Here is a 43030-nt window from a genome sequence, read left to right on the forward strand (position 1 = left end):
TCCCCGTCGCCCGCGTCAGCGACATGCTGCTGAACCCCGGTGCGCCCTTCGACTACAACGGCCAGCGCCTCGCCTATCCCGGCATCCGGCTGGTCTACTGGGCGGGCGGCAACCCGTTCCACCACCACCAGGACCTCAACCGCCTGCGCCGCGCCTTCGCCGGCATCGACACGCTGGTGGTGCATGAGAGCGCCTGGACCGCCACCGCCAAGCACGCTGACATCGTGCTGCCCGCCACCATGTCGCTGGAGCGGGAGGACATCGCCGGCTCGCCCAACGACCCGCTGCTGGTGGCCATGCACAAGCTGGCCGAACCTGTGGGCGAGGCGCGGGACGACTACGCCATCTTCGCCGGCCTCGCCGCGCGGCTGGGCTGCGAGGCGGCCTTCACCGAGGGGCGGGACGCGCGGGGCTGGCTGCGCCACCTCTACGAGCAGACCCGCGAGGCCATGGCCGCCCGCGGCGAGCCGGCGCCGGATTTCGAGGAATTCTGGCGGGTGGGCGAGCTGGCCCTGCCCCAGGCGCCGGACGATGGCGGCATCCTGCGCGCCTTCCGCGAGGACCCGGCGGCCAACCCGCTGCCGACGCCGAGCGGGCGGATCGAGATCTTCTCCGAGACCATCGCGGGCTTCGGCTATGCCGACTGCCCCGGCCACCCCGCCTGGCTCGCCCCCACCGATGTGCCGGCCGCAGGCAGCCCGCTCTGGCTGGTGGCCAACCAGCCGGCCACGCGCCTGCACAGCCAGCTCGACTTCGGCGGCACCAGCGCCGGCGCCAAGCGGCGCGGGCGGGAGGTGATGCGCATCCACCCCAAGGACGCCGCCGCGCGCGGCATCGCCGAGGGCGACATCGTGCGGCTGCACAACGCGCGCGGTGCCTGCCTCGCCGCCGCCTCGCTGAGCGACGCCGTCATGCCGGGCGTGGTGCAGCTCGCCACCGGCGCCTGGTACGACCCGGCGGACCCGGCGGAGGACAACCCGCTCTGCGTCCACGGCAACCCGAACGTGCTGACGCGCGATGCCGGCACCTCCAGCCTGGCGCAGGGCTGCACGGGGCAGCTCACCACGCTGGAGGTGGAGAGGTTCGCCGGCAACCTGCCGCCGGTGCGGGCCTGGGACCCGCCGGGGGCGGAGGCGCTGGCGGCGGAATAGGAGCAAGGAAGGGGGTAAGGATCCCCGGCCGGCCCCCGCCCCTTTGCCAGCGGTTCGGGGCCGGCGCTCTCAGGGGCGGTGGATGTCGTGCACCTGGATGCCGCTGCCGGGCTCGGGCATGGCCAGCCACTGGCCGTGCTGCAGCGTGGCGCGGGTGTCCTCCAGGCCGCTCTGCCAGTGGGCGTGCATGGTGGCGGTGGAGAACTCGTAGTCCTTGGCCTGCCCCTCATGGGCCTGCTGCTGGTAGATCAGCTGCAGGATCACCACCTCCGGCATCCGCTCCAGCCGCTGCTTCAGGGCGCGCTGGCCGGCATCCAGCCGCTCCGGCGGCACCAGCTCCAGGGCGCGCCTCAGCTCCATCTCCAGGTCGCGGAACTTGCGGTAGGCATCGGTCACCAGCCGGGTGCGGCTGCTGTAGCGGATGTCCTTCTCGCGCGACATCACGGCGGGCATGGACCGCGGCACCATCCCCCGCGCGCTGAACAGGTCCACCTGGAAGGCCAGGGTGTTGCGCCCCTCCAGGTTCTCCAGCAGGTGTTGCAGCGGCGTGTTGGAGACGAGGCCGCCATCCCAGAACCAGTCCGTGCCCACCTGCACCATGGGCAGGGCGGGCGGCAGCGCGCCGGAGGCCATGATGTGCGCCTCGGTGATGCGCATCCGGCCGCTGTCGAAGAAGGCGAAGTTGCCGCTGGCCACGTTCACCGCCCCCACCGAGAAGCGGGTGGCGCCGTCGTTCAGCAGGTCGAAGTCCACCAGCGCGCGCAGCGTCTCGCGCAGGGGCGCGCTGTCGTAGAAGGCGGTGGCGGTGCGCGCGCCCGGCAGGGAGAACCAGGGGTTCGGGTGGTTGGGCGTGAAGAAGCCGGGCTGGCCCTGCAGCATGGTCAGCGCCGCCGAGGCCTCGTGCCGCCACTGGCGGAACAGGTCGCCATCCGGCAGCGCCAGCGGCCAGATGCGGTCGCTCGTCACCCGGTCCCAGAAGGCGCGCAGGGCGGCGACGCGCTTTCCCGGAGGGTTCCCGGCGATCAGCGCGCCGTTGATGGCGCCGATCGAGACGCCGGCGATCCAGTCCAGCGCCACGCCCGCCTCGTCGAGCGCCTCATAGACGCCCGCCTGGTAGGCGCCGAGCGCGCCGCCGCCCTGAAGCACCAGGGCCACCCGCCGGCACCTCTCGGGCCGCCACGGGTCGCCGGGGCGGAAGCCGTGCCGGTCCAGCCCGGAACGGGGCGGCTCTGCTGCATCCATGGGGCTCTCCTCCGTCGCGGTCGCCCCACAGATGAGGGCCACCCGCGCCGCCGCCAAGCCCCAGCCGCGCCGGGCAGGCCGGCCAGGGCGAGGCCCGCGCGCGGGCGGCGCGGCTCAGAGCTTCAGGCCGAGCCGCTCGACCATCGCCTTCTCCTCGGCGTTCGTCTTCTGGGCGAAGGCGGCGTATTCCTCGGGGCCCATGTAGATCACCGGCATGTCGTAGCGGTCGAGGATGGCGACATGCTTGGGGTCGTTCACCGCCACGCGGAAGGCCTCGTCCAGCACCTTCACCACCGCCGGGTCCATGCCCTTCGGCCCCGCGACGCCATAGGGCGAGGTGGAGACGAGGTCGATGCCGCTCTCCTTCAGCGTCGGCGTGTCGGGGAAGCGCTTGGCGCGCGAGGGGCCCCAGGTGACGAGCAGCTTCGCCCGGCCGTCCCTCACCATCTCGGCCCAGCCGGAGCTGTCCACCAGCGCATGGGTCTGGCCGCTGAGCAGCGAGGTCAGGTTCTCGGCGAAGCCGCGGAAGGGCACGTGAATCCACTCCACCCCCTTCTGCCCGGCGATCTGCTCCATGGTGATGTGCAGCGAGGTGCCGACGCCCGGCGTGCCGTAGGTGTACTTGCCCGGATCCTTCTTCGAGGCGGCGATGAACTCGTCGAAGGTGTTCCAGGGCGCGTCGGCCCGGACCACCACGCCGAACAGGTAGCCGGTCAGCTGGCTGACCCAGGTGAAGTCCTTCATCGGGTCGAAGGGCGGGCGCGCCGCCATGTGCGGGTAGCGGAACACGCTGATCGGCATCTGGGACAGGGTGTAGCCGTCCGGCTTCTCGTTCAGCAGCGCCTGCGCGCCGAGGATACCGCCGGCGCCCGAGCGGTTCTCCACCACCACGGGCTGGCCGAGCTTGGCCGACGCGCTCTCGCACAGGGCACGCATCTGGATGTCCGTGGTGCCGCCCGCCCCCCAGGGCACGAGCATGCGGATGGGACGGCTGGGAAAGCCGGACTGCGCCAGGGCTGGGCGGGCGAGTGTGCCGGCGGCGCCGAGGGTGGCGCCAAGGGCGCCCAGGGACAGCGCCGCCCGACGGGTCAGTGTAGCCATTCTTGATGTTCCTCCAGTCTTCTGCGCCATTTGTGGGGCGAGGCTTCGGGTGGTAACTTCCCAAAAATCCCCAGGGCAGGCAACTCCACCCCTCGGCACAGCGCGGAAATTCCTCAACCGTTGCGGCCCATCCCACAGGGTTGATGCCCCGCATGGGCGAAGACAGCCTATAAGCGGGCGCACGGCCGGGGTGAGGCTTGGAGAAGCGACATCATCATGTCCCACACGGACGATGCATCCCGGCGCACCGGCCTGCGCTGGCATCTGCGGCGGGAAACCCACTCCCTGCACGAGGCCGCCGACGCGCTGGGCGGCGCGCACGACCTCGGCACCCTGGCCGGCTATCGCGGCTTCCTCCGCGCCCATGCCCGCGCCCTGCCGGCCCTGGAGGCGGCCTGCGACGCCGCCGGCCTCGCCACCCTGCTGCCGGACTGGCCCCGGCGCCGCCGCGCCGCCGCCCTGGCCGCCGACCTCGCGGCGCTGCGCGTGGCGCCGCCGCCCAGCCCCCCGCTGGCCTTCGCGGGGCTGGAAGAGGCGCTCGGCGCTGCCTATGTGCTGGAAGGCTCGCGCCTGGGCAACGCGCTGCTGCTGCGCGGCGTTGTGACGGAGGCGCGGGGCGCCGTGGCCTACCTGTCCCACGACCCGGGTGCCGGCGGCTGGCCGGCCTTTCTCGGCCTGCTGGAAAAGGCCCTTCCCGGCCCGGAGAACTGGCCCCAGGCGGCGCGTGGCGCGCGCCTGGCCTTCGAACACTTCCTGGCGGCGCTGCGTCGCGAAAGGACCGCCGAGCCGATGCTGCATGCGTGAAGACCTCAGCGACCTTTCCCTGGCGCAGACCGTCGATTTAACCAATTGCGACCGCGAGCCGATCCACATGCTGGGTGGCGTGCAGCCGATCGGCTTCCTGGTCGCGACCGCCTCGGACTGGGTGGTGCGGCGCGCCTCGGCCAATGTGGAGGCGCATCTGGGCCGCCCACCCGAGGCGCTGCTGGGCGAATCCCTGTCCCGCATCCTGACGCGCGAGGCGCTGCACCAGATCGGCGGCCGGCTGCACCTGCTGCGCGGCCCTAACGCGGTGGAGCGTCTGTTCGGCGTGACGCTGCAGGAGGGCGGGCCGCCCTACGACCTCGCCATCCACATGTCGGGGGACAGCATCGTGCTGGAGGGCGAGCCCTCCGACCTCGAGGACGCGCTGGAGGCCGGCACCACGGTGCGCGGCATGATCGCCCGGCTGCACCAGGTGGAAGGCTTCGAGGGGCTGTGCCGCGAGGCGGTGCGGCAGATCCGCGCCCTGACCGGCTTCGGCCGCGTCATGCTCTACCGCTTCGACCATGACGGGGCGGGCGAGGTGATCGCCGAATCCACCGCCAGCTTCATGCCCTCCTTCATGGGCCTGCACTTCCCGGCCTCCGACATCCCGCGCCAGGCCCGGCTGCTCTACGAGCGCAACTGGCTGCGCCTGATCACCGACACCGAGCTGGCGCCGGTGCCCGTGCTGCCGCTGCTCGACCGCCACCAGCAGCCGCTCGACCTCTCGCTCAGCGTGCTGCGCAGCGTCTCGCCCATCCATATCGAGTACCTGCGCAACATGGGGATCAGGGCCTCCATGTCGATCTCGGTGCTGCGCAAGGGGCGGCTGTGGGGGCTGATCGCCTGCCACAACACCGAGCCGCTGCGCGTGCCCTTCGAGCGCCGCACCGCCGCCGAGCTGTTCGGCCAGATCTTCTCGCTGGCGCTGGAGAACCGCGAGCGGGAGGAGGAGGCGGAGCGCGAGGCGCAGGCCAGCCAGGTGCATCACCGGCTGATGGCCGCGCTCGGCGCCATGCGCCCTGGCAACCGCTCGCTCACCGAGTTCCTGGAGATGCTCTCGGAGGTGATCGACTGCGATGGCATCGGCCTCTGGAGCAGCACCGGCACCGCGATGCGCGGCCACACGCCGACGGCGGAGGAATTCTCCGGCATCGTCCGCTTCCTGCACCGCGCCGCCTCCGGCACCATCTACGCCACCCACCGGCTGGGCGAGATGCACCCGCCGGCGGCCGATTTCAGCCAGCGCGCCGCCGGGCTGCTCGCCATTCCGCTCTCCCGCGCCCCGCGCGACTACCTGGTGTTCTTCCGCCGCGCCGTGACCCATTCGGTCACCTGGGCGGGCGACCCGAACAAGCCGGTGACGCTGGGGCCGAACGGGCTGCGCCTGACGCCCCGCAAGAGCTTCGCCGCCTGGCAGGAGACGGTGCAGGGGCAGAGCCGCCCCTGGTCTGAGAGCGACCTGATGATGGCCGAGCGCCTGCGCGTGACGCTGCTCGAGGTGGTGCTCCAGCTCACCGACATGGCCGAGCGCGAGCGCCGCGTGGCGCAGGAGCGGCAGGAGATCCTGATCGCCGAGCTGAACCACCGGGTGCGCAACATCCTCGGCCTGATCCGTGGCCTGGTGAACCAGAGCCGCGGCCATGCCAGCTCGGTGGACGAGTTCGCCGGCATGATCGGCGGCCGCATCCAGGCGCTGGCCCGGGCGCATGACCAGATCACCACCGACCACTGGCGCCCCGCCCCGCTGGAGGAGCTGATCCGCTCCGAGGCCGCCGCCTATGTGGCCGAGGGCCGCGACCGGGTGCGGCTGGAGGGCGTGCCGGTCCTGCTGGAGCACACGGCCTACACCACCATGGCATTGGTCATCCACGAGATGATGACCAACGCGGCCAAGTATGGCGCGCTGTGCGACCGGCACGGCCATGTGACGGTGCGCTGGCACTTCACGCCGGAGGAGGCGCTGGAGATCCACTGGACCGAGGAGGGCGGCCCGCCCGTCCAGCCGCCCCGCCGCCAGGGCTTCGGCACCACCATCGTCGAGCGCGCCCTGCCGCACGACCTGCGGGGCGAGGCCGAGCTGCGCTACCACCTCAGCGGCGTGCGCGCCCGCTTCCTGCTCCCGGCCAACCATGTGCAGCGGGGCACAGAGGAGCCGGGGGAGGCGCAGCCCCCCCTGCCGGCGGCGCCCGCCGCCTTCGCGCTCTCGGGGCGCGTGCTGCTGGTGGAGGACAACCTGCTGATCGCCATGGACGCCGAGGACCAGCTCCGGCGGCTGGGCGCGCCGGTGGTGGATGTCGCCTCCTCCGTGCAGGCGGCGCTGCGGCTGCTGGAGCATGCCGAGCCGCAGGTGGCGCTGCTCGACGTCAATCTGGGCCGCGAGAACAGCTTCCCCGTGGCCGATGCGCTGCTGGCCCGCGGCATCCCCTTCGTCTTCGCCACCGGCTATGGGGAGGGCGACGCCTTCCCGGACCGCTTCAGGGCCAGCGACGTCATCAGCAAGCCCTACACGGCAGCGGAAATGCGCGCCGCCCTGCAGCGCAGCATGGGCTAGAACAGGCCCCGCCACGGCGGCACCGCGCCGCCGGGCGGCGATGCCCGTGACGACGACCTCCTGGGGCACTTCCGCCGGCCGGGCGGCGCTCCAGGCCGTTTCCACCGCTCCGGAGCGAAGGATTCCGCATGACCCGTCCGCTTTCCGTCGTCACGCTGTGCGGCAGCCTGCGCGCCGGCAGCTACAACGCCGCCATCCAGCGCGCCCTGCCGGAGCTCGCGCCGGAGGGGATGAGCTTCTCGGTGCTGGAAGGGCTGGGCGACATCCCGCTCTACGACGCCGATCTCCAGGCGAAAGGCTTCCCCGCCGCCGTCACCGCCATGGGCGAGGCGATCCGCGCGGCGGACGGCATCGTCATCGTCACGCCGGAATACAACTACTCCATCCCCGGCGTGCTCAAGAACGGCATCGACTGGCTGTCCCGCCTGCCCGACACGCCCTTCGCCGGCAAGCCCATGGCCATCCAGAGCGCCTCGATGAGCGTGCTGGGCGGCGTGCGGGCGCAATACCACCTGCGCCAGGTGGCGGTGTTCCTGGACGCGCTGGTGCTGAACAAGCCGGAGGTGATGGTGGCCTCCGCCCAGCAGCGCGTGCAGGACGGGAAGCTGACCGACGAGGGGACGCGCGAGGTGATCCGCAAGCAGTTGGCGGCCTTTGCGGGGTTCATTGAAAAGGTTGCCAGGTAGATGGAAGGCCGGGGGAGAATGAATTCTCCCCCGGAGCCCCCTCTTCTTTTTTCTGTCAGTCCAGGGCGCGCCAGCCGATGTCGCGGCGGCAGAAGCCTTCGGGCCAGCGGATGGCATCGACCGCCGCGTAGGCCGCGTCGCGCGCCTTCCGCAGCGTGGCGCCGCTGGCCGAGACGCCCAGCACCCGGCCGCCCGTGGCCACCAGGTTGCCCTGCGCGTCCCGCGCCGTGCCGGCGTGGAACACCTGCGCGCCCGGCACCTGCGCCGCCTGCTCCAGCCCCTCGATCACGCTGCCCTTGCGATAGGCGCCGGGATAGCCCTGCGCCGCCATCACCACCACCATCGCCGCCTCCTTCGACCAGCGCAGCGCGAAGCGGTCCAGCTCCCCGTCGCAGGCGGCCAGCAGCGCGGCCAGCAGGTCGGATTGCAGGCGCAGCATCAGCACCTGGCATTCCGGGTCGCCGAAGCGGACGTTGAACTCGATCAGGCGGGGGCCGCTCTCCGTCAGCATCAGCCCGGCGAACAGCACGCCGCGGAACGGCGTGCCGCGCCGCGCCATCTCGGCCAGCGTCGGGCGGATGATGCGCTCCATCACCTCCGCCTCGATCGCGGGCGTGAAGGCGGGGGGCGGCGAATAGGCGCCCATGCCACCCGTGTTGGGGCCGGTATCGCCGTCGCCCACGCGCTTGTGGTCCTGCGCCGCGGCCATGGGCAGGGCCGTGGTGCCGTCGCACAGCGCGAAGAAGGAGACCTCCTGCCCCACCAGGCATTCCTCGACCAGGATCTCGGCGCCGGCCGCGCCATGCACCCGGTCCTCCATGATCTCGGCGATGGCCCGCTCGGCCTCCGCCAGCGTCGCCGCCACCACCACGCCCTTGCCGGCGGCCAGGCCATCGGCCTTCACCACGATGGGCGCGCCCTTGCGGCGCACATAGGCGCGCGCCTCGTCGGCGCTGGTGAAGCGCGCCCATTCGGCGCCGGGCACGCCGGCGGCGGTGGTCACCTCGCGGGTGAAGGCCTTGCTGCCCTCCAGCCGCGCGGCGGCGGCGCTGGGGCCGAAGCAGCGCAGCCCGGCCTCCGCGCAGGCATCGGCCAGGCCCAGCGTCAGCGGCGCCTCCGGCCCCACCACCACGAGGTCCACCGCCCGCTCCTTCGCGAAGGCGACCAGCGCCGGCACGTCCTCGGCGCCGATCGCCACGCATTCCGCGATCTCGGCGATGCCGGCATTGCCGGGCGCCACCCACAGCTTGCCCAGCAGGCCGGAGCCCGAGAGCGCCCAGGCCAGGGCGTGTTCGCGGCCGCCGCCGCCCACCAGGAGAACTTGCATCGTGACCCGAGGCCCCCATTCCAGAACGGGGCCGCGCTAGCATGACTGGCGGGGCCCCGTCAGCCCGGGCGCGGCAAGGCGACGGGGGATGGCGGCCCCGCCTCGGCCATGGCACCCCGGTCATGGCGCCGCGAGGAAAGGGGGCCTCAGGCGGAGGCGTTCCAGATGTCGCGGTGCCATTTCCAGGCGCCGTCCTCGCGCTTCCACAGCACCACATACTTGATGGGGATGGTGCCGCTTCCGGCGACGATCTCGCCCTGCGCGACCTCGCAGGCCATCTCGCCCAGCATGGTGGTCTCGAAGGGCCGCAGCCGGCAGGCGGTCACGCCGAGCGCCTGCGCCGCCTGTTGCCAGAATCCCCGGATCGCCTCCAGCCCCCGAACCACCTCGCCACCCGGCGGCAGGATGAGGGCGTCGCGCGTATAGACCTCGGCCAGCGCCTCGAACCGGCCCTGGCCGACGACCTGCTCCTCGAAGACCCTGTTGACCGCGTCCATCGCGCGTCTCGTGGCCTCGTCGCTCATCTGGAAACCTCCCGCCGCCGCTTGTTTCGATAGTGAAACACATTATGCGGCCGGCTGGAAAGGGTGGCCCGCTGGCCGGCGCGCGGCGGCGGCCCTACTATGCCCGGCATGGACACGCCCGACGCGCGCGAAGCCCCGGCCCGCAGCAACACGCCGGAATTCACCGTCTCCGAGATCAGCGGCGCCATCAAGCGCACGCTGGAGGGGGAGTTCGGCCGGGTGCGGGTGCGCGGCGAGATCACCGAGCTGAAGGCCTACCCCTCGGGCCACATCTATCTCGCGCTGAAGGACGAGGGGGCCAAGATCCGCGCCATCATCTGGCGCTTCGCCGTGCCGCGCCTCTCGCTCCGCCCCGAGAACGGCATGGAGGTGATCGCCACCGGCAAGGTCTCGGCCTATGGCGAGCGCTCGGACTACCAGCTCATCATCGACCGCATCGAGTTCGCGGGCGAGGGCGCCCTTCTCGCCCGCATCGAGCAGCTGCGCAAGAAGCTCGGCGCCGAGGGGCTGTTCGACGAGGCCCGCAAGAAGCGCCTGCCGCTGCTGCCGCGCGTGGTGGGCGTCGTCTCCTCCGAGAAGGGCGCGGTAATCCAGGACATCCGCACCACCATCGCCCGGCGCTTCCCGCGCCACCTGCTGCTGTGGCCGGTGCCGGTGCAGGGCCAGGGCGCGGCCGAGCAGATCGCCGCCGCCATCCGCGGCTTCTCGCGCCTGCCGAAGGGCATTCCCCGGCCGGACGTGCTGATCGTCGCGCGCGGCGGCGGCAGCCTCGAGGACCTGATGGCCTTCAACGAGGAGATCGTGGTCCGCGCCGCCGCCGAATGCCCCATCCCGCTGATCTCGGCGGTGGGGCACGAGACGGACACCACCCTGATCGACTTCGCCGCCGACCGCCGCGCCCCCACCCCCACCGCCGCCGCCGAGCTGGCCGTGCCGGCACGGGCCGAGCTGCTGGCGGCGCTCGGCCAGACCGCGACGCGCCTGCTGCAATCCGGCCAGTCCCTGCTGAACCGGGCGCGCCTGCACCTGTCCCGCGTCGAGGCGCGGATGCCGGACCTGCCGGGCCTCGTCGGCGCCGCCCGCCAGCGGCTGGACGACCGTGCCGAGCGGCTCGCCCTGGCGCCGGGCGCGCTGCTGGCCCGCAAGCGCGCGGCGCTCGATGCGGTCGCGCCCCGCCTGCCGCACCCGCGCGAGACTCTGGCCGGCCACCGCAACACCCTGGCGCTGCTGGAGATGCGGGGCGCCACCGCGCTGCGCCGGATGATCGACCGGCGGCAAACCGCCCTGCACCGCCTGCCCGACCCGGCCGGCGCGCTGGCCGCCCGGCTGCGCGAATCGGGGCTGCGGCTGGAAGGGCTGGCCGGCCGGCTGGAGGGCGCCTCCTACCAGGGCGTGCTGGCGCGCGGCTTCGCGCTGCTGCGCCGCCCGGATGGCGCGCCGCTGACCGAGGCCGCCGCCATCGCCCCCGGCGACCGCGTGGTCGCCACCCTGCGCGATGGCACCGTGGCGCTGCTGGCCGAGGGCGGCGAGCCCGGCGCCGCCCCGCCCCCTGGCCCGCCCTCTGGCCCGCTCTCCGGCCCTCCCCCTGCCCCGAGGCCGCGCCGCAAGGCCCCGGGGGAGCCTCAGCCGGACCAGGGCTCGCTGCTGTGAACCGCCCGCCCAAGAATATCCGCATGCCGTCTCGCCGCCTCGCCCTCGCCCTGCCTGGATTGCTGCTCGGCGCCTGCGCCGGGGGTGCCGCGCCGGCCACGGGCCGCGCCGGAGAGGCCGCCGCCGCGCCGCTGCTGGAGCTGCCGCCCGAGATGCCGAGCCAGGGCGGGCTGCTGCTCGGCCGCGCCCGCCCCGGCAGCCGCGTGGCGCTGGATGGCCGCGCCGTCTCGGTGGCGCCCGATGGCCGCTTCGCCCTGGGCTTCGGGCGGGACGCGGCGCCGGAGGCCGAGCTGGCGGTGACGGCGCCCGACGGCCAGGTGGAGCGCCGCCGCCTGAGCGTGGCGAGGCGGGAATGGGACGTGCAGCGCATCAACGGCCTGCCCGGCGCCATGGTCAGCCCCAATCCGCAGCAGCTGGCGCGGATCGGCCGCGAGCGCGAGCGCATCGCCGCCCTCCGCAAGGTGGACAGCCGCCTGCCCCATTTCGCCGAAGGCTTCGCCTGGCCGGCGCGCGGGCGCATCAGCGGCGTGTTCGGCAGCCAGCGCATCCTCAACGGCGAGCCGCGCGCGCCGCATCTGGGGCTGGACATCGCGGCCCCCACCGGCACGCCCTGCGCCGCCATGGGCGCGGGCCGCGTGCTGCTGGCCGACGACCTCTACTTCACCGGCAACACCGTGCTGCTGGACCATGGACATGGCGTGGTCAGCCTCTACGCCCACCTTTCCGCCATGGATGTGCGGGAAGGCGAGATGCTGGCGCGCGGCCAGCGCCTGGGCGCGATCGGCGCCACCGGCCGCGTCACGGGGCCGCACCTGCATCTGGCGCTGCACTGGTTCGCCACGGCACTGGACCCGCGGCCGCTCCTGCCCCCCGCCTGAGGCGGGCGCGCGGGGCCGACGGCGGGGACTTCGCGACAATCCACCGAAATGCCGCGACGCCTTCATCATCCGGTAAGGGTTGGGAAGGCATTGGCAGCCGCATGTCGGTCCTTCTCGAATTCCTGCCTCGCCCCGCTCCCTCGCCGGAAAGCCTGCGCCAGTCCGGGCCGATCGAGGCGCCGCTGGTCGCCCTGTTCGACAGCCCGGCCGCCGCCGGCCAGGCGCTGCGGGCCGCCGGCGCCACGCTCTGGCGCGAGGATTCGCCCGGCGTCGTCATCCTGGCGCCAGGGCCGGGGCTGCGCGAGAAGCTCTATGCCGCCGGCGCCATGCTGGTGGTGGGCTGAGGGAAGCGCTCAGCCGGGCGGCGGGGCCGCGCCCTTGTAGAAGCGCGCGGGAAAGCGGCGGTGCAGCCAGAGCCACTCCTCCGGCCGGGCCCGCACCCAGGCCTCCATGCGCCGGTTCACCGCCAGCATGACGCTGCGCGCATCGGCATGGCGGTCGCCCGTGTCGGGCAGCGCCAGCGGCGGCTCCAGCACGATGCGGAACCGTCCCGGCCCGATCCGCTCGACATGCGCCGGGATCAACGGGCAGCGGAAGCGCAGCGCCAGTTCCGCCGGGGCGGGCGCGGTCATCGCCGGGTGGCCGAGAAAGGGCAGCTCCAGCCCCTCGTTCAGCTTCTGGTCCACCAGCAGGCCCAGCGCATGGCCCGCCGCCAGGTGGCGCAGCGCCAGCCGCGCGCCCCTGGAGCCCTTGGGGAACAGGTCCAGCGCCTGGCCGCCTTCCCGCATCCGCAGCAGCGCGGCATCCACATGCGGGTTGTCCGGCGCGCGGTAGAGGCTGCCCATCCGCAGGCCGAACTGCGCGGCCACCAGCGGCAGCACCTCCCAGTTGGCGAGGTGGGCGGACACGAAGATCATCCGCGTTTCGCCGGGCGGGATGTGCTCGGCGCCCACCAGCTCCCAGCCGGGGCCGCTTTCCGTCCGCTGCAGGGCGGGGATGTGCGGCAGCTCCAGCGCGGTGCGGCCGAGATTCTCCCAAGCCCCGCGCAGCACGCGCTCCCGCCAGGCGGCGTCGCTTGCCGGAAAGGCCAGCTCCAGGTTGCGCCGGCCGATGCGGGACACCGGCAGCCAGGGCCCGAGCGCGCGCGTGACGGCACCGCCCAGCGCCGAGGCACGGCGCGGCCCGAGCCACCGCGCGAGGGCGATCAGCCCCTCGACGATCTTCCCTTCCACCCGCCACCAGAGGCGCCGCACCGCCTGGGCCATTCCGTCCTCGTCCTTCGCCGGCGCGCCTTCTGCGGCATCGCGCGGGGTTTGGCCAGACCGCCGGGCGGGGCACCGATGGCGCGCGGCGCGTCCGCAACATTGCGGCCCGCCGGCGGTTTCTTCCCCACCGGCCCGCCGGCACTGGCGCCGGGGCCGGGCGCCACCATGGATTACGCCGCTTTAATGACTATATGATGGGCTCATGAGAGATTTCCGGAGGAACAACCCGATGCGCGGAAAAGCCAGGCTGCTCGCAGCCTTCGCCGCCTTCGCCCTGGTGCTGGGCCCGGCCCTGGCGGAAGCGCGCCCCGGTGGCCGCTCCAGCATGGGCAGCCGCGGCAGCCGCACCTTTGCGCCGCCGCCCGTCACCCGCACCGCGCCCGACGCGGCGCGGCCGATGGACCGCAGCATGACCCAGCCCGGCCAGGCGGCGCGCCCGAACGCGGCGGCCCCCGGCGCCGCCGCCGGCGCGCGTGGCGGCATGTTCGGCGGCGGCTTCGGCGGCGCGCTGATGGGCGGCCTGATCGGCATGGGCATTGGCGGCCTGCTGTTCGGCCACGGGCTGTTCGGCGGCTTCGGCGGCATCGGCAGCATCCTTGGCCTGCTGCTCCAGATCGGCCTGATCGTGCTGCTGGTGCGCTTCGCCATCCGCTTCTTCCGCAGCCGCAACCAGCCGGCCATGGCCGGCGGCCCACGCCCCTCGCCCCTGAACCGGGAGGCGCACCCCGCGCGGCACCCGATGGGCATGGGCGGCGCCCGCCCCGCGGCGGCTCCGGCCGCGGCTCCCGTGACGCTGGCGCAGTCCGACTTCCAGGCCTTCGAGGGCCTGCTGCGGGACGTGAACGCCGCCTGGTCGCGGCGCGACCCGGCGGCCCTGTCGCGGCTGGCGACGCCCGAGATGATGGGCTTCTTCAGCCAGGACTGGCGCGACCTGGAGGCGCGGGGCTGGCGCAACGAGACGCGCGACCCGCGGCTGGAATCGGGCGACCTGTCCGAGGCGTGGCGCGAGGGGGACACGGAATACGCCACCGTCGCCATGCGCTTCAGCCTGATCGACGTGACCTATGACGCGCAGGGCAAGGTGGTGGAGGGCGACCCGAACCGCCGCGACACCGCCACCGAGCTCTGGACCTTCCAGCGCGGCCCGGCAGGCAGCTGGAAGCTCTCGGCGATCCAGCAGACCGGCTGATCCCACGGCGCCGGAACAGGCACCGGGGACGAGGACGGAAGGGGCGTGGCGCGGGCCGCGCCCCTTTTTCGTGCGCGCCCTCCCCTTTGCCCCGTCATGGGAGGGCACGCCGCCCTTGCCGCGCAGCCGGTTCTTCTCGCGTGCCTGGTTCTTCTTGCGTGCCCGGTTCTTCTCTGGCGCGGCGGTTGCTACATGCGGGCCACCCGCCGGCGCGCCCTTCATGCCCGGCAATGACCGGGAGAACCTCGATGCCCGCCACCCGACGCGGCCTGATGCTTGCCACCGCCGGCACCCTGCTGGCCACACCCCACCTCGCGCGCGGCCAGGCCGCGCTGACGCCGGTGAAGTTCTGCCTCGACTGGGCCTTCCAGGGGCCCCAGGCGCCCTTCCTGCTCGCCGCCGAGAACGGCTATTTCCGCGACGAGGGGCTGGCCGTCACCATCGACCGCGGCTTCGGCTCGGTGGACACGCCGGTGAAGGTGGCCACCGGTGCCTATGATTTCGGCATCGCCGACCTTTCGCCGGTGATCCGCCTCCGCCTGACCACGCCGGGCAGCGACCTGATCGCCCCCGTCATCCTGATGCAGGGCAACCCCAGCGCGGTGATGACGCTGAAGCGCAGCGGCATCGCCGCGCCGAAGGACCTGGAAGGCAGGAAGCTGGCGGCGCCCGAGAGCGACGCGGCGCGCCAGCTCTTCCCCTCCTTCGCCAAGGCCACCGGGCTCGATGCCTCGAAGATCACCTGGATGACGGTGACGCCGCAGCTGCGCGAGCCGATGCTGATCCGCGGCGAGGCGGACGCCATCACCGGCTTCGAGGTGTCGGGCAAGTTCAGCCTGCGCGCGCTGAACGTGGCGGAGAGCGACATCGTCTCGCTGCGCTACATCGATTTCGGCGTGCCGCTGCTCTCCACCGCCCTGCTGGTCCGCCGCCCCTATGCGGAGGCGAACGCCAAGGTGGTGACCGGCATGATCCGCGCCATCAACCGCGGCCACACCGCCGCCTGGAAGGACCCGGACGCCGCCATCGCCGCCCTGGTGAAGCGCGACAGCACCGCGCCGCGCGGCGTGGAGAAGGAGCGGATGATGGCCAATTTCGGCTTCATCCGCACGCCGGAGGCGCTTTCGGGCGGGCTCGGCAACATGCCCGAGGCGCGCGTGCAGGCGGCGATCGAGACCATCCGCGAGGCGATGAACCTGCCCGCCGAGCTGAAGGCGTCCGAGCTCTACACGCCGCAATACCTGCCGCCGGCCGCCGACCTCGCCCTGCCGGCCTGAGCCCGGCCGCGGGGGAGGCTGTGCCCTCCCCCGCCCCCCCTCTGGGCAAGCGGCACCCTCCGGGGCTATCCCTTGGCGCCGCAACCACTGCCCGGAGTTGATGCCCATGCCCCGTCCCAAGCCCGTGATGCTCGTCATTCTGGATGGCTGGGGCTGGCGGGAGGAGGCGGCGGACAACGCCGTGCGGCAGGCGCGCACCCCCTGCTTCGACCGCCTCTGGGCCGAATGCCCGCACAGCTTCCTCCACACCTGCGGCGAGGATGTCGGCCTGCCGCAGGGGCAGATGGGCAATTCCGAGGTGGGCCACCTCAACCTCGGCGCCGGGCGGGTGGTGATGCAGGACCTGCCGCGCATCGACCGGGCGGTGGCCGATGGCTCCCTGGCCACCCTGCCGGCGGTCACCAACCTCATCGATAGGCTGAAGGCGAGCGGCGGCACGCTGCACCTGATGGGCCTTCTTTCGCCGGGCGGCGTGCACAGCCACCAGGAGCACGGCCTGGCCCTGGCGAGGGTGTTCGCCGCCGCCGGCATCCCCGTCGCCATCCATGCCTGGACCGACGGGCGCGACACGCCGCCCCAGGCCAGCCCCGACTACCTCGCCGCCTTCGAGCCGAGGCTGCCGCCGGGCGCGCGCATCGCCACCGTCACCGGCCGCTACTACGCCATGGACCGCGACAACCGCTGGGAGCGGGTGCGGCAGGCCTGGGACGCCATCGTGGAGGCCAGGGGCGCGCATGCCGGGAGCGCCGCCGCCGCCATCGGCGCGGCGCATGCCGAGGGCAAGACGGACGAGTTCATCCCCGCCTGCGTCATCGGCGACTATGCCGGGGTGAGGGATGGCGACGGGCTGCTCTGCTTCAACTTCCGCGCCGACCGCGTGCGGCAGATCCTGGCCGCGCTGCTGGACCCCGGCTTCGCCGGCTTCGCCCCGCCCCGCCGCCCCCGCTTCGCCGGCGCCGCCGGCATGACGGAATACTCCGCCGCGCTGAACCCGCTGCTGGAGACGCTGTTCGGCCCGCAATCCATGCAGGACATCCTGGGCGCCGTGGTGTCCAAGGCCGGGCTGCGCCAGCTCCGCATGGCGGAGACGGAGAAGTACCCGCACGTCACCTACTTCCTGAACGGCGGCGAGGAGACGCCCTATCCTGGCGAGGAGCGCATCATGGTCGCCTCCCCCAAGGTGGCGACCTATGACCTGCAGCCGGAGATGTCCGCCCCCGAGCTGGCCGGGAAGGCGGTGGACGCGATCAACGCGGCGAAATTCGACCTGATCGTGCTGAACTTCGCCAATGCCGACATGGTGGGCCACACCGGCAGCCTGGAAGCCGCCATCCGCGCCTGCGAGGCGGTGGATGCGGGGCTCGCGCGGATCGAGGCGGCCATCGCCGCCCAGGGCGGCGCCCTGCTGGTGACGGCCGACCACGGCAATGCCGAGATGATGAAGGACCCCGAGACGGGCGGCCCCTTCACCGCGCACACCACCAACGTGGTGCCGGTGCTGCTGCGCGGCGGCCCGGCCGGCGCCAGGCTGCGCGAAGGCCGCCTGGCCGATGTGGCGCCCACCCTGCTCGCCCTGCTGGGCCTGGAGCAGCCGGCGGCGATGACGGGGCGGAGCCTGATCGCTGGCTGAGGCGCGGAAAGGGCGGCGCGGCGCGCGGGCGGCGGCATGGCGGCGGTGAGCCCGCCCCTGTCCTCCGCCGCGCGCGGCGGCATGAGCGCGCGGGCCGCCCTGCTGCTGGCCTCGCTGGCCCTGCTGGCGCCGGCCCTGCTGGTGCATGGCGCGGAGAACCCCACTGTCCGCGGCGTGCAGGAGGCGGAGCGCGCGGCGCAGGCCGCCCGGGCCGCCGCCGAGGCCGCCAGCCAGGCCGCGCGCAGCGCCGCCGAGGCGGAGGAGGCGCTGGCCCGCCAGCGCGCCGAGGCCGGCCGGCGCGCCGTCGCCGCCGACGAGGCGGCCGATGCAGCCGAGGCCGCCGCGCGCGAGGCCGCCGCCGTGCGCGACAACGCGCTGGTCGATCTGCGGCGCCGGGCGGAGGCCATGGCGCCGCTGCTGCCGCTGATGCGCCGGCTGGGGCAATGGCCGGCCGAGACGCTGCTGGCCGTGCCGGTGGACCCCGAGACGGCGCTGCGCGGCGCGCTGGTGCTGCGCGGCCTCACCCGGCACCTCTCGGCCGAGGCGGAGGCGCTGCGCGAGGCCCAGGCGGTGGCCGCCGCCGCCACCGAGCGGGCCGAGGCCGAGGCCGCCCGGCTGGCCGTGGCGCGCGCCGAGCGCCACGCCGCCGCCGCCGCGGTGGAGGCGGCGCTGGCCGCCGCCCGCACCCAGCGCAGCGCCGCCCAGGCGGAGGAGGCCGAGGCCGCGCGCGAGGCGGCCAGCGCCGCCGCCCGCGCCAGCGACCTGCGCGGCATGCTGGAGCGGCTGGAACGCGCCCGCGCCCAGGCGGAGGCCGAGGCCCGCGCCCGTGCCGAGCGGGAGCGCGAGGCGGCCGAGCGCGCCGCCCGGCTGCGCGCCGAGCGCGAGGCCGCAGCCCTGGAAGCCCGCCGCCAGGCGGCGCGCGACGCCGAGCAGCGCGAGGCGCTGGCGCGGGAGCGCGCGGCGCTGGAGCGGCGGGAACAGGCCCGGCGGCTGGAAGCCTCGCGCAGCCCGGCCACGCCCGCGCCGCGCGCGCAGGGGGGCCGCGCCCAGCCCGTGGCCGGCACCCTGGCACGCGACTTCGGCGACAGCGGCGCCGGCGGCCCGGCCCGTGGCCTGACCTATGCGGCGCCTCCCGGCGCGCGGGTGGTGAGCCCCTGCGGCGGCAGCGTCGCCTTTGCCGGCCCGTTTCGCTCCTATGGGCAGCTGTTGATTGTCGATTGCGGGGGCGGCTACCATTTCGTGCTGGCGGGGCTGGAGCGGCTGGATGCCGAGGTCGGTGCCCGCGTGCTGGCGGGCGAGCCGGTGGGCCAGCTCGGCGGCGGCGAGGAGAATGGCCGCGCCTCGCTCTATGTGGAGCTGCGGCGCAACAGCCAGCCCGTGGACCCCAAGAGCTGGTTCCGCGGCCGTGGCTGAGCGGCGCCCGGCCGGTGGCGGGGGCCGCATTGTCCAGAAAGGTTACAGTTTGCCCCTTGCGCCGCAATTCGCTCTAGGGTGTCTCGCAAGGCCGTGGAACTCGCCACGGCGAAAGGATCGTTGACCGGCATGAGGGGTCACCGCATGAAGCCTGGGATGCGCATGGTCGGGGTGGTGGCGGCGGCGTTCGCCGCCGGCGCCGTGCTGGGGCCGGTGGTCGCGCCGCCCGTGATGTCCGCCTTCGCCCAGGAGGCCGGCAACCGCGCCGAGACCTACCGCCTGCTGAACCTGTTCGGCGACGTGTTCGAGCGCGTCCGGGCCGAGTATGTCGAGCCGGTCAACGACCGCGAGGTGATCGAGGCCGCGATCAACGGCATGCTGCAGGGGCTCGACCCGCACAGCAGCTATATGAACGCCCGCTCCTTCCGCGACATGCAGGTGCAGACCCGCGGCGAGTTCGGCGGCCTCGGCATCGAGGTCAGCCAGGAAGGCGGCTATGTGAAGGTGATCTCGCCCATCGACGACACGCCGGCCGCGCGCGCGGGCGTCAAGCCGGGCGACCTGATCACCCACCTCAACGGCGAATCCGTGCAGGGCCTTTCCCTGCAGGAGGCGGTGGAGAAGATGCGCGGCGAGCGCGGCAGCGCCATCAAGCTGACCATCCGCCGCCCCGGCGCCGAATCGCCGATCGAGCTTTCCCTGACCCGCGACGTGATCCGCCCGCAGGTGGCCCGCTTCCGGATGGAGGGGAACGACATCGGCTATGTCCGGCTGTCCTCCTTCAACGAGCAGACGGAAACCGCGCTGCGCCGGGCCGTTTCCACGCTGAGGACGCAGGCGGGCGGCAACCTCAAGGGCCTCATCCTCGACCTGCGCAACAATCCGGGCGGGCTGCTGGACCAGGCGGTGCAGGTCTCGGACGACTTCCTGGAGCAGGGCGAGATCGTCTCCACCCGTGCCCGGCGCGCCGACGACGCGCAGCGCTGGAACGCCAAGCCCGGCGACATCACCGAGGGGCTGCGCGTGGTGGTGCTGGTCAATGGCGGCTCCGCCTCGGCCAGCGAGATCGTGGCGGGCGCGCTGCAGGACCACCGCCGCGGCATCGTGCTCGGCACCAAGTCCTTCGGCAAGGGCAGCGTGCAGACCGTCATGCCGATCCCCGGCAACGGCGCCATCCGCCTGACCACGGCGCGCTACTACACCCCCTCCGGCCGCTCCATCCAGGCGCTCGGCATCTCCCCCGACGTCGAGGTGCTGGCGGCGCGGGAGGAAGGCAACGCCCCGCTGCGCGACCGCGAGGCCGATCTGCGGCGTGCCCTGCGCAACGACAATGGCACCCAGGAGGCGGCGCCGCTGCCGCCGCTGAACCTGCCCGCCGGGGTGCTGGACAAGGTCTCGCGGATGCCGCCCGAGGGGGCTGCCTCCTTCGATCCCACCAAGCCGGAAACCGACTTCCAGCTGCAGCAGGCGGCGGCGCTGCTGCGCGCCTGGGCGGCGGCCGAGCCGCAGCGCCGCGCCGCGCGCTGAGCGCGGGGCGCCGCGGAAGGAGCAAGGCGGCATGTCTGGCGTGAGGGCCGCATGGCGGGCGCTGGGCGTGTTCTGGGGGGTGATCCTGGCCGGCGGGCTGGGCGTCGCGGGCGCGCTGCACTGGCTCGGCCCGCCGGATGCCCCCGCCCCGCCCCCTTTAGCCGCCACGCCCTCTTTCGCGGCCCCACCAGCGGCGGAACTGGCCCAGGCCCCGGCCGGAGTGCCGCACGCGCCCGCCACGCCCGCCCCCCCGGACATGCCGGAGCCGCCGGACGGGGGCACCGCGCCATCCGCCGCCCCCTTGCCGGAAGGCGTGCTGGCCGCGCCCCTGCCGCCCCCGGCGGCGGCGCCGGAGCCCGCCCCTCCACCCGAGGCGCCTCTGCCGCCGCCCCTGCCGGAGCCCGGCCTTGCCCCTTCCGGCGGGACCGTCATCGCCGCGCCCCGGCCCGAGCTGCTGGAGCCGGGCCCGCACGGGCCGCTGCCGCGCATCGGCCCGGACGGCACGGAGCCCCGGCTCGCCTATGCGCGGCCCTTTGGCGGGGCGGAGACGCGGCCGCGCATCGCGCTGGTGATCGGCGGCTTCGGCCAGGCGGGCATGCGCGCCGAGGAAGCGCTGCGCCGCCTGCCGCCCGCGACCACCCTCGCCTTCGACCCCCAGGCGCTGCGGCCCGACCTGCTGCTGGAGCAGGCGCGGCGGCGCGGCATGGAGCTGCTGCTGGCCCTGCCGCTGGAATCGCCCGGCGACCTGCCGTCCGGGCACCTGCTGCGCGCCAGCCTGACGCCGGGCGAGAACCTGGACCGGCTGCACCGCGCCATGGGCCGCTTCGCGGGCTATGCGGGCGTCATCGGGGCGAGCGGGACGCAGCGGGGCGAGCGCTTCCTGGCCAGCCCCGACGCCCTGGCGGCGGTGCAGGAGGAGATCCGCGGGCGCGGGCTCTATTACGTGGACCCCCGGCCCGGCGCCACGGCGCTTGCCTGGCACGCGGCGGCGGACCTGGTGCTGGACGAGCTGCCGACACGCGGCGAGGTGGAGCACCGCCTGGCCCAGCTGGAGCGGCTGGCGAGGCTGCGTGGCCACGCAGTCGGGCTGGCCGCCGAGCCGGCGCCGCTGCTGGTGGACCGCATCGCCGCCTGGGCGGCCGGGCTGGAGGCGCGCGGCCTGGTGCTGGCGCCGGCGAGCGCCGTGCTGCACCCGCCCGAGACCACGCCGATCCCCTCCGCTTCCCGCTAGAGACCGCACCCGCCATGCCCGAGCTTCCCTACCGCCGCAATGTCGGCGCCGCCCTGTTCAACCGCGCCGGCCAGGTGCTGATCGCCCGCCGCGCCGATGTGGCGACGGAGGCCTGGCAGCTTCCCCAGGGCGGGTTGGACGAGGGCGAGGAGCCGCGCGCCGCCGTGCTGCGGGAGCTGGCCGAGGAGATCGGCACCGATCGGGCCGAGATCATCGGCGAGGTGCCCGAATGGCTGCGCTACGACCTGCCGCCCGAGCTGGTGGGCAAGGCGCTGGGCGGCCGCTACCGCGGGCAGATGCAGAAATGGTTCGCGCTGCGCTTCCTGGGGCGGGACGAGGACATCCGGCTCGACCTCGACCCGCACCCCGAGTTCGACGCCTGGCGGTGGGAGGCGCTGGCGGCGCTGCCCTCGCTCGTGGTGCCGTTCCGCCGGCCGGTCTATGAGCGGCTTGTGGAGGCCTTCACCGAATTCACGCGTTCGTGAACGCCCCGGCCACTCACCGGTTAGCTCTCCGGTAAGGCGCCCGGCTGCTCACTGCCCGCCTGGAAAGGCAGGGGGCAGCATGGCACATTTCCTCAACCGGCTGAGCATCCGCAGCAAGCTGCTGCTGGCCTTCGGCGTCCTGCTGATGTTCGTGATCGGCAATGGCGTCTATGGCGTGACGCAGCTCCGGCAGATCAATGCCGAAGTGGTGGACATGCGGGACAACTGGCTTCCCGCCATCCGCGCCCTGGGCGAGCTGCAATACAGCGTCTCGCGCGAGAGGACCCGCTTCGCCCGGCTGATCGCGACCTATGACCGCCAGGAGCGGGCGCAGGTGCAGGCCGAGGTGGATGCCATGACGCGGGAGATCCGGCGGCAGGTCGAGGCCTACCTGCCGATGCTCTCCTCGCCGCGCGCGCGCGCGCTGTTCGAGCGGTTCCAGGCGGAATACCGCGCCTATGGCGAGATCAACCGCACCGCGCTGGCCCGGGAGGGCGCGGCGGGGCAGGCGATCTTCAACACCGAGGTGGCGCGGGCCTTCCGCGTCGCTTCCGGCACGCTGGACGAGATGCTGGGGCTGAACCGGGAAGGCTTCATGGCCAGCAGCGCCGAGGCCGAGGAGGCCTATGGCATGGCGCTCACCGGCATCGTCGCCACCGCCGTTCTGGCACTGCTGACAGGCCTCGGCGCGGTACTCTGGATGGACCGCGACCTCGGCCGCGCCGTGGTGCGGCTGTCCGCCGCGCTGCGCCGCCTGGCCCAGCGGGACTACGGCTTCGACCTGCCCGAGCGGAACCGGCAGGACGAGATCGGCAGCATGGCCCAGGCGCTGGAGGATTGCCGCCGTGGCCTGCAGGAGGCCGACGCGCTGGCGTCCGGCCAGGAGGCGGAGCGGCAGGCCAAGGAGCGCCGCGCCGCCCAGCTTTCCGCGCTGATGGCCAGCTTCGAGGGGAAGGTGGGGGAGATGGTGGGCATGCTCGCCGCAGCCTCCACCGAGCTGGAGGCCACCGCCCAGTCCATGGCCGGCACGGCCAGCCAGACCGGCCGGCAGGTGGAGCGCGTGCTCTCCTCCTCGGAGGAGGCGGGCCAGGGCGTGCAGACCGTGGCGTCCGCCGCCGAGGAGCTGACCGCCTCCATCGGCGAGATCAGCCGCCAGGTGGCGCAGGCCACGGCGGTCACGGCCCGCGCCGTGAGCGACGCCCAGCGCACCGACGGCACGGTGCGCGCCCTGGCCGAGAGCGCCGCGCGCATCGGCGAGGTGGTGGGGTTGATCAACACCATCGCGGGCCAGACCAACCTGCTGGCGCTGAACGCCACCATCGAGGCGGCGCGTGCCGGCGAGGCGGGCAAGGGCTTCGCCGTGGTCGCCTCCGAGGTAAAGAACCTGGCGAGCCAGACCGCCAAGGCGACGGACGAGATCCGCAGCCAGATCGCGCAGATCCAGGGCGCCACGCAGCAGGCCGTGGTGGACATCCAGGCCATCACCGGCACGATCGACTCGATCAGCACCATCACCGCCACCATCGCCGCCGCCATCGACGAGCAGGGCACGGCCACGGGCGAGATCGCCAACAGCGTCACCCGCACGGCCCAGGCCACCACCAGCGTCAGCGCCAGCATCGCGGAGGTGAACCAGGGGGCGGAAAGCACGGGCGCCTCGGCCCGGCAGGTGCTGGTGGCCTCGGGCGAGCTGTCCCGCCAGTCGGAGCAGCTCAAGGCGGAGGTCGGCCAGTTCATCGCCCAGGTGCGCGCCGCCTGAGGGCGGGCGGGCCGGCGGCGTCATCCGCCCGGGCGGGCCTGCCCGGGCGGCGGCGCATCAGCTCCCGGCGATGGTCAGGCCCTCGACCCGCAGCGTCGGCGCATCCGTGCCCCGGCGGAAGCGCAGGTCGCCGGCGGCGCGCAGCGTGAGGAACATGTCCTTCAGGTTGCCGGCCACGGTGATGCCGCTCACCGCCTCGGCCAGCTGCCCGTCGCGGATGGCGAAGCCGGCGGCGCCCCGGCTGTAGTCGCCGGTGACGCCGTTGACGCCGGAGCCGATCATCTCCGTGACGTAGAGGCCCTCGCCGATATCGGCCATCAGCGCCTCCGGCGTGCCGCTGCCGCCCTCCAGCCAGAGATTGGTGGTGGCGGGCGATGGCGGGCTGGAGATGCCACGGCTGGCATGGCCGGTGGAGCGCAGGCCGAGCTGCCGCGCGCTGCGCCAGTCCAGCACCCAGGAGCGCAACACGCCATCCTCCACCAGCGCCAGCGGCGCGGTGGGCGTGCCCTCGCCGTCGAAGGGGCGGGAGCGCAGGCCGCGCCGCCGCAGCGGGTCGTCGCGCAGGCTGAGGCCGGGGCTCAGCACGGGCTGGTCCATGCGGTCGCGCAGAAAGGAGGTGCCGCGCGCCACCGCCGCGCCGTTCAGCGCCGCCGCCAGGTGCGCGGCGAGCGAGGCGGCCACGCGGGGGTCATACACCACGGGGCGGCGGCCGGTCCTCATGCGGGCGGGGTTCAGCCGGCGCACGGCGCGCTCGGCGGCCGAGCGGCCGAGCGCGGCCGGGTCCTCCAGGTCGGACAGGTGGACGGCGCTGCTGTAGTCGTAGTCGCGCTCCATGCCCGTGCCCTGCCCGGCCACGGCCGTCACCGAGATGGAGTGGCCGGTGCGCCCGTATTCCCCGGCGAAGCCGGCCGAGCTGAACATCGCCACCTCGGTGCGGGCGAAGCCGGCCTCGGCGCCCTCGCTGTTGCTGACGCCCGCCACCGCCAGCGCCGCTTCCTCCGCGAGCGCGGCGCGAGCGATCAGCGCCTCGGCGTCCGGATCGGTGCCGTCATCCAGCTCCAGGTCGAGGGCGGGCGGGGCGCCGGCCTCGCCCAGCCCCGAGAAGCGGTCCGGCGGCACGGCGCGGGCCATGGCCACGGCCCGCTCGGCGAGCGCCTGGAAACCCCGCGGGTCGGCGTCGGTGGCGGAGACGATGGCCTGCCGCTGGCCGACCAGGACGCGCAGCCCGAGGTCGAGCCCCTCCGAGCGCTCCAGATGCTCCAGCTTGCCCAGGCGGCGGTGCACCGAAAGGGCCGTGCCGACGATCATCAGCGCATCCGCCGCGTCCGCTCCCGCCGCGCGCGCGGCGGCGACGAGGGATTCCAGCCGCTCCAGCCGGTTCATGCGGCGAGCTTCTCCGCGATGGCCGGCAGTCCGGGCACCTTGCCGGCGGGGCCGAGGGCGGCCAGCGTCGGGCGGGAGCGGAAGATCATGGCGGCCGCCTGCTGCACCTGCTCCACCGTCACCGCGGCGATCTTCGCCTTGGTCTCCTCCACCGGGATGAGGCGGCCATGCACCTGGATCTGCCGCGCCAGCTGCTCGCAGCGGCTGCCGGTGGATTCGAGCGACATCAGCACCGAGGCGCGGAGCTGCGCCTTGGCGCGGGCCAGCTCGTCCTCCGTCACGTCCTGCTGCACGCGCCGCAGCTCCTCCAGCGCCACCGGCACCAGCTCGGCCGCCTGCGCCTCCCCCGTGCCGGCGTAGATGGCGAACAGGCCGCCATCCCGGAAGGGCTGGGCGAAGGAGTAGATGGAATAGACCAGCCCGCGCTTCTCGCGGATCTCCTGGAACAGGCGGGAGGACATGCCGCCGCCGAGCAGGGTGGAGAGCAGCATGGTGGGGTAGTGCATCGGCGTCGCCACCGCCGGGCCCTCGAAGCCCAGCACCACATGCACCTGGTCCAGCTCCCGCTCCTCGCGGAACTCGCCGCCGCCGTAGCGCGCCACCTCCGAGGGGGTGGGGCTGACCACCGGCAGGTCGGCGAAGTGGCGCTCCACCAGCCCGACCAGGTGCTCGTGCTCCAGCGCGCCGGCGGCGGCCACCACCATGCGGCTCGGGCCGTAGTGGCGGCGCATGTAGCCGGTCAGCACCTCGCGGCCCATGCCGGCGATGCTCTGCTCGGTGCCCAGCGTCGGGCGCCCCATGGGCTGGTCGGGAAAGGCGGTGGACTGGAAGTGGTCGAAGATGATGTCGTCCGGCGTGTCGTTCGCCTGGCCGATCTCCTGCAGGATCACGCCGCGCTCGCGCTCCAGCTCCTCGGGGATGAAGGTGGAGTGCGTCAGGATGTCGCCGATGATGTCGGCGGCGAGCGGCATGTCCTCCTTCAGCACCTTGGCGTAGTAGGCGGTCTGCTCGCGGGCGGTGTAGGCGTTCAGGTGGCCGCCCACATTCTCGATCTCGCGGGCGATGGAGGCGGCGTCGCGCTTCTCGGTGCCCTTGAAGGCCATGTGCTCCAGGAAGTGGGAGGCGCCGTTCTCCGCCCCAGTCTCGTCCCGGGTGCCGGCATGGACATATGCGCCGATCGAGACCGTCTCCACCCGGGGCATGGCTTCGGAAACCACGGTCAGTCCGTTGGACAGGCGCGTCAGCCGCACCGCTTCAGTCATGAGCAAGCATTCCTGTGATCGGCCCGCGCGGAGGAGGGGATGGCGGGCGGAAACCCATTTGGTCTTGGAATGTAGTGCCGAAGCGCCCGGCATGCGACCCCGGCCGCCGCCATGCCAGGGGCGCATGGCGCTATGGTCTCGCCTCCCGCCCTCAGGGCCGGCCCTTCACGGAGCGGTGTGGCGGCTCAACGCGGCGGGTCCGGCTTCGTTAAAGGGGCTCGTTAAGGATTTGTAAGGCTCGGGACGGCTGCTGAAGGCCACGCCGGGCCCCTGCCCCTGAACCTGCCGAAAGGAGACCGACCATGCGCGGCCCGATCCTGGCCCTGCCCTGCCTGACCGCCCTGCTGGGCGCCGCCCTGCTCGCGGTGCCCGCCGCCGAGGCTCGCCCCGTGGCGCCCATGGCCATGGTGGCCACCGCCTCGCCGGGCGGCACGGCGCTGCCGGTGCGCGACCAGGCGCCGCGCCCGCATCGTGGCGAGGCCTCCTTCTACCATGACCGATTCCATGGGCGGGAAATGGCCAATGGCGAGACCTTCCGGCAGAACTCGGACTCGGCCGCCAGCCGCACCCTGCCGCTCGGCACCCGCGCGCAGGTGCGCAACCTCGAGAATGGCCGCACCGCCGAGGTGACCATCGAGGATCGCGGCCCCTATGCGAAGGGCCGGGTGATCGACCTCAGCAAGAGCACCGCCCGGAAGCTCGACATGATGGAGGACGGCACCGCCCCGGTCGAGGTCCGCCCGCTGCCCGGCAACCGGCAGGACTGACCCCCCCCCCGCCCCATGCCCGTGTTGCCCGGGGCGGCGGGGCACCCCATCTGAATGGACCGGCCTCGGGCGGCGCCCGCCGCCACGCGGCCCATCGCAAGGAAGGAGGGCCACCCGTCATGCGAGGACTGAAACTGGCCGCGATCTGTGTCGCCTTCGGCCTCACGGCCGCTTTCTCGCCCGCCGAGAGCCGCGAGGTGAAGCGCGAGACCACCGCCCGCGCCGCCAGCGCCGGCAAACCGCCCCCGCGCGCGGCGCACCGCCCGCAGCGGGGCCGCGCCTCGTTCTACGCCAACCACTTCCATGGCAAGCGCATGGCTAATGGCCGGCGCTTCAACCGAAACTCCAACGCCGCGGCCAGCCGCACCCTGCCGCTCGGCACCGAGGCGCGGGTGAAGAACCTGGAGAATGGCCGCAGCGCCATCGTCACCATCCAGGACCGCGGCCCGTTCAAGCGCGGGCGGGTGATCGATGTCAGCCCCCGCGTGGCCAGCCAGCTCGGCATGCGGGAGGATGGCGTGGTGATGGTCGAGGTGGTGCCGCTCAGCATCCCGAGCAATCCGGGCTGAGCCGGCCTGTTTTGCCGGAAGGGGGGAAGGCGCCGCCTTCCCCTGGCGTGCCTTTCCTCAGGCGGCGTTGCGCCGCGCATGGCCGCGCACGGCGGCCTCGATGCCTTCCAGCTCGTTGGGCAGCACGGTGAGGCGCTCCTCCCGCTGGTACAGGTCGGCCAGGCGGGGCGGCAGCGGCGGGCGGATGCCGGTCGCCTTTTCCACCGCATCCGGGAACTTGGCCGGGTGCGCCGTGGCGGCGACGATCACGGGGATGCCCCTGTCCTCCGGCCGGTGGGCGCGCGCCGCCGCCATGCCGATGGCGGTGTGCGGATCGGCCAGATAGGCGCTGTCCCGGTGCAGGCGGCGGATCTCCTCCAGCGTCCCCTCATCCGAGAGGGTGTGGCCGTGGAACAGGGCGGTGGCACGGCGCCACGCATCGTCCGGCACCGGCATGCGGCCCTCGGCGCGGAAGCGCCGCATCGTCGCCGCCGTGGCCGCCGCGTCCCGCCCCAGCAGCTCGAACAGCAGCCGCTCGAAGTTCGACGAGACCTGGATGTCCATGCTCGGCGAGAGCGAGGGCGCGACGCCCTGCACGCTCATGTCGTTGGCGGCGAGGAAGCGGGCCAGGATGTCGTTGCGGTTGGCGCCGATGATCAGCCGCTCGATCGGCAGCCCCATGCGGCGCGCCACCCAGGCGGCCAGCACGTTGCCGAAATTGCCGGTGGGGACGGACACCGCCACCGGCCGGTCCGGCGCGCCGAGCGCCAGCGCGGCATAGGCGTAATAGGGCACCTGCGCCGCGATGCGCGCCCAGTTGATCGAGTTCACCGCCGAGAGGCGCATCTCCTGGCGGAAGGGCGCGTCGTTGAACATCGCCTTCACCAGGTCCTGGCAATCGTCGAAGCTGCCCTGGACGGCGATGTTGTGGATGTTGGACGACAGCACCGTGGTCATCTGCCGGCGCTGCACCTCGGAGGTGCGGCCCTCGGGGTGCAGGATCACCACGTCGATCGCGCCACGGTCGCGGCAGGCCTCGATGGCGGCGGAGCCCGTGTCGCCCGAGGTGGCGCCGACGATGGTCACGCGCTCGCCGCGCTTTTCCAGCACATGGTCGAAGAGCTGGCCGAGCAGCTGCATCGCCATGTCCTTGAAGGCGAGCGTCGGGCCATGGAACAGCTCCAGCGAGAAGATGCCGGGCTCCACCTGCACCAGCGGCGCCGTGGCGGCGTGGCCGAAGCCGCCATAGGCGGCGCGCGCCATGCGCAGCAGCGTGGCCTCGTCCGGCGCGCCGCCGGTGAAGCGCGCCATCAGCTGGGCGGCCAGCTCCGGATAGGGCAGGCCGCGCAGGCCGCGCCATTCGGCGGCCGAGAGCAGCGGCCAGGATTCGGGCATGAACAGGCCACCATCCTCGGCCAGCCCGGCCAGGAGGACGCCTTCGAAATCGCGGGCGGGGGCGTCGCCCCGGGTCGAGACATAGCGCATGATGCGGCGCAGATTAGGCGCTGGCGCGGCATCCGGCCATGCCGGTTGCACGGATTTGCCTCCCCGCCGGATCGGGTCCACCGTGCGGCGCATGACGACCGACGCCGCCGCCCTGCTCGAGCGCCTGCTCGCCACCCCCGCCGCCAGCGCGCCCGCCCATGCCGGGGATGGCCGGCTCTACTTCCTGCATGACGCGGAGGGCTCCGCCCAGGTCTGGGAGATCCCCGCCGGCGGCGGCGCGCCCCGGCCCCGCACCCGCCACCGCGACGCCGTCTCGCATGTGGCCGGCCTGCCGGATGGCGGCGCCGTGTTCGGCCGCGACGGCGCCGGCGACGAGCGGGTCCAGCTCCACCACCTGCCGCCCCAGGGCGAGCCCCGCGCCCTGACCGCGGCGCCGGAGGTGATCCATGGCTGGGGCGCCGTCTCGCCCGAGGGCGGGCGGATCGCCTACACCGCCAATGCGCGCGACCCGGCGCACACCGATGCCTGGGTGATGGACATCGCCACCGGCGGGGCGCGCTGCGTGGCCGAGGTGGAGGGCCCGCACGAGCTGCCGGCCTGGGCGCCCGATGGCCAGGCGCTGCTGCTGGCCAGCGCGCCCCGCAGCTTCGAAGCCAGCCTCGACCGCGTGGCCCTGGCGGATGGCGCCCGCACCCCTCTCACCCCGCATGAGGGCGACTGGCGCCACCTTTCGCCCTGCGGCCGGCGGAAAGGCGGCGGCTTCTGGCTGCTGAGTGACCGGGGGCGAGATTTCCTCGGCGTCGCCTTCCAGGGGCCAGGGGCGGCGGAGCCGCGCTTCCTCCACGCGCCGCCGCACGACGTCGAGCTGCTGCAGGTCTCGCCCGACCAGTCGCTGCTGGCGGTGGTGGTGAACGAGGGCGGCTATTCCCGGCTGCGCTTCCTCGACGCGGAAAGCGGCGCCGTGCGGGCCACGCCCTGGCACCCCCGCGGCGTCATCACCAAGGTGAGCTGGGCGCCGGAGGGGCATCCGGATGGCAGCCATGTCGCCTTCGACCTGGCCGGATTCGCCTTCCCCTCCGGGCTGCACCGCGCCTGGCCGGACCGGCCGGACAGCGCGCCGCTGCTTCCCGCCGCCCCGCCGCCCGGGCTGCGGCAATGGGAAAGCATCACCTACCCCACCCATGACGGGCGGGAGATCCCCGCCTTCCTGGCCCTGCCGGAGGGCGAGGCGCCCGGCGGCGGCTGGCCCATGCTGGTCTGGGTGCATGGCGGGCCGGCGGCGCAGGCCCTGCCCAACTGGCGGCCGGACCTGCAGGCGGTGCTGGCGCTCGGCATCGGCGTGCTGGTGCCGAACGTGCGCGGCTCCACCGGCTATGGCCGCGCCTATGCCGCGCTGGATGACCGCGAGAAGCGGCTGGACAGCGTGGCCGACCTCGCCGCCGCCCATGCCTTCCTCGCCGCCCGCGCCGAGGTGGACGAGGGGCGCATCGGCATCATGGGGCAGAGCTATGGCGGCTGGATGGTGCTGGCCGCCACCACGGAATATCCCGGCCTCTGGGCCTGCGGGGTGGATTTCTACGGCATCGCCCGCTGGAAGACCTTCTTCGAGCGCACCGGGCCCTGGCGCATCGGCCACCGCGCCGCCGAATATGGCGACCCGGTGCGCGATGCCGCCCTGCTGGAGCGCCTCTCGCCCCTGCTGCGGGCGGAGCGCATCGCCTGCCCGCTGCTGGTGGCCCAGGGCATGACCGACCCGCGCGTGCCGCCCCTGGAAAGCGCGCAGATCGTGGCGGCGCTGGAGCGGCGCGGCGTGCCGGTGGAATACCTGACCTTCCCCGACGAGGGGCATGGCTTCACCAAGCGGGAGAACCGGCGGCGGGTCTACCGCGCCGTGCTGGCCTTCCTGGCGACGCATCTGAAGGGCTGAGCGCGGCCATGCACGACCTCTGGGTGAACTACCCCGCCGTGCCGGAACAGGAGGCGGCCGTGGCCGGCGCGCTGCGCGCCCTGCTGGAGCGCGGCGATCCCCTTCCCGCCGAATACGGCCCGCCCGAGGGCGCCGGGGCGGCGCGGCAGGCCATCGGGGCCTTGCTGGGGCTGGCCCCGGGGCAGGCGGTGGCGCTGACCTGCGGCGGGCAATCGGCGCTCGGCGTGGCCTTCGCGGCGGCGCTGGCGGCGGCGGGGCCGGGGCGCCGCCGTATCGCCATGGAGGCGCACAGCTTCCCCATGGCGCGGCACTTCCTGGCGCTGGAGGGCGTGCCCACGCTCGGCCTGCCGATGGACGCGGAGGGGATGGACCCGGCGGCGCTGGAACAGGCGCTCGGGGGGCCCGAGCCGCCCGGCGTGCTCTACCTGATGCCGGTGGTGCACAACCCGCTCGGCCTCACCTACAGCGCCGCGCGGCTGGAGGCGCTGGCCGCCATCGCCGCGCGGCACGGCCTCTGGGTGGTGGAGGACGAGGCCTATGCCTTCCTGGCCGATCCGGCGAGGCGCCCGCCCAGCCTGGCCAGCCTGCTGCCGGAGCGGGTGTTCGGCATGTGGAGCCTGTCGAAGATGGTGTCGCTGTCGCTGCGGCTGGGGGCGGTCTCCACGCCGGCGGGGCGGCTCGCCGATGCCGCGGAGCAGATCCGCATCCGTGGCCTGACGGCCAACCCGGTGATCGCCGCCGCCACCGCGTTGCTGGCGGGGGATGGCACCGCCGCCCGGCTGATGGCCGCCAAGCGCGCCGAGGGGGCCGCGCGGCGCGCCCTGGCGCGCGCCAGGGCGGCGGAGGTTTCCCTCGCCCCCGCCACCCCCTTCCGCCTCGCCGGGGACGAGGCGCCGTTCTTCCGCCTCTCGCTCGGCGGCGAGGCGGAGCGCGACAGGCTGGCGGCGGGGCTCCGCCGCCTGGCGCCGCTGCTGCGGGGCTGACCGCCGCCGCACCCCGCCTCAGGGCAGGATGCGGATGACGGCCTCGATCTCCACCGGCACGTTGGAAGGGAGCGAACCCATGCCGACGGCCGAGCGGGCATGCTGGCCGCGCTCGCCGAGGACGGCGGCGAGGAGCTGCGAGCAGGCGTCGATCACCCTGGGCTGCTCGCCGAATTCCGGCGTGGCGTTGACCATGCCGAACACCTTGAGGAACTCCACCTTCTCGAGCGAGCCGGCGGCCTCGCGGGCGATGGCCAGCAGGTGCAGGGCGCAAAGCTCGGCCGCCTCGCAGGCCTCCTCCACCCCCATCCCGGCCCCCACCTTGCCCTGGATGAGGGAGCCATCCGCCAGCCGGGGCACCTGCCCGGAAAGATAGGCGACATCCCCCGCGCGGCGGAACGGCACATAGCTGAACAGCGGCTTGCCCACTTTCGGCAGGCTGTGCCCCAGGGCCTCCAGGCGCTGCTCGGCGGTCTCGGTCATGGCGTTTCCTTGGTTCTTCCGGACATGAAGAAGGGGCGGGGAAGGCATCCCTCCCCCGAGGCGTCAGAGGGTCCTGCCCCGCGCCGCCACGTCCTGGAACCCCAGGAACTCGCCCCCGCGCATGAAGGCGATGCGGTCGTGCAGGTTGCTCACCGGGCAGACATGGTTGGGCACCACGCGCAGCCGCTCGCCAAGCTCCGGCTTCCGCGCGCAGGCGGAGAGGTCGAGCATGCCGTGCTCCTCGCTCAGCCGCTCCAGCCTGACCTCCGGATAGTCGGGGAAGTAGCCATGGCCCAGCGCAGCACCCTGCGGCATCAGGTCGGCGGCGAAGCTCTTGGTCCCGGCATCGACGATGCCGCGATCGGCGGTGGGGCGGCTGATGACGGTGACGTGCAGGTGCAGCGCGCAATCGGCCCAGCCGGCATGGCCGGCCGCCACCATCATGCGGTCGTTGTAGATGTAGGTGCCGACGCGCAGCTCGTTGACCGGCGCCAGTTCGTGGGTGCGGAAGGCATCCGGCGTGCCGCCGCCGGACAGGATGGCCGGCTCCAGCCCCTCCGCCCGCAGGCGCGGCAGCACGGCCTCCAGGAACACGGCGCTGGCGGCGGAGACGGGATAGGTCATCAGCCCGTCGAAGCGCAGGCCGGGGGTGGCGCGGGCGGCGCGGGCCAGCTCCAGCGCGGCCTCGGCGCTGGTGACGCCGGTTCGGCGGGCGCCGCTGTCGAACTCCACCCGCACGCCGATCTCGGCGCCCGAGAGGGCCGCCGCCTCGGCCGCGCTCCGCAACGCCAGCGGGTTGTCCACCGCCACGCGCATCCGCGCACGGCCGGCCAGCGGCGCGAGGCGCGCGGCCTTGTTCTGCCCCACCAGCGGGTAGGAGATGAGGATGTCATCCAGCCCGGCGGCGGCCATCACCTCGGCCTCGCCCAGCTTCTGACAGGTGATGCCCCTGGCCCCCAGCTCCACCTGCCGCAGCGCCAGGGCCGGGATCTTGTGCGTCTTGATGTGCGGCCGCAGGGCGAGGCCGTGGCGGTCGCAGTAATCCTGCATCCGCTCCAGGTTCGCCTCGACCACGGCGAGGTCCACGACCGGCACGGGGGTTTCGAGGGTGGCAAGGTCCATCGGGGCTCCTGGCGGAAAGAGGCGGCTTCCCAGCAAACACCCGATCGGCGCCGCTGTCGCCCCCCTTCCCCCCGCTGCCGCTTGGCCGTTCCCGGGCTCAGCCGCCCTGGAAGGCGCGGGCCAGGGCTTCCCACATCGGCTTGCGGCGCCATTCCTCGTCCAGCGGCAGCCCGCGATGGGTGCGGCCGTCGCGCAGCATCACCCCCGCATCGCTCGCCAGCCAGGAATGGCGGTCCGAGAGGCCCCAGGTGAGCACGGTGCGCACGCCCCCCTCCAGCGCGGTGGCGACGAAGGCATGGGTGCGCTCGGCCACCATGGTGTCGCGCACCGCGAGGCCGGGCGGGGCCTCCTGCGTCTCGCGCATGTCGAGCTCGGTGATCAGCACGGCCAGCCCCATCTGCCGCAGCTCGGCCAGAAAGGCGGCGAAGGGCGCGGGGCGGAAGGGGCGCGCCATCTGCAGATGCGCCTGGATGCCCACCGCATCGACCGGCACGCCGCGCGACAGCAGCGAGCGGAGCAGCGAGAGCAGCCGGCGCCGCTTCTCGGCCGCGTCCGGCGTGTCCTCCTCGACGCCATACTCGTTCAGGGTCAGGCGCAGGGTGGGGTCGCGCTCCCGCGCCATGCGGAAGGCGATGTCGATGTAGCCGGGGCCGAGGGCGCGCAGCCAGGGCGTGTCGCGCAGCTCGCCCGGCCCGGCCTGCGGCACGTCGCTGCCGGGCGGGTTGGCGACCGGCTCGTTGACCACGTCCCAGTCGCGGATCTGGCCGCGGCCATGGGCGAGCACGCGGTCGAAATGCGCGGCCATCACGGCCATGGCGCGGTGCCGCCCCTCGGCCAGCGCGGCCTGCGCCCAGCCCGGTATGTCGTTGTGCCAGACCAGGGCGTGGCCGCGCACCGGCCGCGCGCGGGATTGCGCCCAGCGCAGGATGGAATCGAGCGGCGCGGTGTCGAAGCGGCCCTCCTGCGGCTGCAGGGCGGACCACTTGGCCTCCCATTCCGGCACCAGGATCGCGGCCTCCGTCTCGAAGGCGCGCTGGTAGTCCGGCTCGGTCTCGAGAAGCTGGCCCTGCACGGCGGCGCCGAAGGTGATGCCCCGGCTCCGCGCCAGGGCGCCGAGGCCGGGCAGCGCGCCGAGGTCCGGGGTGAGCTGGGCGCGGCCTGGGAATGGCGACAGGGTGCCGGCGGCCGCGGCGGCCAGCAGGGTGCGGCGGCGGAGCAGGGCGGGGCTCAAGCCGTGTCCCCGCGGCCCGCGCCGGACTTCTCCGCCCTTGCCGCCCCCGGCGGGACCGGCCCGGGACCCAGCCGCGACGGATCGAACCGGTTCCATGCCACCTGCCCGACCTGCCAGTGCCTCATGCCGCTCCCGCCCATGGCCGCCCGGGAGGATGTCCGCCCGGAAAGAAAAAACGCCGCCCGCAGCGATGTCCTGCGAACGGCGTCCGGAATCAAATCACAGCCCGGCCAGGAGCCGGGGCGAGGCGTCAGGCGGCCTCGGCGGCGGCGGCCATCTCGCGCGCGGCGAGCAGGCGGTCCATCGCCGCCTCGCGCAGCTCCGGCGCCTCGTTGCCGGCGGCGTTGTAGGCGGCCTCGGCCTCCTTCACGCGCGCCTCGGCGCTGGCGCGGGACAGCGAGGCGACGGGCGTCGCCTCATCCGCCAGCACCGTCACGCGGGTCGGCGTGATCTCGGCGAAGCCACCGAGCACGAACAGCCGCTCGGTGATCTGGCCGTTCTCCTGCACGCGGATGACGCCGCCCTTGAGGGCCACGATCATCGGCGCCATGCCGGGGAGCACCCCCATCTCGCCCTCCGCCGCCGGGATGATGGCCATCTCGACGGGGCGGGAGAGAAGGAGCTTCTCCGGGCTCACCAGTTCCAGGTCGAAGGTCGCCATGGATCAGCTCCCCCTGCCCGGTTCAGGCCGCGGCCTTGAGGGTCTCGGCCTTCTTCACCGCGTCCTCGATGGTGCCCACCATGTAGAAGGCGGCCTCGGGGAGGTGGTCGTACTCGCCCTTGCAGATGGCGGCGAAGGAGCGGACCGTGTCCTCGATCTTCACGAACACGCCCGGCGTGCCGGTGAACACCTCGGCGACGTGGAAGGGCTGGCTGAGGAAGCGCTGGATCTTGCGCGCGCGCGCCACGATCAGCTTGTCCTCCTCCGACAGCTCGTCCATGCCCAGGATGGCGATGATGTCCTGCAGCGACTTGTAGGTCTGCAGGATGCGCTGCACCTCGCGGGCGGTGTTGTAGTGCTCCTCGCCCAGGATGCGCGGGTCCATCGCGCGGCTGGTGGAGTCCAGCGGGTCCACGGCCGGGAAGATCGCCTGCTCCGCGATGGAGCGCGACAGAACGGTGGTCGCGTCCAGGTGGGCGAAGGAGGTGGCCGGCGCGGGGTCGGTCAGGTCGTCGGCGGGCACGTAGATGGCCTGCACGGACGTGATCGAGCCCTTCTTGGTCGAGGTGATCCGCTCCTGCAGCGCGCCCATGTCGGTGGCCAGCGTCGGCTGGTAGCCCACCGCGGAGGGGATGCGGCCGAGCAGGGCCGACACCTCGGCGCCCGCCTGGGTGAAGCGGAAGATGTTGTCGATGAAGAAGAGCACGTCCTGGCCCTGCTCATCGCGGAAGTACTCCGCCATGGACAGGCCCGAGAGCGCGACGCGGGCGCGCGCACCCGGCGGCTCGTTCATCTGGCCATAGACCAGCGCCACCTTGGAGCCCTCGGTGGAGCCGTTGTCGCCCAGCCTGATGACGCCGGCGTCGATCATCTCGTGGTAGAGGTCGTTGCCCTCGCGGGTGCGCTCGCCGACCCCGGCGAAGACCGACACGCCGCCATGGCCCTTGGCGATGTTGTTGATCAGCTCCTGGATGGTCACGGTCTTGCCGACGCCGGCGCCGCCGAAGAGGCCGATCTTGCCGCCCTTCAGGTAGGGGGCCAGCAGGTCGACGACCTTGATGCCCGTCACCAGGATCTCGGCCGCGGTCGCCTGGTCCTCGAAGGGAGGGGCGTCGCGGTGGATGGTGTAGGTCTTCTCGTGCGGCACCGGGCCGCGCTCGTCGATCGGCTCGCCGATGACGTTCAGGATGCGGCCCAGCGTGCCCTCGCCCACCGGCACGGCGATGCCCTTGCCGGTGTCCACCACCTCGGCGCCGCGGACCAGGCCGTCGGTCGTGTCCATGGCGATGGTGCGGACGGTGCGCTCGCCCAGGTGCTGCGCGACCTCCAGCACCAGGGTGCGGTCGCCGATCTTCACCTGCAGGGCGTTCTGCATGTTCGGCAGTTCGGAGGGGAACTGCACGTCCACGACAGCGCCCAGGACCTGCGTGACCTTGCCAACGTTGTTCTTCATGGCTGTCATTCCCCTCAAAGGGCTTCCGCACCCGAGATGATCTCGATGAGCTCGCGGGTGATGTTGGCCTGACGCGTACGGTTGTAGGTCAGGGTCAGCTTGTTGATCATGTCGCCGGCGTTGCGGGTCGCGTTGTCCATCGCGTTCATCTGCGACCCGAAGAAGCCGGCCGAATTCTCCAGCATGGCCCGGTAGACCTGGATGGCCAGGTTCTTGGGCAGCAGCTGGGCCAGGATGGTGGCCTCATCCGGCTCGTACTCGTACCACGCGCCGGGCTGGCCCTGCGCGTCGCCCGCGGCCGGGGCGGCCTCGGGCAGCTCGGCCGGGATCAGCTGCTGCGCCGTGGGCACCTGGCTGATCACGCTGCGGAAGCGGTTGTAGATCAGCGTGCAGACGTCGAACTCGCCGGCCTCCAGCATCGCGGTGACGCGGGTGGCGATCTCGTTCGCGTCCTCGAAGCCGACGCGCTTCTTGCCCTGGAAGCTGACCTCGCCCACGAAGCGGGAGGCGAACTCGCGCTTCAGGTAGGCGGCGCCCTTGCGGCCGACGGTCATGACCTTGACGGTCTTGCCCTCGGCTTCCAGCTCACGGATGCGGGCGCGCGCGAAGCGGCCCACATTGGTGTTGAACGGACCGGCCAGGCCGCGGTCGCCGGTGACGACGACCAGCAGGTGCACCCTGTCCGCGCCGGTGCCGACGAGCAGCTTCGGCGCGTCCGGGTTGCCCACCACCGCCTGGCCGAGGGAGGCGAGCATGCGCGCCATCCGCTCGGCATAGGGGCGGGCCGCCTCGGCCTGGCTCTGGGCGCGGCGGAGCTTCGCCGCCGCGACCATCTTCATCGCCTGGGTGATCTTCCGGGTGGACTTGACGCTGTTGATGCGCCCCCGGAGTTCCTTGAGGTTGGCCATGGAGTATGCCCTGGCCTTGCCTCAGGCCGCGAAGGACTTGGCGAAGCTGTCCATGAAGGACACGAGCTTCGCCTCGTTCTCCTTGGTGATCTCCTTCTTGTCGCGGATGCTCTCCACGATGCCCGGCTCGTTCGCCTTGATCGAGGACAGGAGCTGCGACTCGAAGGCGCCGACCTTGTTCACCGGGATCTTGTCCAGGTAGCCGCGCACGCCGGCGAAGAGCGAGATCACCTGCTCCTCCACGGGCACGGGCTTGAACTGCGGCTGCTTCAGCAGCTCGGTCAGGCGCGCGCCACGGGCCAGGAGCGCCTGGGTGGAGGCGTCGAGGTCGGAGGCGAACTGGGCGAAGGCCGCCATCTCGCGGTACTGCGCCAGCTCCAGCTTGATCTTGCCGGCGACCTGCTTCATCGCCTTGATCTGCGCCGCCGAGCCCACGCGGGACACCGAGAGGCCGACGTTCACGGCGGGGCGGATGCCCTTGAAGAACAGCTCGGTCTCCAGGAAGATCTGGCCGTCCGTGATCGAGATCACGTTGGTCGGGATGTAGGCGGAGACGTCGCCCGCCTGCGTCTCGATCACCGGCAGGGCGGTCAGCGAGCCGAGGCCGGCCTCCTCGCCCATCTTGGCGGCGCGCTCGAGCAGGCGCGAGTGCAGGTAGAACACGTCGCCCGGATAGGCCTCGCGGCCCGGCGGGCGGCGCAGCAGCAGCGACATCTGGCGGTAGGCCACGGCCTGCTTCGACAGGTCATCGTAGAAGATGACCGCGTGCATGCCGTTGTCGCGGAAGAACTCGCCCATGGCGCAGCCCGTGTAGGGCGCCAGGAACTGCATCGGCGCCGGGTCGGACGCGGTGGCGGCGACGATGATGGAGTACTCCATCGCGCCGTTCTCTTCCAGCGTGCGCACCAGCTGCGCCACGGTGGAGCGCTTCTGCCCGACCGCGACATAGATGGTGTAGAGCTTCTTCGACTCATCGCCCGAAGCGTTGATCGGCTTCTGGTTGATGATGGTGTCGATGATGACGGCGGTCTTGCCGGTCTGGCGGTCGCCGATGATCAGCTCGCGCTGGCCACGGCCGATCGGGATCAGCGCGTCGATGGCCTTCACGCCCGTCTGCATCGGCTCGTGCACCGACTTGCGCGGGATGATGCCGGGCGCCTTCACCTCGACCAGCGCGGGCTTGACGTCGACCAGCGGACCCTTGCCGTCGATCGGGTTGCCCAGGCCGTCGACCACGCGGCCGAGCAGGCCCTTGCCGGTGGGCACGGACACGATGTCGCCGGTGCGGGAGACGGTGTCGCCCTCACGGATGGCACGGTCGTCACCGAAGATCACGACACCGACATTGTCGGTCTCGAGGTTCAGCGCCATGCCCTTCAGGCCAGCGGCGGGAAACTCCACCAGCTCGCCGGCCATGACGTTCTGCAGGCCGTAGACGCGGGCAATGCCGTCGCCCACGGTCAAGACGGTGCCGACCTCGGCAACATTCGCTTCGGCGTCGAAACCGGCGATCTGCTGCTTCAGGATCTCCGAGATCTCGGCGGGACGGATCTCCATATCAGGCGGCCCCCTTCATGGCGTACTGCAGACGCTGCAGCTTGGACTTGATCGAGCTGTCGTAGAGGCGGGAACCGAGACGGACGACCAGCCCACCCAACAGGGTGGGATCGACGCGCTCGACCAGCTTCACGTTGGAATACCCGGCTTCCGTCAGCCGCGCGGCGATCTGCGCGCGCTGGGTGTCGGAAAGCGGATGGGCGGTGGCGACCTCGGCGGTCTGCTGGCCGCGCTGCTCGGCGAGCAGCGCGCCAAAGGCGGCGACCACCTGCGGCAGCGAGGCCAGACGGCGGTTGGCGACGAGCACGCCGACCAGGTTGCGGACGTCGCCGGAGATCCCGGCGCGCTCCAGCACGGCGAAAGCGCCGCGCCGCTGCGCGCCGCTGTCGAGGCGAGGATCCTCGATGAAGGCGCGGAAGGCCGCGTCCTTCGACCAGAGGTCGCTCAGGCTGTCCAGGTCGGCGGCGACGGAATCGACCACCTTCTTGTCCTTGGCCAGCTCCAGCAGCGCCAGCGCGTAGCGCTGCGCGAGGCCGGTCGGGTTGGTCGCGTTCGGCGAGACGTTGGTCGCTTCGGAGGCCACGGAGGATCCCGTTCTCTGCTATCCCGGCGTCCCGCCGCTCGGCGCCCCGGAAGGCGATCCGGCGGTTGGACATGATTTCGACGCGCGCGGACACCGTCCGCCGCGGCGGCCCGGCATTAACACAAGGTATTGCGGCGCGGCAACGGGGGGTGCTGCGGATTCGTTACCGGGCCTTCACCCGCCTGTCGCATTGCATCGCGGGGCGCGGCGAATCAGAGGAAGCTGACCGGGTCCACATCAACCTGCACGCGCACACCCGCCGGCACGCCGGCACGGGACAGCCATTCCCGCAGCAGCGGCTGCACCGCCACGTCCCGCCGCGCCTTGAGCAGCAGGCGCCGCCGGTGCCGGCCCCGCAACAGGGCCAGCGGCGCCGGCGCCGGGCCCAGCACCTCCACCCCCTCGGCCCGCGGCGCGGTCAGGCCGAGGTCGCGCGCCGCGCGGTCCGCCTCCCGCTCGTCCTCGGCCGAGACGATCAGCGCGGCGAGCCGGCCGAAGGGCGGCCAGTGGCCCGGGCGGCGGCTCTCGGCCTCCGCCTGCATGAAGCTGTCGAGGTCGCCCGAGACCAGGGCCTCCAGCACCGGGTGCCCGGGGTTCCAGGATTGCAGCAGCACCCGGCCCGGCGCCTCGGCCCGGCCGGCGCGGCCCGCCACCTGGTGCAGCAGCTGCACGGTGCGCTCGGCGGCGCGCAGGTCGCCCCCCGCCAGGCCAAGATCGGCATCCACCACCCCCACCAGCGTCAGGTGCGGGAAGTGCCAGCCCTTGGCCACGATCTGGGTGCCGATGATCAGGTCCACCTCCCGCGCGGCGATGGCGCGCGCCGCCTCGGCCGCCGCGGCGGGGCCGGGGATGGTGTCGGAGGCCATCACCAGCCGCCGCGCCTCGGGGAAGAGCAGCGCCGCCTCCTCCTGCACCCGCTCCACGCCGGGGCCGAGCGGGGTCAGGCTGCCCTCGGCGGCGCATTCGGGGCAGCTCTCGGGGATCGGCTCGGCATGGCCGCAGTGGTGGCATTGCAGGGTGCGGCGCACCCGGTGCTCCACCAGCCAGGCGGTGCAGTTGGGGCAGCGCATGCGGTGGCCGCAGGAGCGGCAGAGCGTGAGCGGCGCGTAGCCCCGGCGGTTCAGGAACAGCATGGCCTGCTGCCCCGCCGCCAGCGTCTCCCGCACCGCCTCCACCAGCGGCGGGCTGAGGAAGCGGCCGCGCTCGGGCGGCGTGCGCCGCTGGTCGATCACCGCCACATCGGGCAGGCCGGCGCTGCCATGCCGGGTGGGCAGGTGCAGCGCGGCGTAGCGGCCCGTCTCGGCGTTGGTCAGCGTCTCCAGGCTGGGGGTGGCGGAGACCAGCACGCAGGCGGCGCCGGCCAGGCGCGCGCGCACCACCGCCATGTCCCGCGCGTTGTAGATGACGCCCTCCTCCTGCTTGAAGGCCGTCTCGTGCTCCTCGTCCACGATGATCAGGCCGAGATCGGGGAAGGGCAGGAACAGCGCCGAGCGGGCGCCCACCAGCACCGGCGCCCGCCCCTCGGCCACGGCGCGCCAGGTGTCGCGCCGCAGCCGGCTGCCGAGCTCGGAGTGCCACAGCGCGGGCGGGGTGCCGAAGCGGCGCTCGAACCGCTCCAGCCACTGGGTGGAGAGCGCGATCTCGGGCAGCAGCACCAGCGCCTGCCGGCCCTGCTCCAGGCACTCGGCCACCGCGTCCAGATACACCTCCGTCTTGCCCGAGCCGGTGACGCCGGTCAGCAGCGTGACGCCGAAGGCCCGCGCCGCCGCCGCTTCCCGCAGCGCCGCCGCCGCCGCCCGCTGCTCCGGGCCAAGGGCGGGGCCGGGGTGGGCAGGATCGGGGCGGGGGAAGTCGGCGCCGGCCGGCAGCAGGGCGGATTCGAGCAGCCCCGCATCGGCCATGCCGCGCACCACCCCGGCGGAGACGCCCGCCTCGGCGGCCAGCGCGGCGCCGCCATACACCTCGCCCGGCTCCATCGCGTCCAGCACGCGCCGGCGCGCCTCGGTCAGCCGCCCCTCCCCCCGCGCGGCGCGCTGCCCGGCGGCGGAAAGCCGCCAGCCCGCCTTCTGCGCCGGCGGCTCCAGCGCCGAGGGGCTGCTCATGGCCATGCGCAGCACCGCGCCGGGCGGGCTCAGCGTGTAGGCGGCCACCCATTCCACGAAGCGGCGCAGGCTGGCCGTCATGGGCGGCACGGGCAGCACCTCGGCGATGTCGCGCAGGCGGCGCTCGGGCAGGTCGGGGTCGGCCTCGCCATCCCACACCACGCCATAGAGCTGCCGGCCCGAGAGCGGCACCACCACGAAGCTGCCCACCGGCGGCACGTCCCAGCCGGCCGGCACCCGGTAGTCATAGGCCCCGGCCAGCGGCAAGGGCAGCAGCACACGCAGACGAGCCATCGGGCCCCTTCTCCAGACCTTCCCGCGGCGCCGCCCGCCGGCACCTCACTTCCGCCCGGGCGGCCTTTCGTTCGGCACCCGCCATCCGCTAGATAGGGCGACACGCCCCCCGGGCGCACCCCCTTCTCCTTGCAACCGGCGCCCGTCGCCGCCGCGCCACAGGAAACCGCCTCATGAAGTTCTTCGTCGACACCGCCGAGGTGTCCGAGATCCGCGCGCTCGCCGAGCTTGGCATGGTGGACGGCGTCACCACCAACCCGTCGCTGATCGCCAAGTCCGGCCGCAACATGGCCGAGGTGATCGCCGAGATCTGCGCCATCACCCCCGGCCATGTTTCCGCCGAGGTGACGGCCACCGACCACGAGACCATGCTGGCCGAGGGCCGCTTCCTGCGCGGCATCGCGCCGAACGTGGCGGTGAAGGTGCCGCTGACCGAGGCGGGGCTGCGCACCTGCCGGGCGCTCACGGACGAGGGCACGCCGGTCAACGTCACGCTGTGCTTCTCCCCCACCCAGGCGCTGCTGGCGGCCAAGGCGGGCGCCACCTACATCTCGCCCTTCGTCGGCCGGCTGGACGACCTGGCGCAGGACGGCATGCAGCTCATCGCCGACATCGTGCAGATCTACC

37 protein-coding genes (1 of these 37 running past the window's edge) are annotated in these 43030 nt (G+C 73.4%); 20 read left to right on the top strand and 17 right to left on the bottom strand.

From position 1 onward, the window contains the following. Positions 1–1151, top strand: the 3' end of a protein-coding gene (locus CR162_RS04845; protein WP_099094405.1) for a molybdopterin guanine dinucleotide-containing S/N-oxide reductase. The gene continues 1165 nt to the left of window position 1, outside the view; the window shows 1151 of its 2316 coding nt (coding positions 1166–2316); its start codon lies off the left edge, out of view; the stop codon is at positions 1149–1151. A gap of 69 nt (positions 1152–1220) precedes the next feature. Here CR162_RS04845 and CR162_RS04850 read toward each other — a convergent pair whose 3' ends face one another. Continuing rightward, positions 1221–2393 (bottom strand): patatin-like phospholipase family protein, encoded by a 1173-nt coding sequence (locus CR162_RS04850; RefSeq protein ID WP_099094406.1) that lies wholly within the window; start codon positions 2391–2393, stop codon positions 1221–1223. 114 nt (positions 2394–2507) lie between these two features. After that, the gene (locus CR162_RS04855) at positions 2508–3494 is read right to left on the bottom strand and encodes a Bug family tripartite tricarboxylate transporter substrate binding protein (protein WP_099094407.1); all 987 of its coding nucleotides are present in this window, start codon (positions 3492–3494) and stop codon (positions 2508–2510) included. Positions 3495–3710: 216 nt separating this feature from the next. Between CR162_RS04855 and CR162_RS04860 the strand changes: the two genes are divergently transcribed. From CR162_RS04860 to CR162_RS04870, 3 genes are all read left to right on the top strand, one after another. Beyond that, a complete protein-coding gene (locus CR162_RS04860) occupies positions 3711–4298 on the top strand; it encodes a biliverdin-producing heme oxygenase (protein WP_099094408.1) in 588 nt (195 codons plus the stop codon). Further along, positions 4291–6852, top strand: coding sequence for an HWE histidine kinase domain-containing protein (locus tag CR162_RS04865; RefSeq protein ID WP_099094409.1), 2562 nt, complete (start codon positions 4291–4293; stop codon positions 6850–6852). Before CR162_RS04860 ends, CR162_RS04865 begins: the two co-directional genes overlap by 8 nt. Before the next feature lie 128 nt (positions 6853–6980). After that, positions 6981–7538: an NADPH-dependent FMN reductase gene (locus CR162_RS04870; RefSeq protein WP_099094410.1), complete on the top strand. Its 558-nt coding sequence runs from the start codon at positions 6981–6983 to the stop codon at positions 7536–7538. Positions 7539–7593: 55 nt separating this feature from the next. Here CR162_RS04870 and purD read toward each other — a convergent pair whose 3' ends face one another. Next, positions 7594–8865, bottom strand: a complete 1272-nt coding sequence (gene purD / locus CR162_RS04875; RefSeq protein ID WP_099094411.1) for a phosphoribosylamine--glycine ligase — start codon at positions 8863–8865, stop codon at positions 7594–7596. Positions 8866–9011: 146 nt separating this feature from the next. Then, positions 9012–9389, bottom strand: a complete 378-nt coding sequence (locus CR162_RS04880; protein WP_099094412.1) for a YybH family protein — start codon at positions 9387–9389, stop codon at positions 9012–9014. A 108-nt stretch (positions 9390–9497) separates the two neighbouring features. Between CR162_RS04880 and xseA the strand changes: the two genes are divergently transcribed. The 3 genes from xseA (at position 9498) to CR162_RS04895 (ending at position 12261) form a co-directional block, all read left to right on the top strand. Further along, on the top strand, positions 9498–11039 hold the full coding sequence (gene xseA, locus CR162_RS04885) for an exodeoxyribonuclease VII large subunit (RefSeq protein WP_099094450.1): 1542 nt from the start codon (positions 9498–9500) through the stop codon (positions 11037–11039). A 23-nt stretch (positions 11040–11062) separates the two neighbouring features. Beyond that, on the top strand, positions 11063–11917 hold the full coding sequence (locus CR162_RS04890; protein WP_099094413.1) for a M23 family metallopeptidase: 855 nt from the start codon (positions 11063–11065) through the stop codon (positions 11915–11917). A 101-nt stretch (positions 11918–12018) separates the two neighbouring features. Continuing rightward, positions 12019–12261 (top strand): hypothetical protein, encoded by a 243-nt coding sequence (locus tag CR162_RS04895; protein ID WP_099094414.1) that lies wholly within the window; start codon positions 12019–12021, stop codon positions 12259–12261. Positions 12262–12270: 9 nt separating this feature from the next. Here the strand turns inward: CR162_RS04895 and CR162_RS04900 are convergent, their stop codons facing one another. After that, positions 12271–13182, bottom strand: a complete 912-nt coding sequence (locus CR162_RS04900) for a lysophospholipid acyltransferase family protein (RefSeq protein ID WP_176559723.1) — start codon at positions 13180–13182, stop codon at positions 12271–12273. 229 nt (positions 13183–13411) lie between these two features. Here CR162_RS04900 and CR162_RS04905 point away from each other — a divergent pair, with 229 nt between their 5' ends. From CR162_RS04905 to CR162_RS04940, 8 genes are all read left to right on the top strand, one after another. After that, a complete protein-coding gene (locus tag CR162_RS04905; protein ID WP_245870128.1) occupies positions 13412–14371 on the top strand; it encodes a TIM44-like domain-containing protein in 960 nt (319 codons plus the stop codon). A 248-nt stretch (positions 14372–14619) separates the two neighbouring features. After that, a complete protein-coding gene (locus tag CR162_RS04910; protein WP_176559724.1) occupies positions 14620–15648 on the top strand; it encodes an ABC transporter substrate-binding protein in 1029 nt (342 codons plus the stop codon). A 106-nt stretch (positions 15649–15754) separates the two neighbouring features. Then, entirely contained in the window at positions 15755–17278 is a 1524-nt protein-coding gene (gene gpmI / locus CR162_RS04915; protein WP_099094417.1) for a 2,3-bisphosphoglycerate-independent phosphoglycerate mutase, read from the top strand. Between the two features lie 45 nt (positions 17279–17323). After that, a complete protein-coding gene (locus CR162_RS04920) occupies positions 17324–18691 on the top strand; it encodes a murein hydrolase activator EnvC family protein (protein ID WP_141563072.1) in 1368 nt (455 codons plus the stop codon). Positions 18692–18835: 144 nt separating this feature from the next. Next, positions 18836–20218: a S41 family peptidase gene (locus tag CR162_RS04925; protein ID WP_245870129.1), complete on the top strand. Its 1383-nt coding sequence runs from the start codon at positions 18836–18838 to the stop codon at positions 20216–20218. A 31-nt stretch (positions 20219–20249) separates the two neighbouring features. Next, positions 20250–21449, top strand: a complete 1200-nt coding sequence (locus CR162_RS23050; protein WP_099094420.1) for a divergent polysaccharide deacetylase family protein — start codon at positions 20250–20252, stop codon at positions 21447–21449. Between the two features lie 14 nt (positions 21450–21463). Then, entirely contained in the window at positions 21464–21934 is a 471-nt protein-coding gene (locus tag CR162_RS04935; RefSeq protein WP_099094421.1) for an RNA pyrophosphohydrolase, read from the top strand. A gap of 79 nt (positions 21935–22013) precedes the next feature. Further along, positions 22014–23693 (top strand): methyl-accepting chemotaxis protein, encoded by a 1680-nt coding sequence (locus tag CR162_RS04940; protein WP_176559725.1) that lies wholly within the window; start codon positions 22014–22016, stop codon positions 23691–23693. A gap of 57 nt (positions 23694–23750) precedes the next feature. Here the strand turns inward: CR162_RS04940 and CR162_RS04945 are convergent, their stop codons facing one another. Continuing rightward, the gene (locus CR162_RS04945; protein ID WP_099094423.1) at positions 23751–25076 is read right to left on the bottom strand and encodes a TldD/PmbA family protein; all 1326 of its coding nucleotides are present in this window, start codon (positions 25074–25076) and stop codon (positions 23751–23753) included. Beyond that, a complete protein-coding gene (locus CR162_RS04950) occupies positions 25073–26338 on the bottom strand; it encodes a M16 family metallopeptidase (protein ID WP_099094424.1) in 1266 nt (421 codons plus the stop codon). Before CR162_RS04950 ends, CR162_RS04945 begins: the two co-directional genes overlap by 4 nt. 302 nt (positions 26339–26640) lie before the next feature. Here CR162_RS04950 and CR162_RS04955 point away from each other — a divergent pair, with 302 nt between their 5' ends. Together CR162_RS04955 and CR162_RS04960 are read left to right on the top strand one after the other, a co-directional pair. Further along, positions 26641–27105, top strand: a complete 465-nt coding sequence (locus CR162_RS04955; RefSeq protein WP_245870130.1) for a septal ring lytic transglycosylase RlpA family protein — start codon at positions 26641–26643, stop codon at positions 27103–27105. Positions 27106–27224: 119 nt separating this feature from the next. Next, positions 27225–27674 (top strand): septal ring lytic transglycosylase RlpA family protein, encoded by a 450-nt coding sequence (locus CR162_RS04960; protein ID WP_099094425.1) that lies wholly within the window; start codon positions 27225–27227, stop codon positions 27672–27674. 57 nt (positions 27675–27731) lie between these two features. Here the strand turns inward: CR162_RS04960 and thrC are convergent, their stop codons facing one another. Beyond that, on the bottom strand, positions 27732–29138 hold the full coding sequence (gene thrC, locus CR162_RS04965) for a threonine synthase (protein ID WP_099094426.1): 1407 nt from the start codon (positions 29136–29138) through the stop codon (positions 27732–27734). A gap of 91 nt (positions 29139–29229) precedes the next feature. Here thrC and CR162_RS04970 point away from each other — a divergent pair, with 91 nt between their 5' ends. Both CR162_RS04970 and CR162_RS04975 read left to right on the top strand, forming a co-directional pair. Next, entirely contained in the window at positions 29230–31026 is a 1797-nt protein-coding gene (locus CR162_RS04970) for a S9 family peptidase (RefSeq protein WP_099094427.1), read from the top strand. Positions 31027–31034: 8 nt separating this feature from the next. Next, positions 31035–32009, top strand: a complete 975-nt coding sequence (locus tag CR162_RS04975; RefSeq protein WP_099094428.1) for an aminotransferase class I/II-fold pyridoxal phosphate-dependent enzyme — start codon at positions 31035–31037, stop codon at positions 32007–32009. An 18-nt stretch (positions 32010–32027) separates the two neighbouring features. Here CR162_RS04975 and CR162_RS04980 read toward each other — a convergent pair whose 3' ends face one another. From CR162_RS04980 to CR162_RS05020, 9 genes are all read right to left on the bottom strand, one after another. Continuing rightward, complete coding sequence (locus CR162_RS04980) at positions 32028–32492, bottom strand: RidA family protein (RefSeq protein ID WP_099094429.1); 465 nt, start codon at positions 32490–32492, stop codon at positions 32028–32030. A gap of 63 nt (positions 32493–32555) precedes the next feature. Then, entirely contained in the window at positions 32556–33614 is a 1059-nt protein-coding gene (locus tag CR162_RS04985) for an alanine racemase (RefSeq protein ID WP_099094430.1), read from the bottom strand. A gap of 97 nt (positions 33615–33711) precedes the next feature. Then, positions 33712–34845: an endo-1,4-beta-xylanase gene (locus CR162_RS04990; protein ID WP_245870131.1), complete on the bottom strand. Its 1134-nt coding sequence runs from the start codon at positions 34843–34845 to the stop codon at positions 33712–33714. A 250-nt stretch (positions 34846–35095) separates the two neighbouring features. Next, a complete protein-coding gene (atpC, locus tag CR162_RS04995) occupies positions 35096–35506 on the bottom strand; it encodes an ATP synthase F1 subunit epsilon (RefSeq protein WP_099094432.1) in 411 nt (136 codons plus the stop codon). A gap of 22 nt (positions 35507–35528) precedes the next feature. Beyond that, positions 35529–36959, bottom strand: coding sequence for a F0F1 ATP synthase subunit beta (atpD, locus tag CR162_RS05000; protein ID WP_281254953.1), 1431 nt, complete (start codon positions 36957–36959; stop codon positions 35529–35531). Between the two features lie 14 nt (positions 36960–36973). Continuing rightward, on the bottom strand, positions 36974–37867 hold the full coding sequence (locus tag CR162_RS05005; RefSeq protein WP_099094434.1) for a F0F1 ATP synthase subunit gamma: 894 nt from the start codon (positions 37865–37867) through the stop codon (positions 36974–36976). Between the two features lie 21 nt (positions 37868–37888). Next, on the bottom strand, positions 37889–39424 hold the full coding sequence (gene atpA, locus CR162_RS05010; protein WP_099094435.1) for a F0F1 ATP synthase subunit alpha: 1536 nt from the start codon (positions 39422–39424) through the stop codon (positions 37889–37891). 1 nt (position 39425) lies between these two features. Beyond that, on the bottom strand, positions 39426–40007 hold the full coding sequence (locus CR162_RS05015) for a F0F1 ATP synthase subunit delta (protein ID WP_099094436.1): 582 nt from the start codon (positions 40005–40007) through the stop codon (positions 39426–39428). A 212-nt stretch (positions 40008–40219) separates the two neighbouring features. Then, positions 40220–42403: a primosomal protein N' gene (locus CR162_RS05020; RefSeq protein WP_099094437.1), complete on the bottom strand. Its 2184-nt coding sequence runs from the start codon at positions 42401–42403 to the stop codon at positions 40220–40222. A 173-nt stretch (positions 42404–42576) separates the two neighbouring features. On the opposite strand from CR162_RS05020, the gene CR162_RS05025 reads away from it, so the two are divergent. Next, on the top strand, positions 42577–43030 hold a 454-nt coding region (locus tag CR162_RS05025), incomplete at its 3' end, for a transaldolase family protein (protein ID WP_099094438.1).

The sequence above is a fragment of the Teichococcus rhizosphaerae genome, from assembly GCF_002631185.1.
Taxonomy (GTDB): Bacteria; Pseudomonadota; Alphaproteobacteria; order Acetobacterales; family Acetobacteraceae; genus Pseudoroseomonas; species Pseudoroseomonas rhizosphaerae.

Bases quoted from the DNA above. Each gene is read 5' to 3' on its own strand.
- CR162_RS04850 (WP_099094406.1), bottom strand. From the start codon at position 2,393: ATGGATGCAGCAGAGCCGCCCCGTTCCGGGCTGGACCGGCACGGCTTC.
- CR162_RS04855 (WP_099094407.1), bottom strand. From the start codon at position 3,494: ATGGCTACACTGACCCGTCGGGCGGCGCTGTCCCTGGGCGCCCTTGGC.
- CR162_RS04860 (WP_099094408.1), top strand. From the start codon at position 3,711: ATGTCCCACACGGACGATGCATCCCGGCGCACCGGCCTGCGCTGGCAT.
- CR162_RS04865 (WP_099094409.1), top strand. From the start codon at position 4,291: ATGCGTGAAGACCTCAGCGACCTTTCCCTGGCGCAGACCGTCGATTTA.
- CR162_RS04870 (WP_099094410.1), top strand. From the start codon at position 6,981: ATGACCCGTCCGCTTTCCGTCGTCACGCTGTGCGGCAGCCTGCGCGCC.
- purD (WP_099094411.1), bottom strand. From the start codon at position 8,865: ATGCAAGTTCTCCTGGTGGGCGGCGGCGGCCGCGAACACGCCCTGGCC.
- CR162_RS04880 (WP_099094412.1), bottom strand. From the start codon at position 9,389: ATGAGCGACGAGGCCACGAGACGCGCGATGGACGCGGTCAACAGGGTC.
- xseA (WP_099094450.1), top strand. From the start codon at position 9,498: ATGGACACGCCCGACGCGCGCGAAGCCCCGGCCCGCAGCAACACGCCG.
- CR162_RS04890 (WP_099094413.1), top strand. From the start codon at position 11,063: ATGCCGTCTCGCCGCCTCGCCCTCGCCCTGCCTGGATTGCTGCTCGGC.
- CR162_RS04895 (WP_099094414.1), top strand. From the start codon at position 12,019: ATGTCGGTCCTTCTCGAATTCCTGCCTCGCCCCGCTCCCTCGCCGGAA.
- CR162_RS04900 (WP_176559723.1), bottom strand. From the start codon at position 13,182: ATGGCCCAGGCGGTGCGGCGCCTCTGGTGGCGGGTGGAAGGGAAGATC.
- CR162_RS04905 (WP_245870128.1), top strand. From the start codon at position 13,412: ATGCGCGGAAAAGCCAGGCTGCTCGCAGCCTTCGCCGCCTTCGCCCTG.
- CR162_RS04910 (WP_176559724.1), top strand. From the start codon at position 14,620: ATGCCCGCCACCCGACGCGGCCTGATGCTTGCCACCGCCGGCACCCTG.
- gpmI (WP_099094417.1), top strand. From the start codon at position 15,755: ATGCCCCGTCCCAAGCCCGTGATGCTCGTCATTCTGGATGGCTGGGGC.
- CR162_RS04925 (WP_245870129.1), top strand. From the start codon at position 18,836: ATGAAGCCTGGGATGCGCATGGTCGGGGTGGTGGCGGCGGCGTTCGCC.
- CR162_RS23050 (WP_099094420.1), top strand. From the start codon at position 20,250: ATGTCTGGCGTGAGGGCCGCATGGCGGGCGCTGGGCGTGTTCTGGGGG.
- CR162_RS04935 (WP_099094421.1), top strand. From the start codon at position 21,464: ATGCCCGAGCTTCCCTACCGCCGCAATGTCGGCGCCGCCCTGTTCAAC.
- CR162_RS04940 (WP_176559725.1), top strand. From the start codon at position 22,014: ATGGCACATTTCCTCAACCGGCTGAGCATCCGCAGCAAGCTGCTGCTG.
- CR162_RS04945 (WP_099094423.1), bottom strand. From the start codon at position 25,076: ATGAACCGGCTGGAGCGGCTGGAATCCCTCGTCGCCGCCGCGCGCGCG.
- CR162_RS04950 (WP_099094424.1), bottom strand. From the start codon at position 26,338: ATGACTGAAGCGGTGCGGCTGACGCGCCTGTCCAACGGACTGACCGTG.
- CR162_RS04955 (WP_245870130.1), top strand. From the start codon at position 26,641: ATGCGCGGCCCGATCCTGGCCCTGCCCTGCCTGACCGCCCTGCTGGGC.
- CR162_RS04960 (WP_099094425.1), top strand. From the start codon at position 27,225: ATGCGAGGACTGAAACTGGCCGCGATCTGTGTCGCCTTCGGCCTCACG.
- thrC (WP_099094426.1), bottom strand. From the start codon at position 29,138: ATGCGCTATGTCTCGACCCGGGGCGACGCCCCCGCCCGCGATTTCGAA.
- CR162_RS04970 (WP_099094427.1), top strand. From the start codon at position 29,230: ATGACGACCGACGCCGCCGCCCTGCTCGAGCGCCTGCTCGCCACCCCC.
- CR162_RS04975 (WP_099094428.1), top strand. From the start codon at position 31,035: ATGCACGACCTCTGGGTGAACTACCCCGCCGTGCCGGAACAGGAGGCG.
- CR162_RS04980 (WP_099094429.1), bottom strand. From the start codon at position 32,492: ATGACCGAGACCGCCGAGCAGCGCCTGGAGGCCCTGGGGCACAGCCTG.
- CR162_RS04985 (WP_099094430.1), bottom strand. From the start codon at position 33,614: ATGGACCTTGCCACCCTCGAAACCCCCGTGCCGGTCGTGGACCTCGCC.
- atpC (WP_099094432.1), bottom strand. From the start codon at position 35,506: ATGGCGACCTTCGACCTGGAACTGGTGAGCCCGGAGAAGCTCCTTCTC.
- atpD (WP_281254953.1), bottom strand. From the start codon at position 36,959: ATGAAGAACAACGTTGGCAAGGTCACGCAGGTCCTGGGCGCTGTCGTG.
- CR162_RS05005 (WP_099094434.1), bottom strand. From the start codon at position 37,867: ATGGCCAACCTCAAGGAACTCCGGGGGCGCATCAACAGCGTCAAGTCC.
- atpA (WP_099094435.1), bottom strand. From the start codon at position 39,424: ATGGAGATCCGTCCCGCCGAGATCTCGGAGATCCTGAAGCAGCAGATC.
- CR162_RS05020 (WP_099094437.1), bottom strand. From the start codon at position 42,403: ATGGCTCGTCTGCGTGTGCTGCTGCCCTTGCCGCTGGCCGGGGCCTAT.